Genomic DNA, 57671 nt, shown 5'->3' with positions numbered 1-57671 from the left:
GAATGAAGTGGCGCAATTGCAGCAGTCGCTGCCGGTAAAGAGTGAGACCCAATGACGCAGTTACCTCCCGTATCGCTGAATCCTTTAACGCTGCCGCTCAGAGGCGAGCGGCTGATTGAGGCGTCAGCGGGAACCGGAAAAACCTTTACCATTGGACTGCTCTATCTGCGCCTGCTGCTGGGGCTGGGCGGAGAAAACGCCTACAGCCGCCCGCTTTCGGTAGAAGAAATCTTAGTGGTGACCTTCACCGAAGCCGCCACTGCGGAACTGCGCGGACGCATCCGCGAGAATATTCATCAGTTACGTCTGGCCTGTATCCGCGGCAAAAGCAGCAATCCGATGCACCAGTTACTGCTGGAGCAGATGCCGGATCTCAGTCAGGCCGCCGCGCAGCTGCTGGCTGCTGAGCGGCAGATGGATGAAGCCGCCATCTTCACTATTCACGGTTTCTGTCAGCGGATGCTCAATCTCAACGCGTTTGAATCGGGCATGCTATTTGAGCAGGAACTTATTGAAGATGAGCAGGCGCTGCTGAAGCAGTCGACCGCTGATTTCTGGCGTCGTCAATGCTATCCACTGAGTCTGGATGTGGCGCGAATCATTGCTGCGGAGTGGAGCGGGCCTGACAGCCTGCTGACCACGCTGCGCCCCTGGCTGCAGGGAGAATCACCCAGCCTGAAACGTCCGCCCGCAGCCGATGAGACGCTGGCATCACGCCACGCCCGTAACCTTGCGCGCATTGAGGCTATCAAACAGCAGTGGCAGACGCTTAGCGCCGATGTTGAAGGCATAATCAGTGCTTCTGGCGTGGATAAGCGCAGCTACAGCAGTAAACATCTGCCCAACTGGGTCGCAAAAGTCACGCAGTGGGCCAGCAGTGAGACGCTGGATTATCAACTGCCGAAAGAGCTGGAGCGCTTTGGGCAGCAGGTGCTGGATGAGAAAACCAAAAAAGGTGACGCCCCGCGACATTCGCTGTTTGAGGCGATCGATCAGTTTCTGGCAGAACCCTTGTCGCTGCGCGATGTGATCATCGCGCAGGCGCTGACCGATGTGCGTGCCACGGTGCAGCGTGAAAAGCGGTTACGCGCACTGTTAGGCTTTGATGATCTGCTCAGTAAACTCGATGAGGCGTTGCAGCAGCCCGGCGGCGTGTTGCTGGCAGAAACCATCCGGGCGCGTTTCCCGGTGGCCCTGATTGATGAATTCCAGGATACCGATCCACAGCAGTATCGAATCTTTCGCACGCTCTATATGAATCAGCCGGAGCAGGCGCTATTACTGATCGGCGATCCCAAGCAGGCAATCTATGCGTTTCGCGGTGCGGATATTTTTACTTATCTGCGGGCCAGAAGCGAAGTCAGTGCTCACTATACGCTCGATACCAACTGGCGTTCTTCACCTGAGATGGTCGGGAGTGTCAACCGCCTCTTTTCTCAGCTCGATTCACCTTTCCTCTTCTCGGCGATCCCCTTCCAGCCGGTTAAGCCTGCTGCACCCAACGAGTCACTAAAGCTGATTTTTGACCAGCAGCAGCAACCCGCATTGCGTTTCTGGCTGCAGCCTGGCGAGGGCGTTGGCAACAGCGACTACCAGCAGTTTATGGCGCAGCAGTGTGCCGCCGATATCAGCCGCTGGCTGGTGGCGGGACAGCAGGGACGAGCCTGGCTGGGTAAAGGTGAGGCGCTGCAACCGGTGCGGGCTTCCGATATCACCGTGCTGGTGCGCAGTCGCAATGAGGCCGGTTTAATCCGCGACGCGCTGAATGCATTGTCGATTCCGTCGGTCTATCTCTCCAGTCGGGACAGCGTCTATACCACGCCGGAAGCGCGCGAATTACTCTGGTTGCTGCAGGCGATACAGGCACCGGAACAGGAACGGCTGCTGCGTAGCGCCCTGGCAACGTCGATTTTTGCCATCGATGCGGCGACCCTGGACGCGCTGACACAGAATGAGCGCGAGTGGGATGCGCTGGTGGAGCAGTTTGCCATCTGGCAGCAGTTATGGCATCAGCGTGGCGTGTTACCGATGCTGCGTGATGTGATGATCAAGCGGCAACTGGCGGAGAATATGCTGGCCTCGGAGAACGGTGAACGTCGCCTGACTGACCTGATGCATCTGGGGGAACTATTGCAGGAAGCCTCGGTGCAGCTGGAGAGTCCGCACGCGCTGGTGCGCTTCCTGGCGCAGCAGATTGCCCGGCCAAACAGCCAGGCCTCCAGCCAGCAGCTGCGTCTGGAAAGCGACCGCCATCTGGTGCAGATCATCACCATCCATAAATCGAAAGGGCTGCAGTATCCGCTGGTCTGGCTGCCGTTTGCCGCCGGGTTTCGCGAGGCGGCCAGCGCACTCTATCACGATCGCGATAACTTCACGGCGCTGCTGGATGTGCAGGGTGATGCGCAGAGTCTGGCGCTGGCCGAAGAAGAACGGCTGGCAGAGGATCTGCGTCTGCTCTACGTGGCGCTGACCCGTTCGGTTTATCACTGCAGCGTGGGCATTGCACCGCTGATCAAAGGCACTCGTAAAAAAGAGGGCGAAAGCGATCTGCACAAGAGCGCGCTGGGCTACCTGGTACAGCAGGGTCAGGCGGCCGATGCGCAGCAGCTCAGCCAGCGACTCAATGCATTAACCGGTGAAGGGATTGCCCTGGTTGAAGAAGATCTGCAGCCGGGCGAAATGTGGCAGGATGCACAGCAGGGCGACGAGGCGTTAAGCAGCCGCGACGTAACCCGCGCCCTGGCGGATGTCTGGCGGGTAACCAGTTATTCCGGTCTGCAACAGCATCACAGCTCGCCACTGCTGGATGCGTTACCTAACTTCGATATTGATGCAGCGGGCGAAGAGGAGAGGGATGAAGAGGCGGCATTAACGCCGCATCACTTTCCTCGCGGTGCCTCACCCGGCACCTTCCTGCACGGCCTGTTTGAGTCGATCGACTTTACCGAACCGCCGGATCGCATCTGGCTGGAAGATCAGCTGCAGCACAATGGTTACCCGCTGAGCTGGTTACCGGTCATTGAACAGTGGATTGATAGGGTGTTACATACGCCGCTCAACGCAGAGGGGCTGACGCTGTCGGCAATCAAAGGCAGCGAAAGACTCATTGAGATGGAGTTTTATCTGCCGATCAATAATCTGCTGACGGCGACGGATCTTGACGATCTGCTGCGTCGTCACGATACACTCTCTCAGCAGGCCGCTCCGCTGGATTTTCGCCAGGTGCGCGGCATGCTGAAGGGTTTTATCGATCTGGTCTTCCGCTGGCAGGGAAAATATTATCTGCTGGATTACAAATCGAACTGGCTGGGGGAAAGTCACGCCGCTTACACGCCCGAAGCGATGGCGCAGGCGATGATTGGCCACCGTTACGATCTGCAGTATCAGCTCTATACGCTGGCGCTGCATCGCTATCTGCAGCATCGCCTGCCGGACTACGACTATCAGGACCATTTTGGCGGGGTGTTTTATCTGTTTTTACGTGGGGTGGATGGCAGCTCGCCGGACAACGGCATTTTTGCCACCCGACCTTCCGAAGCTTTTGTGGAAGAGATTGATGCGCTGTTTGGTGAAACCGGGGAGATGTTATGAGTGACATGCTGAGTCTGCTGCTGCAGGCGGTTGAGAAGCGTCTCCTGCGGCCACTGGATATTCAGTTTGCCCGTCTGGTGGCGACAGAATCACAGCCTGCGCTGCTGCTGGCGGCTGCCTGCGTCAGCGCGGAGGCGGGAGAAGGACACGTCTGTTTACCGCTGAGCAACCTCTGTGAAGATAGCCTGTTTGCGGGGCGTCAGCCTGCACTGGCCCAGGCCATCTGGCAGGCGGCTGGCGCACCGGATGACTGGTCATCACGCCTGGCAGACTGGCCGGCCGTCAGTGACGGCAGCCGTGTGACACCGCTGGTGCTGAGTAACCAGCGTTTGTATCTGCATCGGCTGTGGCACAGTGAAGGCCGGGTCGCCGACTTCTTTGCTGTGCAGGAAATCAAAACCGCGTTTGATATGCGTGCCGCAGGTGACGTGCTGAACAGTCTGTTTGGTGACCAGCCGGAGAACTGGCAGAAAATTGCTGCAGCCGTGGCGCTGACCCGCAAGACGGCGGTCATTTCTGGCGGGCCGGGCACCGGTAAAACCACTACCGTGGCGAAACTCCTCGCCGCCCTGATTCGCCTGAATCCCGGCGCGCTTCGGATTCAGTTGGCGGCACCGACCGGTAAAGCTGCTGCACGGCTGACTGAGTCTCTGGGCCGGGCGCTGCAGGATCTGGCGGTCAGCGACGAAGAACGGCGGCGTTTCCCCGCCGAAGCCACCACGCTGCATCGCCTGCTGGGCGCACAGCCTGATACCCAGCGGTTACGTTATCATGCCGGCAATCCGCTGCATCTTGATGTGCTGGTAGTAGATGAAGCGTCGATGGTCGATCTCTCGATGATGGCAAAACTGATTGCCGCGCTGCCTGCCCATGCCCGCGTGGTGTTTCTGGGCGACCGCGATCAGCTCGCCTCGGTTGAAGCGGGTGCGGTGCTGGGCGACATCTGCCGCTGCACGGAAAGTGGCTACAGCCTGGCGCGGGCAGAACAGCTTGCCCTGCTGACCGGCTGTACGCTGCAGGGCAGTGACGACAGGCAGGCACCAGTCGTGCGTGACAGCATCTGCCTGTTGCAGAAAAGTTACCGTTTTGACGCTTCATCCGGTATCGGCCAGCTGGCCAAAGCGATCAACCGCGGTGATGCAGAGCAGGTCAGGGCGGTGTTTGCTGCGGCCCATGACGATGTCAGCTATCAGACGCTGAACAGCGCGGAAGCGTATCAGGTGATGCTCGATGAGGTCGCACAGGGTTATCAGCCCTTCCTGCAGCTTATCCGACAGCAGGCGGAGCCGGCTGAGGTGATTGCCGCCTTTGGCAGCTATCAGCTGCTGTGTGCGTTACGTGACGGGCCTTTTGGCGTGCAGGGCCTGAACCAGCGCATTGAGCAGCGGCTGATGCAGCTGCAGCGCATCCGACGTCCTGGTATCGGCAGCCGCTGGTATGCCGGGCGTCCGGTAATGATCACCCGAAATGACAGCGCACTCGGCCTGTTTAACGGTGATATCGGCATTACGCTGCGGGATGAAGAGGGTAACCTGAAGGTCTTTTTCCCGCTGCCGGATGGGTCAATCAAGGCGATCCAGCCGAGCCGGTTACCTTCGCATGAAACGGCCTGGGTGATGACGGTGCATAAATCGCAGGGATCGGAGTTTGAACACACCGCGCTGGTCATGCCGACGCAGTTTCTGCCGGTGCTGACCCGTGAACTGGTCTATACCGCGATTACCCGTGCCCGCAAACAACTGACCATTTACAGCGAACCGGGCGTATTTCAGCGCGCCGTGCAGTTACAGACGCAGCGACGCAGCGGTCTGGTGGAGCGACTGGGTGAAACCAGCTGAGAAGAAGGGGGGACAGTCCACAATGGAGGCCTGTCCCTTCAGGATTAAATCAGGTCAGGTCGGCCATCAACACCTTGGAACGGCGCTGATAGTTGTACATCTCTTTTTTACTCTCGGGCAGTGACTCAATATCAACCGGCGTAAAGCCGCGCTCCTGAAACCAGTGGATGCTGCGCGTGGTTAACACAAACAGCTTTTGCAGTCCCATCTGCTTCGCCTGCAATGCCACGCGCTGCAGCAGCATCTCACCGCGTGAGGAGCTGCGATAGTCAGGATGAACCGCCACACAGGCCATCTCGCCAATCTTCTCATCCATAAACGGATAGAGGGCGGCACAGGCGATGGTCAGATTGTCGCGCTGAATAATCGTGAACTTATCGATCTCCATTTCCAGTTGCTCGCGTGAGCGACGCACCAGAATGCCCTGCTGCTCCAGCGGACGGATCAGTTCGAGGATACCGCCGATGTCGTTGATATTGGCGCGACGGATCTGCTCAGCCGACTCCATCACGATCTGCGTACCGATACCGTCGCGTGAGAAGAGCTCCTGCAACAGCGCGCCATCTTCCTGATAGCTGATGAGATGGCTGCGGCGGACTCCGCTGCGGCAGGCTTTCACCGCGCCACGCAGGAAGCGGACCGTACCAGAAAGATAATCACCTTCCTTTTCAATCTCGTCGATGCGGGCCTGTGCATCGTTCGGGAACAGCTCGGAGATGATTTCACCGTCGCTGTTCAGCACGCCCTGCTCGGAGCAGAAGCCGATCATTTTTTCCGCTTTGAGCTTAATTGCCAGCTGAGTAGCCACTTCTTCTGAAGTCAGATTAAAGCTCTCGCCGGTCACAGAGACCGCAACCGGACCCATCAGCACGATGGCATCGTTATCCAGCTGGCGATGAATCGCCTCTTCATCAATACGACGGATACGCCCGCTGTGGCAATAATCCACGCCATCATCCACGCCCAGCGGCTGTGAAATAATGAAGTTGCCGCTGACCACATTGATATGCGCGCCCTGCAGCGGGGTATTGTTAAGACTCATTGAAAGGCGGGCAGTGATATCTAACTGCAACCGACCCGCAGCCTGCTTCACTAACTCCAGCGATTGCGCATCAGTCACCCGGGTAAATTTATGATAAACCGGTTCCAGTTGCTGCTGAGCCAGGCTGGCGTCTATCTGTGGCCGTGCGCCATAAACCACCACCAGACGGATTCCCAGGCTGTGCAGCAGGCCGATATCGTTAACGATGCCAGAGAAGTTCTCATGCTCAATCGCCTCGCCACCCAGCATGATGACAAAGGTTTTACCCCGGTGGGCATTGATATAGGGAACGGTATGGCGAAAACCCTGAACCAGTTCGGTACTACGTTCCTTCACGGCCAACCTCAGTGAATGTTTATTCGTATTTTGTGTATTTTTATGCTTTTACGCCCGATTTTGCAAGTCTTAATCCTGACGAAAATTTACGTTTTTATGAGTGTCAAAGCCGCTAACAGCCTGCATTATTTAGGGTTTCCGGGGTGACATCATCCTGCGGATTGGATAAAGTTTTCGCCGCCATTTGATTAACTGGCGCTTTTTTAGACATAACACAGCAGCTGGAGCGGCATGTCAGACGGTAATTCCCATTTTTCACGCAGACGATTTTTACAGGGGACAGGTGCCTTACTGCTGCTGAGCGTCAGCCGCACAGGGCTGGCGGCAAAGAACCACATTGTGGCGGTGCGTATCTGGCCCTCGTCCACCTATTCGCGTATGACGCTGGAGTCCAGTGTCGCGCTGAAATACAAGCAGTTTGCGCTGAGCAATCCCGAACGTCTCGTCATAGATATTCAGGGCCTGCATCTTAATTCGGCCCTGAAAGGGGTAGATAAGCAGGTTCGGGTCGACGATCCCTTTATCAAAAATGCCCGGGTCGGCCAGTTCGACAGCAACACGGTGCGCGTCGTTCTGGAGCTGAAGCGCAACGTCGCACCGAAGATCTTTAATCTGGCTCCGGTCGCCGGTATCAATCACCGGCTGGTGGTCGATCTCTATCCGACCCAGAACCATGTGGAAGACGATCCGCTGCTGGCTCTGCTGAAAGATTATAATCAGGGCGATCTGGACAAGGATGAAGGGGTACAGGCACCGTTACCCGGCAAAGCGGGACGCGATCGTCCGATTATCATCATGATCGATCCCGGTCACGGTGGAGAAGATCCTGGCGCGCACGGCAAATATAAGACCCGCGAGAAAGATATTGTGCTGAAGATCGGACGGCGACTCAAAGCGCTGATCGATAAAGAGTCCCACATGAAAGCCTATATGACGCGCAATGAAGATGTCTTTATTCCGCTGCGCGTCCGGGTTGCCAAAGCCCGTAAACAGCGCGCCGATCTCTTTGTGTCTATTCATGCTGATGCCTTTACCAGTCGGGCAGCACGCGGCTCTTCGGTATTTGCTTTATCCACCAGCGGTGCCACTTCAGCCGCCGCCCGTTTCCTGGCGCAGACCCAGAATGAATCAGACCTGATTGGTGGCGTCAGCAAAAGCGGTGACCGCTATCTTGATCACACCATGTTCGATATGGTGCAGCGTCAGACGATTCATGACAGCCTGAAGTTTGGTAAAGAGGTGCTGCATCGCATGGGGCGCATCAACCATTTGCACAAACGCACCGTGGATCAGGCGGGATTTGCAGTGCTGAAAGCCCCGGATATCCCGTCAATCCTGGTAGAGACCGCGTTCATCAGTAATGTGGAAGAGGAGCGTAAGCTGCGAACCACCCGCTATCAGCATCAGGTGGCAGAGGCGATTCTGAACGGTATCAAAGCGTATGTAGAGAGTGGGGCGGCACTGGCCCATCGGTAAGGGTGTGCGGGTAGTCACGGCTATCCGCGCATTTATCTGCGGGAGAGAGGCTTAAGAGGAATTTACGAACGGCAGAAACAAAAAAACACCCTTTCAGGTGTTTAAATGATTGGTTGCGGGGGCCGGATTTGAACCGACGACCTTCGGGTTATGAGCCCGACGAGCTACCAGGCTGCTCCACCCCGCGTCCGTATCATACTTATTTCACATTGTGACTTCTGTAAAACAACTGCAGAAGTATTGGTTGCGGGGGCCGGATTTGAACCGACGACCTTCGGGTTATGAGCCCGACGAGCTACCAGGCTGCTCCACCCCGCGTCCGTATTGCTTCTATTACTTTTACTTCTCACACTGTGACTTCTGTAAAACTGCTGCAGAAGTATTGGTTGCGGGGGCCGGATTTGAACCGACGACCTTCGGGTTATGAGCCCGACGAGCTACCAGGCTGCTCCACCCCGCGTCCGTGGAAGCGCACTATACTCTCCGCGCTGATTCATGCAACCCCTTTTTAAAGATAAAAGCCAAATTAACAGCCAGTTGCTGAAGGATTCAACCATCTGGCTAATTATTGAACTGATATGCGCCAGGTCAAAGCGGATGCATTTCATTCTGTCGGGGGCTTTGCTATCGTCGCGGGGCGAACAGTTATAAAAAGAGAAGATAATGAAATCACATTGGGTGAAGTATGCACTCACTGGCGCGTTAATCACGCTGCTGGCGGCCTGTAGCTCTAAACCGACCGATCGCGGTCAGCAATATAAAGATGGCAAACTGGAACAGCCGCTGGCGCTGGTGAATCAGCCCAATGCTAAAGGTGCACCGGTTAATGGCAAAGACTTTGGCGATCAGGTGCGCCAGATTCAGTCCGCCTCATCCGCTCTTTATAGTCGTCAGAACGGCACCTACAGCGCAATTGAAAGCTGGCTGATGGCAGGTGCCGATACCCGGCAGCTTCGCCAGTATGGCCTGAACGCCTGGCAGATGGAGGGCACGGACAACTACGGTAACGTGCAGTTCACCGGTTACTACACGCCGGTCGTGGAAGCGCGCTACACCCGTCAGGGCGAATTCCAGTATCCGATCTACCGTATGCCGCCGCGCAAACGTGGAGAGAAGTTACCGAGCCGCGCCTCTATCTATAGTGGCGCACTTGATGATCGTTATGTCATTGCCTACAGCAACTCGCTGATCGATAACTTCATGATGGATGTGCAGGGCAGTGGTTACGTCGACTTTGGCGACGGCCGTCCGATGACCTTCTTCGGTTACGCCGGTAAAAATGGCTGGGGCTATCACAGTATCGGTAAAGAGCTGATCGACCGCGGTGAAGTGAAGCGCGAAGATATGTCGATGCAGGCGATTCGCCAGTGGGCGCAGGAGCACTCACCGCAGGAGGTGCGCGCGCTGCTGGAAACCAACCCGTCATTCGTCTTCTTTAAAGCTGAGCCGTTTACGCCGGTGCGCGGTGCCAGCGCCGTTCCGCTGGTAGCGAAAGCCTCGGTGGCCTCTGACCGCTCAATTATTCCGGCGGGCACCGTACTGCTGGCGGAAGTGCCGCAGTTGAATGAGAAGGGCAAATTCAACGGCAAATATGAGATGCGCCTGATGGTGGCGCTCGACGTGGGGGGCGCGATTAAAGGACAACACTTTGATATCTATCAGGGTATCGGCCCGGACGCCGCGCATCTGGCGGGCTTCTATAATCACTACGGCCGCGTCTGGGTGCTTAAAGCCGCACCGGGTGCCGGACAGCCGCTGTTCTCCAGCCCGCAAAACGGTAATAATGGTTCACTGCTTCTCGGCTCTAACTAATGTCTTCTCTGCGGGCCTCCGGGCCCGCACGACGTAACAGGTTCAACTATGAAAGTGTTAAATGACGCCTGGCATCAGCGCTTTGGCGGCACGGCGCGTCTCTATGGCCAGGATGCGCTGCAACGTTTTGCTGACGCACATTTCTGCGTCATCGGTATTGGCGGCGTCGGATCCTGGGCGGCGGAAGCGCTGGTACGCACCGGCATTGGTAAAATCACTCTGATAGATATGGATGATGTCTGTATTACCAATACTAACAGACAGCTTCATGCGTTGCAGGGCAACGTCGGCAAAGCCAAAACGGAGGTGATGGCGGAACGACTACGGGCGATCAATCCTGACTGCGACGTGATCTGCATTGATGACTTTATTACGCCCGAGAACACCGCCGAACTGATGGCCGCCGGTTTTGACTATGTGATCGATGCTATCGACAGCGTGCGGCCTAAAGCGGCACTGATCGCCTGGTGTCGCCGGAATAAGATCCCGCTGATCACCACCGGTGGCGCGGGTGGGCAGATTGATCCGACCCAGATCCAGGTCGCCGATCTGGCGAAAACCATTCAGGATCCGCTGGCGGCGAAGCTGCGCGAACGACTGAAAAGCCTGGGCGTGGTGAAAAGCAGTAAGGGCAAACTCGGCATCGACTGCGTTTTTTCTACCGAAGCGCTGGTCTATCCGCAGGCGGATGGCAGCGTCTGCGCTTCACGCAGTACGGCAGAGGGTCCGAAAAGAATGGATTGCACATCCGGGTTTGGTGCGGCCACCATGGTGACCGCCACCTTCGGCTTTGTGGCCGTTTCGCATGCGCTGAAGAAATTTCTGGCGCGCGCCGCGCGTCAGGATGCGGTCAGCGCCTGACGCGCGGCATGCTCTACCGCAGCGGCCAGCGCCTGCAGGCCGCTGCTGCGTGAGGCGCTGAGCTGGGCACGCAGCCCCAGCTCATCAAACAGGGTTAAGGGATCGGTGGCCAGTAATTGCTGCGGCGTCTGCCCTTCAACGGCGGTCAGCAGTATGGCAAGCAGGCCGCGCACGATCCGCCCTTCACTGTCACCATAGAAGTGCAGTGAGCCATCCTCACACAGCTGGCTGCCCAGCCAGACCCGGTTTTCACACCCGCTCAGTTCAATTTCCGCTGTTTTCAGTTCCTCCGGTAACGCAGGTAACTGGCGGCTTAGCTGAATCAGCTGACGATAACGATCCTCCCACTGATGAAAGCGGCCAAAGCTCTCTTTCAGACTGGCAACAGTAATCTGTTCGCCAAACGGGTGTGGCGCTAACCGCGATGAACACATAATCAAAACTCCGATAACAGCGCGATGGCGCTCTTCATGGCGCGCACCAGCGCATCAACATCCTGCAGATTATTATAGGGTGCAAAAGAGGCGCGCAGCGTGCCACTGACGCCCAGCGCCGCCAGCAAGGGCTGCGCACAGTGCTGACCAGCGCGCAGGGCGATTCCCTGCTCAGCCAGCAGCGTCACCAGATCGCTGTGATGCAGGTCAGCAAATTCAAAGGCCAGCAGGCTGGCATTGCCACAGCGGAAACTGCGAAAGCCGGGCAGTTCTGCCAGTTGCTCTTCCGCCAGCGAGGCAAGCTGCTGACTCCAGCGCTCGGCTTCGGGCAGATCGTACTGCGTCAGCCAGCTCAGTGCCGCACTCAATCCCACCACGCCAGCCACGTTCGGGGTGCCGGCTTCAAAACGCCACGGTATCGGCTGCGGCGTGAAACCATTGAAGTCGACATCCGTGATCATCTTACCGCCACCCTGCCAGGGCGTCATCGCCTCCAGCAGTTCCGCTTTGCCATATAACGCGCCAATGCCCATCGGGCCGTAAATTTTATGGCCGGAAAAAGCGTAAAAGTCGATATCCAGCGCCTGTACGTCAGGCGGACAGTGCACCACACCCTGCGCGCCATCTACCATTACTTTCGCCCCCACGGCATGTGCCAGCGGGATCGCCTGAGCAAGATCGGGGCATCCACCGGTGACATTCGACATCTGACCCACAGCCAGCAGGCGGGTACGGCTGTTGAGCAGAGCGGGTAACAGGCTGATATCGGGCAGACGATCGGGTCCTAACGGCCATTTTACGACGCGGGCACCACACGCCTGCGCAGCCATCAGCCAGGGGACCAGGTTGGCGTGGTGCTCAGCCTCACTCACCACGATCTCATCACCGGGCTGCAGGCGCGGACGCAGCCAGCTGTTCGCCACCAGGTTTATCGCTTCGGTGGTGCCGCGCGTCCAGACAATCTCACGATCGTCCGCGGCGTTAACCCAGCGGGCAACCTGATTGCGCGCCTGCTCATAGCGCTGGGTTAAGGCCTGGGCGGCGGCAAACTGGCTGCGATGAACCGTACCCGCACTGAGGCTGTAAAACTGCTGGGTGCTGTCAATAACGGCCTGCGGCTTCAGCGTGGTCGCGGCGCTGTCGAGATAGACGCCGGCGTCGGCGAGCGCGGGAAACTGCTGGCGGAATGCGGTGGGATTAAATGCGGTCATGCCGGGTCCATGATAAGAAAAATTAGGACCACACTGAAAGAATGGTCTGCGTCTGGCAAAGCTGGAAAAGCGCGTTATGCTGAATATTGCAAGGTTTGAACCAAACCCGCACAACGATCGGACGTTTAATAGTCGATCTCACTTATCGGCTGCCTCTGGTTAGCGTAACGCGGGTGGTTTGATGCAATCAATCTACAAGGAGATAGCAGATGAAAAAACTTACCGCACTACTGGCCGTGTGTACTCTGGCTTTTACCCTGAGTGCCTGTTCAAGCAATTATGTTATGCATACCAACGATGGTCGCACCATTGTGGCTGCCGGCAAGCCTAAAGTTGATAACGATACCGGCATGATCAGCTATAAAGATGCGAATGGCAACGAGCAGCAGATTAATCGCTCTGATGTCAAAGAAATGGTCGAGTCAAAGTAAGCAGCAAAAAAAAAGCACCGCAATTTGCGGTGCTATTTAAAAATCACTATGGACAGACAGGGTAAATCTACAGGAATTAAGAGTTCGATCCGCAATCGTCGGATCAAAAATTGCAAACACAACATCACGACCACAAGCCAAAAGCTTTCAGAAAATCTGCGAACTCACTCACAAATCTAAAAACTTTTCGTTCCGGCTCAGGAAGTGCGGCAACTATAGGTATTTGCTGGAGGTTCCTCAACGGACAAATTATAATGCCTCGGATTAAAAATTCTAATACGTAAACGCTTTGTATAAGCCTGCGTATTTTTCGCCGATCCGGATACGGAAAACCATGTCGAAACGCCTTCCTCCTCTTAACGCACTGCGGGTTTTTGATGCCGCTGCGCGCCATTTAAGCTTTACTAAAGCCGCTGAAGAGCTGTTTGTCACCCAGGCTGCCGTAAGCCATCAGATTAAATCTCTGGAAGATTTTCTGGGTTTAAAGCTGTTTCGCCGGAGGAATCGTTCGCTGTTACTGACTGAAGAAGGGCAAAGCTACTATCTCGATATCAAAGAGATTTTCTCGGCACTTAACGAAGCGACCCGCAAACTGCAGGCGCGCAGTGCCAAGGGAGCGCTGACCGTCAGTTTACTGCCAAGCTTTGCTATTCAGTGGCTGGTTCCCCGCCTCTCCAGCTTTAATATGGCTTATCCGGGGATCGATGTGCGTATCCAGGCTGTTGACCGCGATGAAGAGAAACTGGCCGACGATGTCGACGTGGCAATTTTCTATGGACGCGGCAACTGGCCCGGCCTGCGGGTTGAGAAACTCTATGCTGAATATCTGCTGCCGGTCTGTTCGCCATCACTGATGACCGGCGATAATCCGCTGAAAACGCCGGTAGATCTCTCGCGCTTTACCCTGCTGCATGACGCCTCCCGCCGTGACTGGCAATCGTATATCCGCCAGCTGGGCCTGCAGCATATAAATGTTCAGCAGGGGCCGATCTTCAGCCACAGCGCCATGGTGTTGCAGGCGGCGATTCATGGTCAGGGCGTGGCGCTGGCCAACAACGTCATGGCGCAGAGCGAAATAGAGGCCGGGCGATTAATCTGTCCGTTTAATGATGTATTAGTCAGTAAAAACGCTTTTTATCTGGTTTGTCATGACAGTCAGGCAGAACTGGGTAAAATAGCCGCCTTCCGACAGTGGATCCTGGAAAAAGCTGCAACCGAACAAGAAAAATTCCGCTTTCGCTATCAACAATAACATATTGATTTATTTGCATTACGATGCAAAAGCACTCTGAGGATCGGTTAATGTCCAGTCGTGCCATGTTTGTTTTTGCGGCTATCAGCGGATTTCTGCTGGTGGCTTTTGGTGCATTTGGTGCCCACGTTTTAAGTCAGTCGCTGGGTGCTGCTGAAATGGCCTGGATTCACACCGGGCTGGAATATCAGGCTTATCACACGTTAGCGGTGATGGGACTGGGTGCCGCGATGTTACGCCGCGCCAATATCTGGTTTTACTGGAGCAGTGCGCTGATGGCGCTCGGCACCGTGTTGTTTAGTGGCAGCCTCTATTGTCTGGCGCTGTCACATCTGAAGTTTTGGGTTTTTATCACACCGGTGGGCGGGGTCTGTTTCCTCGCCGGTTGGTTATTGATGTTGATTGGCGCGCTGCGTCTTAAACGAAAGGCAGAACGCCATGAATAAAGTTTTACTCTATTGTCGTCCCGGTTTTGAAAAAGAGTGTGCGGCGGAAATCAGCGCCAAAGCGGCTGAACGTGAAATCTACGGCTTTCCGCGGGTTAAAGATGACTCCGGCTACGTGCTGTTTGAGTGCTATCAGTTTGAAGATGCTGAGCGTCTGGCGCGTGAGTTACCGTTTGACGAGCTGATCTTTGCCCGTCAGATACTGGTCGTGGGCGAAATGCTGCGTGACCTGCCGCAGGAAGATCGCATCACCCCGATTGTCGGCATGCTGACTGGCGTGGTGGAGAAGGGCGGCGAACTGCGTGTGGAAGTGCCTGACACTAACGAAGCGAAAGAGCTGACCAAATTCTGCCGCAAGTTCACCGTGCCGCTGCGTTCAGCACTGCGTGAAAGCAAGATTCTGCTGAATTATGAAAGTTCGAAACGCCCGGTTGTTCATGTGTTTTTCATCGCGCCAGGCACCTGCTACGTCGGCTACTCCATCCGGGAGAACAGCTCGCCGTTTTACATGGGTATCCCACGCCTTAAATTTCCTTCCGATGCGCCAAGCCGTTCCACACTTAAGCTGGAAGAGGCGTTCCACGTCTTTATTCCTGCGGATGAGTGGGATGAGCGTTTAGCCAGCGGCATGTACGCCGTGGATCTCGGAGCCTGCCCGGGCGGCTGGACCTGGCAGCTGGTCCAGCGCAGCATGATGGTTTATGCAGTGGACAACGGACCGATGGCCCCGAGCCTGATGGATACCGGCCAGGTGATGCACGAGAAAGCTGATGGGTTTAAATTCCGTCCGCCACGCACCAACATCAGCTGGCTGGTATGTGACATGGTGGAGAAGCCGGTGCGCGTGGCTAACCTGATGACCGACTGGCTGGTTAACGGCTGGTGTCGTGAAGCGATCTTCAACCTCAAATTGCCGATGAAAAAGCGTTATGAAGAGGTCACGCAGAATCTGGCCATGATGCAGGAGCGCTTTGATGAGAATGGCATCAATGTGCAGATTCGCGCCCGCCAGCTCTATCATGACCGCGAAGAGGTGACGGTTCATGTGCGCCGTATCTGGGCAGCGACCGGTGGTCGTCGCGACGAACGTTAATCGCCGGGCTGAGTGAAGCTGCACTCAGCCGGTGTAACGCAGCGTATTCAGATTGCCCTGCAATTCCAGATCCCGCTTCAGCGTAGCCACCTGACGGCTGATCTCAGCCATCTGCTGGCCTTCAGCAAGCTTTTCCTGCCATCTGGCGGGTACCTTATCCAGTTGCTGATAGATCCCTTCAAGCGTATGAAACTCTGCCAGCAGCTGTTTCGCGCTTTTGGGGCCGATGCCGGTAATGCCTGGAATTTTACTGCTGCTGATGCCGCACAACCCCCAGTAGTCGGGGAGTAACCGGGGGGCCACACCAAATTCAACTTCGATAAAAGGCAGATCGAGCCAGCGTTTCTGAAAGTAGTCGCGGATGCGGATTTCGGGGGCCAGCAGCTGACAGTAGCCTTTGTCGGTGGACACGATGGTGGCCTGATGTCCGGCCTGAGCCATTTTCACCGCCAGCGTCGCCGCCAGATCATCTGCCTCATCCTCGCCCGCTATCCAGCAGCTTACGCCTGCCGAACGAAAAGCCTCCTGCAATGCCGGCATCTCTGCCTGTAAATCGTCTGGCATCGGCGGGCGACCGCTTTTGTAATCGGGCAGCAGCTGATGTCGCCAGCCCTGATGACGTGCTTCGCCATCAAAAACCGCCACAGCATGAGTCGGACGGGCGTGGCCCAGAATCTGGCGCAGCGCAGCTACGCAGCCGTCGACACAGGGGGAGCCTTGTACCGCATGCAGACGGCGAATCAGATTCAGCGCGTCAACAATAACAAGATGAAGAGCCATGAGCGTATGGGCAGCCCGGGGGCTGCCTCCTGGTTTATTTGATAATTTCGTAGCAGGGGATGTAGGCAGTGCCAGGCAGTTTCATGCGTTGCTGGGCAACGAATCCCTGTAGCAGCTCATCCATGCGGTGCATGATGTCGGGATCGCCATGCAGTTTGTAGCGTCCCTTCTCGCGGATTTCGCGGATGCCCATCTCTTTGACATTACCGGCGACGATACCTGAGAAGGCACGGCGCAGGTCGGCAGCCAGCTTCTCGGGAGGCTGATTGGTATAAAGATTGAGGTTGGCCATATTTTCATGCGTTGGCATGAACGGCACCTGCAGATCGGGCTCAATGCGAATCGACCAGTTAAAGCTGTACGCATCGCCGGTTTCACGACGGTTCTCTTTCACCTGCGGCATCGCTTTCTTCATCAGACGTGCCACTTCTGCTGCATCGTTAATGATGATCTGATAATGCTTACGCGCCTGCTCACCCAGGGTGTTCACGATGAAATCATCCAGAACGCGGAAGTAATCGGCACTCTCTTCCGGGCCGGTCAGAATCAGCGGCAATACCTGGTCGTTGTTCTGCGGATTCATCAGGATGCCCAGCAGATAGAGTAGCTCTTCAGCCGTACCAACGCCGCCCGGGAAAATGATGATGCCATGAGCGATACGCACAAACGCTTCCAGACGTTTTTCAATGTCCGGCATGATGATCAGCTCATTCACCAGTGGATTCGGCGGTTCAGCTGCAATAATTGAGGGTTCGGTGAGGCCGATAAAGCGGCTGTCGCGATAGCGCTGCTGAGCATGGCCAACTGCTGCGCCTTTCATCGGCGCTTCCATCACGCCTGGCCCGCAGCCGGTACAGATATTCAGTTCACGCAGTCCAAGCTGCGTACCGACATTGCGGCAATACTGATACTCAACGGCGTTGATTGAGTGACCACCCCAGCAGACTACGGTGTTGGGATACTCGCCGATGTGCAGAGCCCGCGCATTACGCAGAATGGAAAATACCGTGTTGGTGATGGTGGCAGAATCATTCTCTTCGGCTGCGCTTAACCGGCCCGGTATGTTGAGCTGGCCGCTGACAAACAGGATGTCACGCAATACCGCAAACAGGTTAGCCTGTAGTGAGCGAATAATGCGGCCATCCACGAACGCCTCTTCCGGCGGATTGATCAGTTCCAGTTTGACGCCGCGCTCCTGGCGCAGCACGTTGATGTCGAAGTTCTCAAAGCGGGAGAGCAATTCGTGGCTGCTGTCAGTCTGGCTGCCGGAGTTAAGCACGGCCAGAGAGCAATTGCGAAACAGCTGATAAAGGTCGCTGCTGGCTGTGCGCTTGAGCATGTCGACTTCCAGCTGCGAGAGCAGATCCATTGAGCCAAGTGGGCTGATATGGGTAATCAAATGAACTCCTTTACACCCGCCTGGGTGCGTGTTGGCACTGCAACGGCAGTGACGAAAATCCCTGGTCGGCAACCCGCAGGTTGCCGCCTTCACCAGAGTAGCCTTGTCGGCCCGCACAGCTCAAGCGGAACTGCGCTTATGCCACCCAGCCTGAGAGAAGCCTCGCAAACTACTGACGGACCAGCCGCGAAAAACCGGGCGAGAAGGGCACATTGGTGCGCCACGGGTTAATATCCAGCCCACCACGTCGGGTGTAGCGCGCATAGACCGTCAGCGCTTCCGGCTGGCAGAATCGCATCACATCATTAAAGATGCGCTCAACACACTGCTCATGAAATTCGTTGTGCTGGCGGAATGAGACCAGATAGCGCAGCAGTGCTTCACGTGCGATGCGCGGGCCTTTATAGCGGATCATGACCGATCCCCAGTCGGGCTGGTTGGTAATCAGGCAGTTCGACTTGAGCAGATGGCTGACCAGCGTCTCTTCAACGATTTCGCTGCCTGCGGCATCAGCCAGATAGTCAGCATTGAAGCGATAATCCTCGATGGCGATATCCTGCTCATCAATACAGCAACCCTCAAAATGACCAATCGGCTGGCCTTCTATTTCATTGAGTCGGAACAGCGCGACCCGCGCTTCCCCTTCAGCACAGGCACTCAGATCCCGCTCCAGCGTCTGGCGAACCTCACCCCAGTCGGCAAAGCGGGTCTGATTGAAACTGTTCAGGTAGAGCTTGAAGCTTTTCGACTCAATAAGATTGCGGCTCTGCGCATCCAGCACCACTTCGCCAACGGCAACCTGTGGCAGACCTTTGCTGTTTAGCCACGAGAGTTCATACAGGGTCCAGATATCGCTGCCGGTAAAGGGCAGACTGTCGGGAAACAGGCCAAGCGGTTCCCGGTTCAGGCTGCGCGGCACCGCCTGTAGTAAGCTGTTGTCATACCGATCGTGATAGGCTGTGGGTTTGCCCAGCGTCAGGTTACTGAGCGCCTGATCCTGTTCATGCGTAGTCATTGCGGTTACCACCAAAATTAATCAAAGTGGCTAAGTGTAACCTATCAGAAGTGAGAATATGAATGATGCAGCAAACTGCCGCCGCGTTGCGCGATTTTACCACCCGATACTGTCAGCACTGGCTTCAGCAGGCCGGGCATGCGCCGGCCAGCGGCGATCTCTATGGCGTCCCCTCGCCCTGTGCACTGGAAGAACGCGAGCAGCAGGTCGTCTGGCAGCCGCAGCCGTTTAGTCTGCCACCGACCCTAGATGCGGTTGAGCGGGCGGTCGACATCCAGCTTCAGCCGCCGATCACGGAATTTTATACCACGCAGTTTGCCGGCGATATGCAGGCCCGTTTTGGTGAGAATCAGCTGACTCTTTTACAGGTGTGGAGCGAGGAGGATTTCCTGCGGTTACAGGAGAATCTGATTGGGCATCTGGTGATGCAGCGCCGCCTCCGACAGTCGCCTACGCTGTTTATTGCCACCACCGATTCAGAGGAAGAGATCATCTCTCTGTCTAATCTCAGCGGTGAAGTGATCCTGGAGCAGCCTGGTCGTAAACAGCGTGTGGTCCTGGCAGATAGTCTTGAGATATTTCTTAAGTCATTACAACCGGTTATCATCTGAATTGCAGTTATTTGCCGCCTGGCTTGTGAGATATCTCTTACAACTACTGTGAGAGATCGCCATATAAAAATTAAGACATCCGGAAGGCCCAGATGTAAAAATATTGTGAATCATCAACTTAATGGCGTTAATCTGAATTTGTGCAGCACATTTCGTAAAGTTTCGCTGTAAGTACCTTGTGCGCGTAACGAGTTCTGTCAAAATGTTTCGCACTGCAGGATGCTCAGGAAACAGATATCGTCAGGATGATGATAAGCCATGAGGCAGGAACGTAACGGAGCTTACGGCACACGGAAGGTTTCAGGATGAAACAGGATCGCTCAGGCGTGAGCAAGGGACACCTCCAGGATGGAGAATGAGAACCCCTCAGAAGAGGTGGTGGGCCAGGATGCTAAGGATACATCAGGACGATGCGCGACAGGAGTTCGCACTGGACAAGTTGTCATGGAAGAGCAGGGAGCACAAACGTAGCAGGATGGCTGCAAACGAACCGGGAGCACTGTTTATACAGTGCTCCTTTTTTTGTGCCTGTGCCAACAAGTGATATGCTTGCCGCCCATTTTTGACTGCTTGCAGGAGGTGGCGCATGACGCCTGAACAATTGATTACGCAACGGCTGGAGCAACTGGAAGCGGTGATGCGTGAGCACCATCTCTGGCAGAGTACCCCTCCGTCCGGAGACGCGCTCGAGAGCCGTGAACCCTTTTGCCTGGATACGCTGGAGCCGCTGCAGTGGCTCCAGTGGGTGCTGCTTCCGCGGATGCATGCCCTGATTGCGGCTCAGCATCCGTTACCGCAAAACTTTGCCGTTGCTCCCTACTACGAGGTGGCGCTGGTGCCTGACCAGCCCGGCATTGCGCCGCTACTACTGACCCTGCGTCAGCTTGATGCGTTGATGAAGGATGCAGCCCACTGATGCTGGAGATACTCTATCAGGATGAGTGGCTGGTTGCCGTCAACAAGCCCAGCGGCTGGCTGGTTCATCGCAGCTGGCTGGATCGCCATGAAACGGTGTTTGTGATGCAGACCGTTCGCGATCAGATTGGACAGCATGTGTTTACCGCGCATCGGCTGGACAAACCCACCTCAGGCGTACTGCTGATGGGGCTTTCAAGCGAAGTCGGCCGTCTGCTTTCCCTGCAGTTCGAACAGCACCAGATGCAGAAAACCTATCACGCTGTCGTACGCGGCTGGCTGGAGAGCAGCGGAACGCTCGACTATCCGCTGGTGGAAGAGCTGGATAAAATTGCTGACAGGCACGCCACTGAAGCGCGTACCGCACAGCCCGCCGTCACCGATTATCAGTCACTGGCGACGGTCGAGATGCCGGTCGGCATTGGCCGCTATCCCACATCGCGTTACAGCCTGGTTGAAATGGCCCCTAAAACCGGTCGTAAGCATCAGCTGCGTCGTCATATGTCGCACCTGCGTCATCCGATTATTGGCGATTCGGCGCACGGTGATTTGCGCCAGAACCGGGGTGCTGCCGAACATTTTGGCGCTAACCGGCTGATGCTGCACGCCAGCAGCCTGGCACTCACCCATCCGGTGACCGGCGAACCTTTACTGATCCGCGCCGGACTGGATGGCGTCTGGCAAAACCTGATGAACCAGTTTGGCTGGCAGGATCGCATTCCTGAGGTGCCGCGGGTTGAGTTTAACGCCGCGCCAGGACAGGATAACGTTTCAGAATAAGGGAGAAAGCAGATGGCAAAGATTGGCATTTTTGTGGGGACGGTATACGGCAATGCGCTGCTGGTGGCGGAAGAAGCGGAGCCCGTTCTGCAGCAGCAGGGTCACAGCGTCACCGTGTTTGACGATCCGACGCTGGCAGACTGGCAGAACTATGCCAGCGACGTGGCGTTAATTGTCACCTCAACCACCGGACAAGGCGATTTTCCCGACACGATTTCAGGCCTGTTCCATGCCGTTAAAGATAAGCTGGGTCATCAGCCTGCGTTGCGCTATGGCGTGATTGCGCTGGGTGACAGCAGTTACGACCATTTTTGTGGCGCGGGTAAAACTTTCGATGCGCTGCTGCGGGAGCAGGGCGCACAGCGGGTCGGTGAGGTGTTACTGGTTGATGCCACCGAAAATCCTGAGCCGGAAGCGGTGACCTCTCCGTGGGTTGAAGCCTGGGGCGCGCAGCTCTGATGGCGACGCCAGGCTTATTGCTGCCTTAATAGTGATAATCGGCATGCCGCTGGACCGGCTGTCCGGTTTCGATGCATCGGCAAAAATCATTGGCTATCAACGCCTCGGGGATACGTCCTTTTCAGCCCTGATAAGATTTTGCCATGTATGACGAGATGATCGCCGGTTCATCCTGTTCGGAAGTGTGACTTAATACTATGGCTGGCGTGCTGTGCCCCCGGTTTTTCGTCGGCACCGCCTTTACTGGCATCCAGCGCAAATTCAGAATAGATCAGGCTAAATAGATGACAGAAAAGGGCGCTATCCGTCATCTTTAGTCTTTGCCGAACGGGATGAAAAGCACTTACAGCCTCATTCCCGGTAAGACAAGCCTGAGCATATTATGTGTACAACAGACCCTTTTGAGCTTTCGTTTCGCGTCTAATGAGCGCGCAAATCACTCAAAAAACGTTTTGCACGCTCATGCTGTGGCCTGCTAAAAAAATTCTCCGGTGACGCTTTCTCCAGAATCTGCCCATGGTCCATAAACCAGATGGTATCCGCCACTTCGCGAGCAAAATTCATCTCGTGCGTCACGCACATCATCGTCATCCCCTCCTGCGCAAGCCCCCGCATAACATTCAATACTTCACCGACCATTTCCGGGTCAAGCGCCGAGGTAGGTTCATCAAACAACATGACCGGCGGTTTCATCGCCAGCGCACGCGCTATCGCCACCCGCTGCTGCTGACCGCCAGAGAGCTGTGCCGGATAAGCTCTCGCTTTATGGGATAAGCCCACGCGTTCCAGTAATTCCTCTGCATGCTGACGTGCCTGCGACCGCTTTACGCCCAGTACCTTCATGGGAGAGAGCATAATATTGTCAAGCACTGAGATATGCGGGAACAGGTTGAAATTCTGAAACACAAAACCGATGCGTGTGCGCAGCTGATTGAGGCGTGTACTGCTGCCATGAATATCCATGCCATCAAACAAAATTTGCCCCTGCTCAATCGGCTCCAGGCGGTTTACCGTACGGATTAACGTCGACTTTCCCGATCCGGAAGGGCCACACACCACTACCACTTCACCGGGTTTAATTTCAGCGCTCAGACTGGTCAGCGCCTGATATTCGCCATACCACTTGTTAACCTGATTAAAAAGAATCATGGGCCTCATGGCAGTTCCTTATTGAGATTGCGTTTTTGTCAGCACCAGCGGCGCAGCAACGGTTTCGTTATCAGTCATTGCACTACGCCGTTTACTCGCAATGCGCTGCTCCAGTTTCTCCGCCAGCCAGGTAAGACTGAAGCAGATGATGTAGTAGCTCATCGCAACAATCGCAAACACCTGGAATGGCTTGGTCAGCAGTTGGTTACTCACCTGGTTAGCGGCATACGTTAGCTCTGGCACGTTGATGACATAACCCAGCGTACTGTCCTTAATAATGGATACCAGCTGGCTGACCAGACTCGGCAGGGAGTTATAGAGCGCCTGCGGCAGTATCACTAAACGCAACGCTCTGATATGGCTCATGCCCAGCGCACGCGACGCCTCATATTGCCCCTGTGGCAGCGCCTGAATCCCTCCGCGAACAATCTCGGCGATATAGGCGCTTTCATAAATTATCAGCGTACACAGCATGGTAGAGAAGCCGCTGATATTATGGCCAATGAGCAGCGGTACACAGAAGTAGGTCCAGAACACCACCATCATCAGCGGGATGCCGCGCAGCAAATAGACCCAGCATGCCGCAGGCCAGCTGAGCCAGCGCCAGGATGCCAGGCGTGCCAGCCCCAGCAGAATCCCTACCGGAAAAGCAAACACCACGGCCAGTACAGAGATGAGTAAGGTACAGAGCACACCACCCAGCGGGCCACTCGGGTATTGTCCCATCAGTAACAGCATGCCGTTGTCGTGCAATATAGTGAAAAGGTCGAACATCGGGATTACCTCGCGTACGCGCGCTGGAAGTGTCGCGCCAGCAATGCGCCTGCGCCCATCAATAACAGGGAGACGGCAAGATAGCCCAGCGTTCCCACCAGATAAGCCTCGAAGGTGCGGAAGGTCTGGTTTTCAATATCACGCTTAACGTAGGTCAGTTCCATCACGCCGATGACCATTGCCAGACTGGTGTTTTTGAATAACAGGACGGTGTGGTTTACCACTGCTGGCAGGGCGTTACGGATGCCCTGCGGTAGTATTACCGATCTCATCGTGCGTACATATCCCATGCCCAGCGCGCGTGCCGCTTCGCTTTGTCCCTCCGGAATGGCGCGCAGGCCACTACGAATATCTTCAGAGAAGTAAGCCGCCTGACACAGGCCGAGAGCAAACAGGGCAAACAGGAACTCGGCATTAAAATCGTTAATCCACATCTGAAGCGATTCGGGCAGCAGCGACGGAATGGCGAAGTACCACATCATTAACTGAATCAGCGTCGGTACATTGCGGTGATAGGAGACATAGATCCTCACCAGCCATACGCCTGGGCGGTAAGCCGTCAGGCGGATGACGACCAGCAATAGCGCGATAAACATGGCGAGCAGCCAGGCACCCAATGCCAGTTGCAGGGTGATCGCAGCACCATCGACAATCATCTGGCCGAAGTGGCCGGTTACCACGCTGCTAAAATCGAGTGCCATAGTGTTTCCTTCTGACAGATGGATCAGGCCACACTCTCGCCCGGACGCATGGTAGAAAGTCCGCCAGGCACCTGCAGAGTCGGGGTGATTTCAATATTGCCGATATTGACGGCAATGGGGGCCGAAACCGCAAAGGCGACGCAGTCAGCGATATCGTTCGCCTCAGGCAGTTCAAAGCCATCAATGAACTGGCGGCGCGCCGCTTCGTGGTCACCGGAAACGTTGCCAAAAATATCGGTTGCTACACGGCCTGGACAGATTTCGGTAATCCGTACCCGCTTGCCGTAGCAATCGACACGCAGCTGACGTGATAACGCATGCACAGCGGCTTTCGTCGCGTGATAAACCGAGTTACCGCCAAAGTTATAGATTGCTGCAATGGAGGTGATGTTAATAACGTGACCGCAGTCGCGAGCCACCATGCCCGGAACCAGCATTCGGCAGAGATGCAGCACGGCACGCAGGTTGACATCCACCTGTGTTTCCACCACATGTTCGTCGGCATGTAAAATCGAACCGGGGTGGGATATGCCCGCATTGTTCACCAGAATATCCACCTGCAAATCACGGCACAGTTCAGTCAATGCCGTAAGGTCAGACACGTCAACGGCGTGCGGAATACAACCAGTACGTTCCGCCAGTGCCGCCAACTGCTCTTCCCGTCGTGCCACTGCGTGGACGGTAATCCCTTCCCGACACAAACGTTCAACAATCGCTGCACCCATGCCGGCAGAGGCACCGGTCACCAGCGCGACGTTATAATCTGAAAATGGCATTGTGCCTCTCCTGTTAGCGCCGTGGTGTCCATCACCGCGGTCTGAATCGCTCTGTTTTGACTCTATGCAGTAATGCCTTACGGGTATAAGACATAAAAGATGTGAGGCGATAAGGGGGGCTTATAACCGGCTTTACACGTTCACCATGATGTTGAGCTGAGCAACTTCACTGCCATACTCCACTGGCTGATCCTGCGTAACGGCGATCGACGTCAGCGTGCCGTCTGCCGGGCTGGTGACCGGTAAATAGAGATAGCCGACCTGTACCAGCGCCAGAACCTCATCCTGCTTTACCTGCTGTCCCGCCCTGGCGAAAGCCACACCATTGAGCGGATGTTGCAGCAGGATTTTGCCAGGTATCGGCGCAACGACGGCGGTCGACGCTGGCGCGTCAGGAAGTGAGACCGTGGCTGGCAGGGCAGGGGGCTTTGCATTGAGCTGCGGCGGACCCGGGTTATAATGCAGGCGTACCTTCCAGTCTTTACCGCTTAATTCAATACTGCCCAAACCGGCAGCGCGCATCTTGTGCGCGACCTGGCGTAATTCAGGGAGAGCTAATGAGTGTTTTTCCATAGTGGTTCCGTCGCAAATAAATATTGCGAACAGGTAACAGTACCTGTTACACATCTGCTGCACTCTAGCGCATTATCCTTAGCCCTGAGTAAGAGGGTTTCGCTTTGCGGTGATAAGCGCCACTTATTCATCCCACCAGCGTTAACGGACGATTATCAACGGTACGCCGCGCCATCAGTGACAGCAGAATAGCCTTTACTGCTTCCGCTGGTTCTGACAGAGGCAGGTGATCAGACATACAGAACGACAGCGAAGCCTGAACGTCCGGTTCGACAACTTTGGCCATCCAGGCATCAGAGGCTTTCAACATTGCCCGCGCGGCGGACTCCGGCATTATGGTGCAGCCCATGCCCGCAGCCAGCGCAGCATTGAGTGTGGTTTGCGATTCAATCTCGCACATCACCCTGTAACTAAGCCCGCCATGTATAAAGGCATCATCCACCACCTTACGCATAATGTTATAGATACGCGGCAGAAACAGGTCATAGCGCGCCACTTCGGCCAGCGCAATCTGTTTAACCGGCTGAGCAATGCTGTGTGGACAAACAAAGAAAAGATCTTCTTTCATCAATGGAATAAAACGCAGACCATGAATATTTCGGTTGTCGTAAATTACCGCCATATCCATGCGTCCGTTCATGATGAGTTCGCTGAGCGTGGTGCCGAAGTTTTCATTGAAGTAGAGCACGATGTCCGGATGCTGGCGCTGTACTTCTGCCAGTAGCGGTAGCGCCAGCTGCTGGGCGGCGGTGCCGGGTGCCAGTCCGATGGATACATGACCTGAGAGCGCCGCGTCAGCGCGATCAATCGCGCTCTGCGCCTGATCACACTGGCGCATGATCGCCTGCGCATGGGTATAAAGAATCTTCCCTGCTTCGGTTGGCGTCACGCCGCGCTTGGTTCGGATTAGCAGCTGCTGATTAACTTCGCCCTCCAGAGTTGCCAGTTGCTGGCTGAGCGCGGGCTGCGCGATATGCAAAATGTCTGCAGCTTGCGTCAGGCTGCCGACATCAACGATTTTGATAAAGTACTTCAGGCGGCGCAGATTCATGGGCAAGACCTCATAATATGGCGGACATGAGAGAATAAGCAAAGTTGATGCCAGAACTGTCATACCGCCTGCAGCGGCTATTCAGCTGTACCGGGCCCTGGGTTCTTCTCACGCAGGTTGCAACCTGCACTAATGCAGTGCGCTAGCCGCATCCGTCATCGTTTTGTGTTATAGCACCAAAACAAACCTCTATTAACCGCTGCCCGCGGCCAAACCCTATTCTCTCCGGGCACCCACCTGATTTATCAATGCTACCGGAAAACCTGCTTATGCCTGATATAGCCAATCGCTTAAAAAATGTTGCCGTTTCTGCCTCTGTTGCCATGACGCAAAAAGCGCGCGATCTTGCCGCGCAGGGAATTGATGTTGTAGGCCTGTCGACCGGCGAGCCTGACTTTCCAACCCCGGAACATGCCACGGAAGCGGCTTACGTGGCGGCGCGCGCAGGGGACACACGTTACCCGCCGACCGATGGCACACCCGCATTACGCGCGGCTATTCAGCGTAAGTTTAAGCGCGATAACGGGCTGGATTACGATATCAGTCAGATTCTGAGCGCTGGCGGCGCGAAACAGATTATTTTCAATGCCATGCTGGCCACCATCAACCCGGGTGATGAAGTGGTGATCCCGACCCCGTCATGGATTAGCTATGCCGATATCGTAAAATTTGCCGGCGGCACGCCTGTGCCGGTGTTGTGTCATGAAGAAAACGGCTTTAAACCTCTGCCCGCCGACCTGCAGGCGGCTATTACCGACAATACCAAATGGCTGCTGCTCAACTACCCGAGCAACCCGACCGGTTCTGTTGCCAGCCGCAGTGAATTGCAGGCAATTGCCGATGTGATGCTGGATCATCCTCACATCTGGATCCTGACCGACGATATTTATGAACACCTGATTTATGATGGCGTCTCCTTCGTGACCATCGCCCAGGTAGAACCCCGCCTGTACGATCGCGTTCTGACGGTGAATGGGGTATCAAAAGCGTACTCAATGACCGGCTGGCGTCTTGGTTTCTGTGGTGGCCCGCTGAAACTCATCAGGGCAATGAGTAATGTAAATACCCAGAACAGTGGCGGCGTGACGACCCTGACACAGGCGGCGGCTGTCGCCGTGCTTGACGGCCCGCAGACGCTGTTAAAGGAGCGGGCGACAATCTATCGCCAGCGTCGCGACTACGTGCTGGAGCGGCTGAACGCGGTGGACGGATTGAGCTGTCATCGCCCGCAGGGGGCTTTTTACCTTTTCGTGAATATTGCCGCGTTTATTGGCAAGACCAGCGCTGGTGGACGTCTCATCAGTCATGATGCCGACTTTGTTATGGCACTGATTGAAGAGCAGCATGTGGTGACGGTACAGGGCGCAGCGTATGGTATGAGTCCTTATTTCCGCCTCTCGTATGCCACCAGTATGGAACGTCTACAGACGGGTTGCGATCGTATCGCGGCATTTTGCGCCGGTTGCCACTGAATGGCAGCCAGTCTGACATAAAAAAAGCGGTGCTTACGCCGCTTTTTTTTACGCCAATGACCCGTCCTGAATAGCGTTGCCACATTTTCCCGGTGTTCTCAGGAGAATGTGATGAAACAGTATGTTAAACGTACACAACGCAATACTCTCTGTCCTTTAAACTGGCTGTCGTTGAGCAGGCTGAAAAAGGCGAAATGACAGATGGCTATGACTGTTACCAGAACGCGCTGGCGGAGAGGGTTAATGGGATCCTGAAAAACGAGCTGCTGATAACTCACCCGGAAGGTGTTATTCAGGCAGGGAGGATGGTGGCAGAGTCACTTGAAATCCATAATAGTCAGCGACCACATCTGTTGCTGAAATACAAAACGCCTGATGCAGTGCATCAGGCGTTTTGACGGCATAACGTGTCAACCTATGCGGGTCTAGTCACAACGCTTAGTCGTTATCCCAACAGCACCTCCGAGGCCGGACACACGCTGCCGCCATTGGCTTCGATCTCGTTACGCACTATCGCTGCCAGTTCCACCGAACCCGGCGTATCACTGTGGATCAGAATCGAGCGTGCCCGAATAGGCAGCAGGTCACCTTCAATCGTGGTAACCGTCCCTTCCAGCAGAAACTGTCGCACGCGTGAGCGAACGGCACTTTCCGTGGTAATGACCGCTCCCGGCTTGCCGCGCGGCACCAGCTGACCTTTAGCATCATAGGCACGATCGGCGAGAAATAGCGTCAGGGTCGGCAGACCAATGCTTTGCGCCGCCCGCTCAATGATCGTGTCCGGCTGGGCAAAGATAATCAGATCAGGATCGATGCGCGCAATCGCCTGCATCACCTGCAATGCCACCGTTGCATCGCGATTAATAATATTGCCCATCGCAGCATGGAAGCTGAGGTGCGTCACGCGTGTGCTTTCAGCGCAGGCGATGGCGCGGAGGGCACCGAGTTGGTAAATCACCTGCTGGCACAATTCATCTGCGCTGAATGGTAATTCACGGCGGCCAAAGCCCTGGCGATCCGGCAGCCCAGGATGTGCGCCAATGCCGACGCCGTGCGCCTTCGCCAGGCGCACCATTCGCGTCATAATAGACGGATCACCGGCATGGAAACCACAGGCCACATTTGCGGATGAGACCACCTGCATCAGCGCCGCGTCATCACATACCTGCCAGACGCCAAAGCCTTCGCCCATATCAGAATTCACATCGATTTTCATGATCTTGTCCTGCTCAGAGATTCAGAGATTCAGAGATTCAGAGATTCAGAGATTCAGAGATTCAGAGATTCGCCACGTTCTTCATTGGCGGCACATCGCGGCGCAGACGATTCAGCCACTCATCCACCGCCTGCTTAATCGCCAGCGCCTCGCGCGCGTCACTGCGCACCAGCTGTAATGACTGTCCAGGCTGCAGCTGGCCGAGCTGCCATAAATCCTCTTCAATCACGCAGGCGATTTTTGGGTAGCCGCCTGCTGTATTGGCATCGCTCAGTTGAATTATGGGTTCTCCGGCGGGCGGCACCTGCACGATGCCCGGGATCAGACCATAGGAACGCATCTCCACACTCTGCGAAGGCTGGATAGGTTCACCAGAAAGGCGATAGCCCGTGCGGTTGCTTTGCCGTGACACCTGCCAGCTTTGCTGCCAGAAGCGTTCATGGTCAGCGGCGAATAACGCATATTCACCGGCAGGAATAGCACGCAGCTGAATATGGCCGTTGCGGTTACGTGGAAAAACCGACCCCAGCGCGACGAATGGCGGTACGATACCGATCCCCGTTGTCGGTAATGGCCGGACGCTGGTCACACCTATCGGCAACCGATCGCCACGTTGTAACTGACGGCCTGCGAAACCGCCGAAGCTACCGCGCAGCGCGGTGCTGCGCGAACCCATCACTTCTGGCACATCAATACCGCCCGCTACGCACAGATAACCGCGTGCGCCGCAGCGCGGATAGCGCAACTCCAGAAGCTGCCCGCTGCGCACCCGGCAACCCCACCACGGCGGTAACGCCACGCCATCCAGCTGTCCACGGCAGTCTGCGCCAGTGAGCGCAATGCAGGCATCGCGCAGGAAACGCACGCGAAACGGAAACATCTGGACTTCAATAGCCGCGGCGTTTTCATCATTGCCTAACAGCAGGTTGCCGGCGCGAAGTGCCAGCGCATCCATCGCCCCGCTTACCGATACCCCCAGTTGTCGCCAGGCAGTACGGCCCAAATCCTGCACCGTATTGAGCGCGCCACTCTGTTCAATCTCAATCACAGCTCAACCCTCTCCGGCAGGAAGCGAATAGTGTCACCGGGTGCCATCAGCGCCGGGCTTTCCGCATAGGGATCAAACACCTCGATTTCGGCATAACCAATGGCATTCCAGCCGTTCGGACCGGTGAGTACCGAGACACCTGCCTGTGCGCCGCCAATGGTGACGGTACCTTTCAGCATATTGAGCGACGGGACTTTCTTGCGCGGCGTCGCCAGTGCCGGATCGAGGCCATGTAAATAGCCAAATCCCGGTGCGCTACCGAGCGCAAACACGGTGTATTTACCCTGATGGTGACGTCGAATCACCTCACGGGCGGAAAATCCGCTGTGTTGACACACTGCCGCCAGGTCTGTGGCGTGTTCGCCTCCGTAACAGACCGGAATTTCAATCAACTGACCCTGCGGATGAACCTCCCTGGCCTGACTCCAGTAATCGCGTAGCTGCGTTTCCACCGCCTCGCTGTCCGTCTGAATTGTGCGGAACAGCACCAGCAGGTTGGTCACCCCCGGGATCAGTGACTCGACGTCATCTCGCTGCGCCAGCAGCTGTGCCAGTGACCAGATACGACGCTGGGCTGGCAGATCGAATGCCCCTGGCGCCTCCACCAGCCACGCACGACCACCCATGGTCGAGAGTGTTACGTTCTCTCCGTCGTTTGCCGTGATGACAGGGTGAGCACGACTTATCAGTTCACTCGCCAAAACACCCATCCGTTATTCCAGTGGTTCGAATTTCAGACTGGAGAGCGGCTGAACGCGCTCTTCGCGTACCATTTTGTATTCGGTTTTTGGCCCAATCCAGGTGTCCCAGATCCTGTCGATGGTGCCATCATTATCCATTGCTTTCAGACTGGTGTTGACGCTGGCCAGCAATGACGGTTCGTCACGTTTCATGCCGACACCAATGGGTTCCAGCGCCATTGGCTCTTTGATCATCGCCAACTCAACGCCATCTTTCTTCGCCTGCGAAATCATTTTGATACCGGTCATGGTGTTGGTGACAAACCCCACCGCCTTGTTTTGTTGCAGGGCAAGGAATGCTGACGCCGCATCCTGGAATGTCACAGCTTTACCGCCTTTGAGATGAATCGACTGCTCGGACGTGGTGCCCTTGGTAGCACTGATGCGTTTGCCTTTGAAATCGTCCAGCGACTTGCCTGCATTGGCCTTTTTCACCAGCAGCATCTCTTTTGCCACGTAGTAGGGGTCACTGAACTGAATCTGTTTACCGCGTGTTTTGGTGTACGCCAGGTTGGCGATGAGCACATCGGCACGGCCCGTGGCGATCACAGCGATACGCGCTTCCACCGAGGTCGGCATCAGGATCGCTTTCACCCCCATCTGTTTCGCCAGAGCATGGCACAGGTCCACATCCATCCCCACCAGTTGACGTGTTTTTGCGTCCGGCGAAGAGAAGGGTGGAACATCGGAATAGACCGCGCATTTCAGCTCATTGCGCGCTTTAATATCGGAAAGCAGATCCGCTTTTGCGGATGAAAAGGTTAGTAACAGTGGCAGGGCCAGTGCAACGTAAGCGCATTTTTTTAATGTCATTATCATGTTCCCCGAAAGTGTTAATTCACCTGTGACAATCGTTCTGGACTATATCGGCTTTGCAAAAAAGCCAGTAAGAGGGAAACCCTGTCGGGCGATACACAATTTATATGACGTCCTGCACGGCGGATTGAGAAAGACTAAGAGCAGCTAACCGACTCGCGTGTAAAGGCATAACGATGAATGGCAAAATTGGCGTATTGCTGAAAATCCTGTCGGCACTCTGCGCGACACTGATGCTGGCTTGTGTGAAAGGGTTGGGCGGCGCGATCCCCACCGGGGAGGTCATTTTCTTTCGCTCATTTGTCGCCTTAATTCCACTGCTCATCTGGCTAAAACTACAAGGGAACATCCTTAGTAGTCTGAGAACCAGGAATATTTTCGGCCACCTGATTCGCGGCTTTTCCGGCACAGGCGGGATGTATTTCAATTATCTGGCGCTGGTCTATATCACGCTGGCTGACGCCACGGCAATCAGTTACGCTGCGCCGCTGTTTACAGTGATCATGGCGGCACTGTTATTAAAAGAACAGGTGCGCTTAACGCGCTGGATCGCGGTGGTGATAGGTTTTTTCGGCATTATACTCATGCTTTCAGCGAACCTTGCTGCCAGCGGCTCCATCTTTTCAACCGCGAATGTCGTGGCGGGCACGGGGCTGGGCGCGATATTTGCACTGATTGCTGCGGTATGCACTGCAACCTCAATGGTCCAAATCCGGTTTCTGAATGGTATTGAACAACCGGGTGCCATCGTGTTCTACTTTTCGCTGATGACCATGCTGATTGGCCTGGGAACACTGGCATTTGGCTGGACGGTACCCACGTCACAGCAGCTATTGCTACTTATCGGCTGCGGTTTCTTTGGTGGGATGGCGCAAATCCTGGTGACGCTGAGTCTGCGCTATGCTGATGCGTCGTTATTAGCGCCTTTTGATTACACCACGCTGGTATGGTCAATGGTTATTGGCTGGTTGTTCCTCAACAGCTTCCCAGGACCGTCGACCATTATGGGCGCGGCAATTGTCGCATTGGCAGGGATATTTACCGTCTGGAGCGATCGCCGCCAGCGTAAAGCGCAGATCATTCGTTCGTCCGGTTAAGCTGGCCAGTCCAGGAAAACGCACCCAATTGAATACACGCATTTTCATCAAGGACCTGGCGGACCCCGGTGATAGGAATAAGCCGTCATTTCTCCTAAGGTCAGGACTGGCCTGCATGTGCATTTTAGTATGCTGCTTAACACAGTCCTCTTTTCACACATTAACGTCACCCTGCACGAGCGCGTACCGGACCCGCATGTAAGTCTCTGCTTTATCTGATTTGAAAATAAAAGCGTAAAAGATAAGCCTAACCTGCGCGCCCCTCATCGTCAGGTCACCGGTGCCGGGTTAAACACCGCCAGCTGATTACGGATGCCCCAGCGATCGGACCAGGTCTGCTTCCTGCCACTGGCAATGTCCAGAATCAACTCAAATAACCGCCAGCCCACCTGTTCAATACTCTCTTCACCAGTCGCAATCGTCCCGGCATTGATGTCCATCAGATCGTGCCAGCGCTCTGCCAGCGCATTACGCGTCGCCATCTTGATGACCGGAATCGCAGCCAGACCGTAGGGCGTTCCGCGACCGGTAGTGAAAACCTGTAGCGTGATACCGGACGCCAGCTGCTGCGTACCGCAGACAAAATCGCTGGCGGGCGTCGCCGCGTAGATCAGGCCACGTCGCGTAGGTCGCTGACCGGGCGAGAGCACTTCGACAATGGCGCTGCGCCCCGATTTGGCGATTGACCCCAGCGCTTTTTCCACCACGTTTGCCAGTCCGCCTTTTTTATTGCCCGGCGACGGATTCGCGCTGCGATCGGTCTGGCCCTGGTCGAGGTAGTTGTCATACCAGGCCATCTCCTCCAGTAAGCGCTTACCGACTTCCTGATTAATCACCCGCGGCGTCAGCAGGTGAATCGCATCACGCACTTCAGTGACTTCCGAAAACATCACCGTCGCACCGCAGCGCACCAGCAAGTCGGACGCGTAGCCCACTGCCGGATTCGCCGTCACGCCCGAGAATGCATCGCTGCCACCGCACTGCATGCCGACAATCAGTTCTGCAGCAGAACAGGTTTCACGCTGGCGCTGATTCAGCCGCTGGAGATGACGCTCCGCCACCTGCAGAATCTCATTCACCATCGCACCAAAGCCCACCAGCTTTTCATCCTGCAGGCGCACAATGTCATGATCGTCCAGCGAAATCGCCTGCACATCGGGCGTGCCGGTCAGCAGACGCTCCGGCTGTAACTTCTCACAGCCAAGGCTGACGATCATGACTTCGCCACCGAAATTGGCATTCAGCGCCAGGTTATGAATGGTGCGAATCGGCACGACCGCCGCGGGTGCATTAATCGCCACGCCGCAGCCATAAAGGTGGTTGAGCGCGACCACGCCATCCACATTCGGATAGCGCGGCAGTAAATCCCGTTCAATGATCTGTACGACATGATCCACCACACCGGCCACACAGTGGACGCTGGTGGTGATGCCGAGCAGGTTACGCGTGCCGACGCTGCCATCCGCATTGCGATAACCTTCAAAGGTATAGCCTTCCAGCGGCGGTAATTCAGGCGGAACCTGCGTGGCTAACGGCAGACTCGCCAGCGGAGGCGCTTCCGGCAGCGCGACCAGCGACTCATCAATCCAGCTGCCCTGGGCAATATCCCGTAGTGCATAGCCGATGACTTCACCATAACGCACGATCTCCGCACCCTGGTTAATGGCGTGCAGCGCCACTTTGTGACCCTGTGGCACATGCTCCGTGAGTGTCAGGCCATCCGCAAACTGCGTGCCGGCTGGCAGACCCAGGCTGTTGACCACAATCGCCACATTGTCGTGCTCATGAACTTTGATATAGAGCGGTTGTTCATCTGATTTGGGGTACATCGCTCACCTTCCCGTCTGTCGTGCCGTACTTGTGCGGCACGCTGTAATGTTCTGACCTGTCACACGTTTGTTTGCCATCTCCAGTATAAGGAGGCGGAGCAGGGTGCGCATTGTGCAAATGACCACCATTGAGACAATTCGCCTTATTGATTTGGGGCGATTATCCAGAAGCAAGTGAAGAGCCTCACAAACAGCGGGGGAAAGCGTTACCTGAGGCGGTTTTCGCCCGGTTATTTGCCGCTTTCGTGAGCCATCCCGCAGCGTTTTGTGCATCCGCCACACAATCAATTCACCGCAGGCGTTATTCCAGGGCGATGTGCCAATGTGCTCGCTTCAGGCTGTTCTTATACTGGGCTCCGTTAGCCAAAGTCAGGTTATCTGTCACGACGTATTACTCATCCGCAGAGGTTGCAGAAGCGCATTGGCTGCCCCTTCGCAGATGGATAAATAAAGGTTTGCCAGAACAAAAAAGATCGCCGTGTTTAACCCAACTTCTCTCTGATACCCAACGCGATGTGTATGCAGTCAGAGCGAATGTAGCTCACGCTATATTTCAGGAGTGCATCATGAATAGTTTCAGCCAGACCGCGGAAACGGTGCAGAAGCGCACCAATGCCCGCTACTGGATTGTGGTGATGTTATTTATCGTCACCTCATTCAACTACGGTGACCGCGCAACCATCTCGATTGCCGGTTCCGCGATGTCCAAAGATATCGGTCTCGATTCGGTCGGACTTGGCTATATCTTCTCTGCCTTCTCATGGGCGTATGTTATCGGGCAGATTCCGGGCGGCTGGCTGCTCGACCGCTTCGGCTCTAAACGCGTCTATTTCTGGAGCATCTTTACCTGGTCGCTGTTTACGCTGCTGCAGGGTTTCGTGGATATCTTCAGCGGCTTCGGCATCATCATGTCGCTGTTTATCCTGCGTTTCATGGTCGGTCTGGCTGAAGCGCCCTCCTTCCCCGGCAATAGCCGGATTGTAGCTGCCTGGTTCCCGGCGCAGGAGCGCGGCACGGCGGTAGCGATCTTCAACTCCGCGCAATACTTCGCCACCGTGATCTTTGCACCTATCATGGGCTGGCTGGTCTCTGAAGTGGGCTGGGCGCACGTATTCTGGTTCATGGGCGGCCTGGGCATCATCCTCAGTTTTATCTGGCTGAAAGTGATCCACGATCCTACCGATCATCCCGGCGTGAACAAAGCGGAACTGGCGTATATGGAGCAGGGCGGCGCACTGATTAACATGGATGTTAAAAAGGATACCCGCAAGGTGGGCTGGAGCGAGAAGTGGTTCCAGATCAAGCAGCTGCTGACGTCACGCATGATGCTGGGTATCTACCTTGGTCAGTACTGTGTCAACGCCCTGACTTACTTTTTCATCACCTGGTTCCCGGTCTATCTGGTGCAGGCGCGCGGCATGTCGATTCTCAAAGCGGGCTTTATCGCCTCGGTTCCGGCGGTGTGCGGCTTCCTCGGCGGCGTTCTGGGCGGAGTCATCTCTGACTGGCTGATGCGGAAAACCGGATCGCTGAATATCGCGCGTAAAACGCCAATCGTGCTCGGCATGCTGCTCTCCATTTCGATGGTGATGTGCAACTACACCGAAACCGAATGGATGGTGGTGTTCTTTATGGCACTGGCGTTCTTTGGTAAAGGCATTGGCGCGCTGGGCTGGGCGGTGATGGCCGATACCGCACCGAAAGAGATCAGCGGTCTCAGCGGCGGCCTGTTCAATATGTTCGGTAACTTCTCCGGCATCGTGACCCCTATCGCTATCGGTTACATCATCGCCACCAGTGGTTCCTTTGAAGGTGCGCTGGTCTATGTCGGCATTCATGCTTTTGTCGCAGCCTTCAGCTTCCTGGTCATTGCTGGCGATATTAAACGTGTCGAACTGAAATCCTGGCCCGGTAAGGATGCATCATGAATACGCAACGTTCCCCGGTGATTACTGAGATGCAGGTTATCCCGGTCGCCGGTTACGACAGCATGCTGCTTAATATTGGCGGTGCGCACAACGCCTGTTTTACCCGCAACATTGTGGTGCTAACCGACAGCGCCGGTCACACCGGCGTCGGTGAAGCGCCAGGCGGCGACACCATCTATCAGACGCTGGTGGAGGCAATTCCGCAGGTGAAAGGTCAGCAGATTGCCCGCATGAACCGCCTGGTGCAGCAGGTGCACAAAGGGAATCAGTCGGCTGACTTCACTACCTTTGGCAACGGTGCCTGGACCTTTGAACTGCGCGTCAATGCGGTGGCTGCGCTGGAAGCGGCGCTGCTCGATTTACTGGGGCAGTGTCTGGGCGTCCCTGTGGCTGAACTGCTGGGGCCGGGCAAGCAGCGTGATGAAGTCACGGTGCTGGGCTATCTGTTCTATCTCGGCGACCGTCGCAAAACCGATCTCCCTTATCTCAGTGGCGATCAGGCCAGCCACGACTGGTATCACCTGCGTCATCAGGAAGCGCTGACCAGCGATGCCGTGGTGCGTCTGGCTGAGGCGGCACAGGATAAGTACGGCTTTAAAGATTTCAAGCTCAAAGGTGGCGTGCTCCCCGGCGAGCAGGAGATCGCTACGGCGGCAGCGCTTAAGCAGCGCTTTCCCGGCGCGCGCATCACGGTCGACCCCAACGGTGCCTGGCTGCTGGACGAGGCGATAGCGCTGTGTAAAGGGATGCAGGATGTGCTGAGCTACGCCGAAGATCCCTGTGGAGCAGAGCAGGGCTATTCGGGGCGTGAAGTGATGGCCGAGTTCCGGCGCGCCACCGGCCTGCCGGTCGCGACCAATATGATTGCCACTAACTGGCGCGAGATGAACCACGCGGTGATGCTGAATGCGGTCGATATTCCGCTGGCGGATCCGCACTTCTGGACACTGAGCGGTGCCGTGCGTGTCGCGCAGCTATGCGATGAGTGGGGCCTTACCTGGGGTTGCCACTCCAATAACCACTTCGATATTTCTCTGGCAATGTTCACCCATGTGGGTGCGGCGGCACCGGGCAATCCCACCGCGATTGATACCCACTGGATCTGGCAGGAGGGCGATCAGCGCCTGACCAAAAATCCGCTGCAAATCCGCAACGGAAAAATTGCCGTACCGGATGCACCGGGTCTGGGCATTGAGCTCGACTGGGAGCAGGTAAACAAAGCCCATCAGCTTTATCAGTCACTGCCCGCCGGTGCGCGTAACGACGCGACGGCGATGCAGTATCTGATCCCCGGCTGGACATTTGACCGCAAGCGCCCGGCATTTGGCCGGACAACAGCATAAGGAGCAGGAGATGAGTTCAACACCGAAAGTGACCGCCATGCAGGTTATTCCGGTCGCAGGCTACGACAGCATGCTGCTGAACCTCAGCGGCGCTCACTCGCCATTCTTTACCCGCAACATTGTGATTATCAAAGATAATGCCGGACACACCGGCGTCGGCGAAATTCCAGGCGGCGAGAAAATCCGCCAGACGCTGGAAGATGCCGCCTCGCTGGTGGTCGGCAAAACGCTGGGTGAGTACAAAAATACCCTCAGCCTGGTGCGAAGCACTTTTGCTGACCGTGATGCGAACGGGCGCGGTAACCAGACGTTTGATCTGCGCACCACAATCCATGTGGTGACCGGCATTGAAGCCGCGCTGCTTGATCTGCTGGGCCAGCACCTGGGCGTCAACGTCGCCTCGCTGCTGGGCGACGGGCAGCAGCGCGACAGCGTTGAGATGCTCGGCTACCTGTTCTACATCGGCGACCGCAATAAAACCTCGCTCTCTTATCAGAATCAGCAAGACGATCCGTGCGACTGGTATCGCCTGCGCCACGAAGAGGCATTAACGCCGGATGCGGTAGTGCGCCTGGCAGAAGCGGCTTATGAGAAATATGGCTTTAACGACTTCAAGCTCAAAGGTGGCGTGCTACGCGGCGGTGAAGAGGCCGAAGCGGTCACGGCGCTGGCAAAACGTTTTCCTGAAGCCCGTATTACCCTCGATCCCAACGGGGCCTGGTCGCTCAATGAGGCAATCATGCTCGGCAAACAGCTCAAAGATGTGCTGGCCTACGCAGAAGATCCCTGTGGCGCAGAGCAGGGCTATTCAGGTCGTGAAGTGATGGCGGAGTTCCGTCGTGCGACCGGCATGCCCACCGCCACCAATATGATCGCCACCGACTGGCGGCAGATGGGGCATACCCTGTCGCTGCAGTCGGTGGACATTCCCCTGGCCGATCCGCACTTCTGGACCATGCAGGGCTCCGTGCGGGTGGCGCAGATGTGTCACGACTTCGGCCTGACCTGGGGCTCGCACTCTAACAACCACTTTGATATTTCGCTGGCGATGTTTACCCATGTTGCTGCCGCCGCGCCGGGTGCCATCACCGCTATTGATACCCACTGGATCTGGCAGGAGGGCAATCAGCGCCTGACCAAAGAGCCGCTCCGGATTAAAGGCGGCATGGTGCAGGTGCCGCAGAAGCCGGGTCTTGGCGTAGAGCTGGATATGGATCAGGTGATGCAGGCTAATGCGCTCTATCAGAAGCAGGGGCTGGGCGCGCGTGACGATGCTGAAGCGATGCAATTTTTAGTACCGGGATGGACGTTCGACAATAAGCGTCCGTGCCTGGTACGTTAACCTTTCTGGCTCCCGCCGCGGAGCCACCGTCACAGGAGTTCAACCATGAGTAATGCAGCCTGGCCCAATGGATTTCGTCGTCGCCTGTTAGCGGGCGACACCCTGATTGGCAGCTGGTGTGCGCTGGCCAGTCCGATCTCAACTGAAATCCTGGGGCTGGCCGGTTTCGACTGGCTGGTACTGGATGGCGAACACGCACCCAACGACATCACGACCTTCGTGCCGCAGCTGATGGCACTGAAAGGCAGCCACAGCGCCCCCGTGGTGCGTCCGCCCTGCAACGAGCCGGTGATCATTAAGCGACTGCTGGATATCGGGTTTAATAACTTTCTGGTGCCGTTTGTCGAGACCGAAGAGGAAGCACTGCGTGCGGTCGCCTCAACCCGCTATCCGCCCGCCGGGATTCGCGGTGTCTCGGTATCGCACCGCAGCAACATGTACGGCACGTTGCCGGATTACAACAGCACCATCAATGACAACATCACGGTGCTGGTGCAGATCGAAACCCAGCAGGCAGTCGACAACATTGATGCCATTGCAGCCGTTGACGGCGTCGACGGTATTTTTGTCGGGCCGGGCGATCTTTCCGCTGCACTGGGCTATCTCGGCCAGCCTGCGCATCCTGAAGTGCTGAAAGTGATTAAACACATTTTTGAACGTGCCAGAGCCGCCGGTAAGCCGAGCGGCATTCTGGCACCGGTGGAAGCGGACGCGCGTCGCTATCTGGAGTGGGGTGCCACCTTTGTGGCCGTCGGCAGCGATGTCGGGATGTTCCGCAACGCCTCGCAGGCGTTATGCGACAAATTTAAGCGTTAATCAATCAAGGGGAAACGCAATGAAAATTGGATTCATCGGCCTGGGCATTATGGGCAAACCCATGAGTAAGAATCTGGTAAAAGCCGGTTATTCGCTGGTGGTACGCGATCACAACGCCGAAAACGAAGCAGAGCTGACGGAACTGGGCGCGACCGTGGCGAAAACGCCAAAAGAGGTGGCTGAGCAGTGTGATGTGGTGATTACCATGGTGCCGAACTCGCCGCAGGTGATCGAGGTCTGCCTGGGGAAAAACGGTATCATTGAAGGGGCGAAGCCGGGCCTGGTGGTGATAGACATGAGTTCCATTGCGCCGCTGGCGAGCCGGGAAGTGCATGATGCGCTGGCAGAAAAGCAGATAAAAATGCTGGATGCGCCGGTCAGCGGCGGCGAACCAAAAGCGATTGAAGGCACGCTCTCTGTGATGGTCGGCGGTGATAAAGCCGTGTTCGATTCCTGCTATGACATCATGAAATCCATGGCCGGATCGGTCGTCCATACCGGCGACATCGGTGCAGGTAACGTCACCAAGCTGGCAAACCAGGTGATTGTGGCGCTGAACATTGCGGCAATGTCCGAGGCGCTGTCGCTGGCGACTAAAGCGGGGGTAAATCCGGATCTGGTTTATCAGGCGATTCGCGGTGGGCTGGCGGGCAGCACAGTACTGGATGCCAAAGCGCCGATGGTGATGGATCGCAACTTCAGGCCAGGCTTTCGTATCGACCTGCATATCAAAGATCTGGCGAACGCGCTGGACACGTCGCACAGCATCGGCGCGCATCTGCCGCTGACGGCGGCGGTGATGGAGATGATGCAGGCGCTGCGCAACGATGGACAGGGTAACGCCGACCACAGCGCGCTGGCCTGCTATTATGAGAAGTTAGCGAAGGTTGAAATCGTCCGCTAAAACCCGGTGCCGGTCTCTCCAAACCGGACTGGTCAGGAGCCGTTTTAATTACTCAACTGCGCTCGGATTGCCTATGAAAATCGTAATCGCACCGGATTCATATAAAGAGAGTTTATCCGCCCTGGATGTGGCATCGGCGATTGAAGCGGGTTTCCGTGATATTTTTCCCGATGCGCATTACGTGAAAATACCGGTTGCCGACGGTGGCGAAGGCACGGTAGAAGCGATGGTGGCGGCGACGAAGGGAAAAATCGTCAGGCTGAAGGTGACCGGGCCGCTGGGCACGCAGGTCGACGCCTTTTATGGCTTGTCCGGCGATGAGTCCACTGCTTATATCGAAATGGCAGCGGCTAGCGGACTGGAGCGGGTGCCCGCTTCACAGCGTGACCCGTTGATCACGACCTCATTCGGCACCGGCGAGTTGATCAGACATGCGCTGGATAAGGGCGTCGGTCACATCATCATTGGTATTGGCGGTAGCGCCACCAACGACGGCGGTGCCGGGATGATGCAGGCGCTCGGTGCCCGATTGCTCGACACCCAGGGCAACGAGATTGGTCACGGTGGTGGCGCGCTCTCTCAGCTCGCCAGCATTGATATTGACGCCCTGGATGCCCGCATCCATCAGTGCCGCATTGAAGTGGCCTGTGACGTCACTAATCCGCTGACCGGCAAAGAGGGCGCATCGGCCATTTTCGGTCCGCAGAAAGGGGCGACCCCGGCGCTGGTGCAGCAGCTCGATCAGGCGCTGGCCCATTACGCCGCGATTATCCACCGCGATCTCGACATCGATGTGCTGCATATTCCCGGCGGCGGTGCAGCGGGCGGCATGGGCGCGGCGCTGCACGCCTTCTGTCAGGCGGAGCTGCGGCGCGGCATTGAGATTGTTACTGAGGCGCTGGGGCTGGCTGAAGAAGTCAAAGATGCGGACCTGGTGATTACCGGTGAAGGGCGTATCGACAGCCAGAGTATTAATGGCAAGGTGCCGATTGGGGTCGCCAGCGTGGCAAAGCGTTTTAACAAGCCGGTGATTGGCATCGCCGGAAGCCTGACGGCAGATGTCGGCGTGGTGCATCAGCATGGGATTGATGCGGTATTCAGCGTGCTTTACAGCGTCTGTACGCTGGATGAGGCACTCGCGAATGCCGGAAAGAATGTTGAGATGACGGCGCGTAATGTGGCCGCGACGCTAAAACTGGCCGGATTTCACTGACTGTTATGATATCCGGCCAGGCAATGCGAGCCTGATAGTCCTGACGGTGATGCTGGCGGTAAACATAGTTTTACGGCATCAGCCCTTTACCCTGGGGACAGGTGCGTCAGCGGAAGCTAAAGCTCCTGCCGGTTAGGGTTTGCGCGTATAGCTGGCGTGGCAACAGGCCGGTCAGACCTCCCCGAACCCCAACAGTCGCCGGGCTTCTCTGGCAACGTTCTCCATCTCATCCTGCAGCTCCAGTAGTTCCGGCTCCAGCGCGGCGATATCGCTGGCCTCCAGCAATCCTCGTTCCAGCTGATGACAAAGTTGCTTCATGCGCGGCACGCCGCTGTAGCTGGCACTGCCGTGCAGCTTGTGAATAATTTCACGCAGGGCGTTGACCTCATTGGTCGTCATAAACTGCGCCATCTTCGCATGCACTTCCGGTAAAAACTCCAGCAGCATTCGCAGCAGATCGCGCGCCAGCTCGGGTTTGTTTGCCGCCTGTCGCAGCGCCAGCTGCCAGTCCAGCGTCGGTAATATTGGCTGCAGTTCAGGCAGGGAGACCACCGGCGGCGGCGTATAGCGCGCCAGCAGCTGTCTCAGCTTGCTCTCATCAATCGGCTTGGCAAGATAGTCATTCATACCCGCCTTGATCAGCTGTTCACGCTCGCCATCAATGGCATGTGCGGTCACCGCCACAATCGGTGTATTTGCGTGATGCGGCAGCCCCCGGATAATTTCACTGGCGCGAATGCCATCAATCTCAGGCATCTGAATATCCATCAGAATCACATCCAGCGACTGCTGACGCGCTTCACGGATGGCGTGTTCTGCGCTGCTGCATAGCAGGATGTTCTGCACCTGCTCCTCCAGCAGCGCGCCAATCAGCTTGAGGTTGGCCGGGTTATCATCCACTGCCATCACCGTCAGCGGCAGTCGCGGTGACAGCGGCAGTTCGCTGACCTGGCGGGTATGGAGATCCAGTAACATCGGCAGAAGCCGCGTCAGAGAGATCGGCTTAGCGATGCAGCCGTCAATGCCGCGTACCTTTAGTTCATCAGCCAGCAACATCATCGGGCTGGGAAGGGCCATCAGCACGTTGTCTGCCCGATCAAGCAGCCCATTGATCAGGCGCTCATTAAGCAGTTCAGGCTGGCTGAAACCGACCGGCATCGCCATCAGCAGCAGCGGATAGTGAGACGCTTTTAGTCCCTCCAGCGTTTCGCTGTAGTCGATCTGCAATGGGGTAGCGCTCAGCATCTCCAGCGCGGCGCTGGCAACGTTAGCATCCGCTTCCACATAGGCAATGCGCGCATGGGACAGCGCATCCAGCACGCGAGGCATACCGGGCGCATTAGGATTGAGATCCAGCTGTACGCGAATCACAAAGGTCGACCCCTGATCCGGCTGGCTGCTGAAGGTGATTTCACCTCCCATCTCTCGCACCAGCTTCTGAGTGATGACCAGACCCAGCCCGGTGCCGCCATGGCGGCGCGTAATGCTGGCGTCAGCCTGACGAAACGCCTGGAACAGCTGTGTCTGCTGCTGCTCAGAGATGCCGATGCCGGTGTCCTCAACCTGAATCTCCAGCTCGACGCGTGACTGGGTAATCACCCGCTGTCCGACGCGCAGGCCGATGTAACCCTGCTCGGTAAACTTAATGGCGTTACCAATCAGGTTGATCAGAATCTGTTGCAGGCGCAGCGCATCGCCAATCACGTTATCCGGCACGCTGCTGTCACACACCACCGTCAGCTCCAGCCCCTTTTCATGTGCCGACGGTGCCAGCAGCACCAGGGTCTCATCCAGCGTGGCGCGCAGCGGGAAGGGGATCGCCTCCAGCATCAGCTTGCCCGCTTCCAGCTTCGAAAAATCGAGCACGTCGTTGATAATACTAAGCAGGTTATTGGCTGAGCGTTCAATGGTTTGCATATAGTCGCGTTGGGTGGTGCGCAGCTGGGTTTTCAGCATCTGTCGGGTAAAGCCCAGTACGCCATTGAGCGGCGTTCGCAGCTCATGCGACATATTGGCCAGAAACTCAGATTTAATACGCGCCGCCTCCTGCGCGCGTTTCTTCGCCAGATCCAGTTCAACATTCTGAATTTCCAGCTGCTCCAGCGTCTCTCTTAAATCCCAGGTTGCCTGGTCGATATTGTGCTGCATCTCTTCGTGATAGGCGGTCAGCGACATCGCCATCGCGTTAATGCCGTTTTTCAGAATGTTGAGTTCACCCAGCATGTAGCCCTCAACGCGGCTGTCGAGCTGGCCGCGACGGATACGGTCAACGGTGGTAACCATATTGCGGATCGGGCCGGTGACATCGCGCATCAGACGATAAGCAAACAGCATGGCAAGACAAAGGCAGAAGAGCAGCATCAGCGTGGCAACAAACACCTCTTTGTACTGCTGCAGGCGCACCGACTGCATATCAAGTTCAATCGCAACATAGCCCAGCGGATTGCCCGCTGGCTTGGCATCTTCATCCGGTAATTCATCCACATCGTAACGCTCGGAGGTAATCGGCGTACGCAGAATTAATAGGCTGCCGTGGCGCTCCATTGAGACATCGTCAGGCAGGGCGCGGATATCATCCTGTTGCAGCAGGCTGAGATTTTGCTTGTGGTTAGAGGTGACATAGAGCTGATTGTGATTGTCAAACACCGAGATGGCCCGGACGATGCTGGAATGGCGGCGATGCAGCAGGCTGACCAGTTCACGCATGGCATCCCGGTTGTGCCACGTCATGCTGTATTCGCTGGAGATCGCCAGGGGTTCGATGATGTTAGCCCCGGCATCGATCACCTGGCGCTGTAGCTCATTGTAGCGATGCACCACAAAAAATGAGCTGAGCAGCAGGCCAACCATCAGCGTGGGTGCCAGAATTAAAATCATCATTCGCGCCCGCAGGCTGTATTTGGTCATAATAGTCGCCTGGCTACTCCGGCATTAACGTCCCTGTGCATGCTGTCGACAAAACGATGCAGGCCGTTTTCGATAAAGAGAATGAATAACACTATGGCGCAATTTTACGTTGCAAAACAGCGCGTGACGACGCAACAACGGATCACGGTCACCATTGATGAGCTCGATCCGTTCGGTCAGGGGGTGGCGCGCCACAAGGGCAAAACCCTTTTTGTCACGGGTGCTCTGCCGGGTGAACAGGCGGAGGTCGTGCTGACAGAGGATAAACGTCAATTTGCCCGTGCGAAAGTGACACGACTGATTAGCCGCAGCCCGGAGCGCGTCACGCCGCGCTGTCCGCATTACGATCGCTGCGGCGGCTGCCAGCAGCAGCATGCCGATGTGGCGCTGCAACAGCAGAGCAAATCCCAGGCGCTGAGCCGGATGCTGAGCCAGGCCGCAGCACAGGACGTGGCCGTAGATGAGGTGATCGCCGGTCAGCCCTGGGGCTACCGTCGTCGTGCCCGTCTGGGTCTGCAATGGCAAAATAAAGCGCAACGCTTACAGATGGGTTTCCGCCAGGAAGCCAGCAACGATCTGGTCGATATTCAGCACTGCCCCGTTTTAGTGCCCGAACTTGAAGCGTTACTGGTTCCGCTGCACCAATGCCTCAATGCGTTGCGCGCCGTCAGGCGTCTCGGACATGTGGAACTGGTGCTGGCGGATAACGGCCCGCTGATGATCCTGCGCCATCTTGATGCGCTGCATCCGGACGATCGTGAAAAACTGGAACAGTTTTCGCATAAGCATCAGCTGATGCTGTTCCTGGATGCGGGTGAAGAAGCATTGACCGCGTTAAGCGAGTGGATGCCGTTTTATCAATCTCACCAGCTTAAGCTAACCTTCAGTCCACAGGATTTTATTCAGGTTAACGATGGTGTTAATCAGCAGATGGTTGCGAAGGCGATCGCCTGGCTCGATCTGCAACCGGAAGACCGGGTTCTGGATCTGTTTTGCGGCATGGGAAACTTCACACTTCCTATAGGAATCTTCGTACAAAATGTGGTTGGTGTGGAGGGGATTGCAGCATTAGTGCGGCAGGCAGCGTATAATGCTGATTTGAATAATCTTAAAAATGTCAGTTTCTTTCAGCATAATCTGGAAGAAGAGGTGTCGCGCCAGCCGTGGGCGGCACAGGGATTTAACAAGGTATTACTCGATCCGGCACGCGCCGGGGCTGCGGGCGTCATGGCGCATGTGGTTAAACTTGCACCAGAACGCGTGGTCTATGTTTCGTGTAATCCCACAACACTCGCCCGCGACAGCCAGACATTGCTGTCGGCAGGCTACCAATTGGAAAGGGTCGCGATGCTGGATATGTTCCCACATACCCGTCATCTCGAATCCATGGTGCTGTTCAGAAAAACATAAGCGATGAATGTCGTTGTGCAGGAGAGGTTATGGTTGCGGTCAGAAGTGCGCATTTAAATACTGAGGGGGATTTCGCCCTCGACCAGTGGATCGCCAGTCTCGGTATTGCCAACCCGCAATCCTGTCAACGCGTTGCTGAGACCTGGCGCTACTGCGAAGCGCAGACGCAGGGCCATCCCGATCAGTCGCTGCTGCTGTGGCGCGGTATCGAGATGGTGGAAATCCTCTCGATGCTCAGCATGGATATTGAAAGCCTCTGTGCGGCGCTGATTTTCCCGCTGGCTAACGATGAAGTGGTGAGTGAAGAGGAACTGGAAACCGCCGTCGGTAAAGGCATCGTCTCGCTGGTACACGGCGTGCGCGATATGGACGCCATCCGACAGCTGAAAGCGATCCACAACGACTCTATGGCCTCTGAACAGGTCGATAACGTCCGCCGCATGCTGCTGGCGATGGTGGAAGATTTCCGCTGCGTGGTGCTCAAGCTGGCCGAACGCATCATGAACCTGCGCGAAATGAAAGATGCGCCGGAAGATTTGCGGGTGCTGGCCGCCAAAGAGAGCACCAACATCTATGCGCCCCTGGCCAACCGTCTCGGTATCGGTCAGCTCAAATGGGAGCTGGAAGATTACTGCTTCCGCTATCTGCATCCCGACGAATACAAGCATATCGCCCGGTTACTGCATGAGCGGCGTATCGACCGCGAGCAGTATATCGACAACTTCGTCAGCAACCTGCGTAAAGAGATGGCTAAAGAGGGCGTGCGCGCCGAGGTCTACGGTCGTCCGAAACATATCTACAGCATCTGGCGTAAGATGCAGAAAAAGTCGCTGGCCTTTGATGAGCTGTTTGACGTGCGGGCGGTGCGCATCGTGGCCGATCGCCTGCAGGATTGCTACGGCGCGCTGGGCACGGTGCATACACTCTATCGCCATCTGCCCAGCGAGTTTGATGACTACGTCGCTAACCCGAAACCCAACGGCTATCAGTCGATTCATACCGTGGTGTTAGGCCCGCAGGGCAAAACGGTGGAAATCCAGATCCGTACCCGCCAGATGCATGAAGATGCCGAGCTGGGCGTGGCGGCGCACTGGAAATATAAAGAGGGACCAACCTCCAGCAGCGCGCGCGGCGCTGCGGGTCATGAAGAGCGTATCGCCTGGCTGCGTAAGCTGATTAGCTGGCAGGAAGAGATGGCCGACTCCGGCGAGCTGCTGGAGGAGGTCCGCAGTCAGGTGTTCGATGACCGGGTCTACGTCTTTACGCCGAAAGGTGACGTGGTGGATCTGCCGGCCGGTTCGACGCCGCTCGACTTCGCCTACCATATCCACAGTGATATCGGTCACCGCTGCATCGGTGCAAAAATCGGTGGCCGCATCGTGCCGTTCACCTATCAGCTGCAGATGGGCGATCAGGTTGAAGTGATCACCCAGAAACAGCCGAACCCGAGCCGCGACTGGCTCAACCCGAATCTGGGCTATATCACCACCAGCCGTGGACGCTCGAAGATCCACAACTGGTTCCGCAAGCAGGATCGCGACAAGAACATTATCGCCGGACGGCAGATTCTGGATAACGAACTGAATCAGCTCGATATCAGCCTGCGCGAAGCGGAAAAACTGCTGCTGCCGCGCTACAACGTGACCTCACTGGAAGAGCTGCTGGCGGCGATTGGCGGCGGTGATATTCGTCTTAACCAGATGGTGAACTTCCTGCAGGCGAAGCTCAACAAGCCGAGTGCGGAAGAGGAAGATCGCGAAGCGCTGCGCCAGCTGACCCAGAAATCCTACTCGCAGCCCGCGCGCAAAGAGAGTGGACGCGTGGTCGTCGAGGGCGTGGGCAATCTGATGCACCACATTGCCCGCTGCTGTCAGCCGATTCCGGGCGATGACATTGTGGGCTTCATTACCCAGGGGCGCGGCATCTCAATTCACCGCGCCGACTGCGACCAGCTCTCTGAACTGATTTCACATGCGCCGGAACGTATCGTCGATGCCGTGTGGGGCGAGAGCTACTCCAGTGGATACTCACTGGTGGTGCGCGTCACCGCCAACGATCGCAGCGGTTTGCTGCGTGACATCACCACCATTCTCGCCAACGAAAAAGTGAATGTACTGGGTGTCTCAAGCCGCAGCGACACGAAAAAGCAGCTGGCGACCATCGACATGGATATTGAGATCTACAACCATCAGGTACTGGGACGTGTTCTGGCGCGCCTGAACCAGGTCTCTGATATCATTGACGCCCGCCGCCTGCACTGATTGTCAGTCAGGCCCAGCGGCAACCGGCAGCGTGCGGTTGCGCGGGCGCAATCTGCACCCCAGGGCGCTGACGGACGTGCGTTACTGCATCCGTCAGCGCCTGCCATGCGCCTCTCTGTTCCCTGTCATCTGACCATCAATCAAGGATCCACCCGAATGAACGCTATTGAGCGCCTGCTTGGCATCATGAAAACCCTGCGCGATCCCCAGCATGGCTGCCCGTGGGATCGTGAACAGACCTTCACCTCTATCGCCCCCTATACGCTGGAAGAGACCTACGAAGTGCTGGACGCCATCCAGCGCGAAGATTTTGACGATCTGCGCGGCGAACTGGGCGATCTGCTGTTTCAGGTGGTGTTTTATGCGCAGATGGCCAGCGAACAGGAGCGCTTTAATTTTGAGGATATCTGTCACGCCATCAGTGACAAGCTGGAGCGCCGTCATCCGCACATTTTTGGCGATGCCAGGGCAGAAACCAGCAGCGACGTGCTGAAAAACTGGGAAGCGATTAAAACCGCCGAGCGGGCTGATAAAGCGCAGCATTCGGCGCTGGACGATATCCCTAAAGCATTGCCCGCACTGATGCGCGCCCATAAGATTCAGAAACGCTGTCACAATGTGGGATTTGACTGGACCACGCTGGGGCCGGTAGTGGCAAAAGTGCATGAAGAGATTGATGAAGTGATGCACGAAGCGCAGCAAAGCGTGGTGGACAGCGAAAAGCTGGAAGAGGAAATTGGTGACCTGCTGTTCGCCACCGTTAACCTGTCGCGTCATCTTGGCAGCAAAGCGGAAACGGCGCTGCAAAAGGCGAATGATAAGTTCGAGCGCCGGTTTCGCGAAGTCGAAGCGATCATCGCAGCACAGGGATTAAGCATGCCGGGTGCCACGCTGGAGCAGATGGAAGCGGCCTGGCAGCAGGTAAAACAGGGCGAAAAAAGCTGATTATTCCAGCGCTGTGCATAAAATCGCCACTTGTGCTTACTCGTTTCAGCGCGGCAATAACTTTGTGACGCACATCAACATTTCATGGGCAGCTATCGGCTATGTTATGACGCAGCAATGCGTTGGAGGATGGCTGTGATTCATCAATTGTGGCTGATAGCGGTTTCCAGTATACTGTTTTCCCGTCCTGGTTATTCCACCGTCTTTAAACCTAAACTCTCAGGTTCAGCATGACAACGAATTATATTTTTGTGACCGGCGGGGTCGTTTCCTCTCTGGGTAAAGGCATTGCCGCCGCCTCCCTCGCAGCCATTCTCGAAGCTCGTGGTCTGAACGTGACCATCATGAAGCTGGACCCGTATATCAACGTAGATCCAGGCACCATGAGCCCGACCCAGCACGGCGAAGTTTTCGTCACTGATGACGGCGCTGAAACCGATCTGGATCTGGGTCACTACGAGCGTTTCATCCGCACCAAAATGTCGCGTCGTAACAACTTCACCACAGGCCGTATCTACTCAGAAGTCCTGCGCAAAGAGCGCCGTGGCGACTATCTGGGCGCAACCATTCAGGTTATCCCGCACATCACCAACGCCATCAAAGAGCGCATTATTGAAGGCGGTGAAGGTCATGATGTGGTGCTGGTCGAAATCGGCGGCACGGTAGGGGATATCGAATCGCTGCCGTTCCTGGAAGCGATTCGCCAGATGGCCGTGGATGTGGGTCGCGAACACACCATGTATATGCACCTGACGCTGGTCCCGTACATGGCGGCGGCGGGTGAAGTGAAAACCAAGCCGACTCAGCACTCCGTAAAAGAGCTGCTGTCGATTGGTATCCAGCCAGATGTGCTGATTTGCCGTTCTGACCGTGCCGTACCGGCCAACGAACGTGCCAAAATCGCCCTGTTCTGTAACGTCCCTGAAAAAGCGGTTATCTCGCTGAAAGACGTTGACTCCATCTATAAGATTCCTGGCATGCTCAAGTCGCAGGGCCTGGATGACTATATCTGCAAGCGCTTCAACCTGAATGCACCGGAAGCCAACCTGGCCGAGTGGGAGCAGGTAATCTACGAAGAAGCCAATCCGGGTGGTGAAGTCACCATCGGTATGGTGGGCAAGTATGTTGAGCTGCCGGATGCCTACAAGTCCGTCATCGAAGCGCTGAAACATGGCGGCCTGAAAAATCGCGTCACCGTGAACATCAAACTGATCGATTCGCAGGATGTAGAATCCCGCGGAGTCGAATTACTGAAAGATCTGGATGCGATTCTGATCCCGGGCGGCTTCGGCTACCGTGGTGTGGAAGGCAAGCTGATGACCGCGCAGTACGCACGTGAAAACAACGTGCCGTACCTCGGCATCTGCCTGGGCATGCAGGTTGCGCTGATGGAGTTTGCGCGCAATGTCGCCGGGATGCCGGGCGCCAACTCCACCGAATTTGTGCCAGACTGTAAATACCCGGTGGTGGCGTTAATCACCGAATGGCGCGACGAAGAAGGCAACGTCGAAGTCCGCAGCGAGCAGAGCGATCTGGGCGGCACCATGCGTCTGGGCAGCCAGCAGTGTCAGTTAACGCCGGGCAGCCAGGTTCGCCAGCTCTACGGCTCTGACACCATCGTTGAGCGCCATCGCCACCGCTATGAAGTGAACAATATGCTGTTAAAGCAGATTGAAGCAGCCGGTCTGCGCGTAGCAGGTCGCTCTGGTGATGATCAACTGGTTGAGATTATCGAGATCCCGAACCATCCGTGGTTTGTGGCCTGCCAGTTCCACCCTGAGTTTACCTCGACCCCACGCGACGGCCATCCGTTGTTTGCCGGCTTTGTTAAAGCCGCGCATGAGCATCAGAAGCGTTTAGCGAAGTAAGTTTCACAGACAACGCGCGAACTTTTCGCGCGTTGTCTGTCTTAGGATTGACTAACTTGTACTGAGGAAAATCGTAATGTCCAAAATCGTAAAAGTCATCGGTCGCGAAATTATCGACTCACGTGGTAACCCGACTGTTGAAGCTGAAGTGCATCTGGAAGGCGGTTTTGTAGGCCTGGCCGCTGCGCCATCAGGTGCCTCTACCGGTTCACGCGAAGCGCTGGAACTGCGTGACGGTGACAAATCACGTTTCCTGGGCAAAGGCGTAACCAAAGCCGTTGCTGCAGTAAATGGTCCGATTGCTGAAGCGGTAAAAGGCAAAGACGCGAAAGATCAGGCGAACATCGATAAGATCATGATCGACCTGGACGGTACTGAGAACAAATCTAACTTCGGTGCTAACGCCATTCTGGCTGTGTCACTGGCAGCAGCTAAAGCAGCTGCAGCTTCTAAAGGTCAGGCGCTGTATGAGCACATCGCTGAGCTGAACGGCACCCCAGGCAAATACTCTATGCCACTGCCTATGATGAACATCATCAACGGTGGCGAACATGCCGACAATAACGTCGACATCCAGGAATTCATGATCCAGCCGGTTGGCGCTTCTAACGTTAAAGAAGCTATCCGTATGGGTTCTGAAGTATTCCACAACCTGGCAAAAGTGCTGAAAAGCAAAGGCATGAGCACGGCAGTCGGTGACGAAGGCGGCTACGCGCCTAACCTGGGTTCCAACGCCGAAGCGCTGGCGGTTATCGCTGAAGCGGTAAAAGCAGCAGGCTACGAGCTGGGCAAAGACATCACCCTGGCGATGGACTGTGCGGCATCTGAGTTCTACAAAGATGGCAAATATGTTCTGGCCGGTGAAGGCGGTAAAGCGTTCACTTCTGAAGAGTTCACCCACTTCCTGGAAGATCTGACTAAACAGTATCCGATCGTCTCTATCGAAGATGGCCTGGACGAATCTGACTGGGACGGCTTTGCTTACCAGACCAAAGTGCTGGGCGATAAAATCCAGCTGGTGGGCGACGACCTGTTCGTAACCAACACCAAAATCCTGAAAGAAGGTATCGATAAAGGTATCGCTAACTCCATTCTGATCAAATTCAACCAGATCGGTTCTCTGACCGAAACCCTGGCTGCGATCAAAATGGCGAAAGATGCGGGCTACACTGCCGTGATCTCTCACCGTTCAGGCGAAACTGAAGATGCCACCATCGCTGACCTGGCGGTAGGTACTGCAGCGGGCCAGATCAAAACGGGTTCAATGAGCCGTTCTGACCGTGTTGCTAAGTACAACCAGCTGATCCGTATCGAAGAAGCGCTGGGTTCTAAAGCGCCATTCAACGGTCTGAAAGAAGTTAAAGGTCAGTAATGACCCTGTGCTGATGGCGCGTTAAGCGGCATCGCATACGCTGAAAGCCCCGCCTTGTGCGGGGCTTTTGCTTTTTCGTGTCGCGCAGCTGTTGTTGTGCGGTACACGCTGGCATAATCAGCGCCCCGATTTATCCAGGCGAGTAAAAAATGTTCTACCCGATTAACGAAATGTTCCAGACGCTGCAGGGCGAAGGTTATTACACCGGCGTGCCTGCCATTTTCATCCGCCTGCAGGGCTGCCCGGTGGGCTGTAGCTGGTGCGATACCAAACACACCTGGGAAAAGCGGGCAGATCGCGAAACGTCGCTGGGCGATATTTTGATCAAAACGGTGGAGAGCGACGCCTGGGGCGATGCCGATGCAGCGACCCTGCTTCGTACCATCGAACAGCAGGGCTGGACGGCGCGTCATGTGGTGATCACCGGTGGCGAACCGGCGATTTACGACCTGCGTCCGTTAACCACGATTCTGGAACAGCACGGTTTCCAGTGTCAGATTGAGACCAGCGGCACTCACGAGATCCACTGCTCCGAACAGACCTGGGTCACTGTTTCGCCGAAGGTCAACATGCGCGGCGGCTACGATGTGCTGCCCCAGGCGCTGAGCCGGGCCGATGAAATTAAACATCCGGTGGCGCGTCAGCGTGATGTGGACGCACTGGATGGGCTGCTGGCGGGGATTAATGACACCAAAAGCCGAATCATCGCTCTGCAGCCTATCAGCCGCAAAGACGATGCTACCCGACTCTGCATTGAGACCTGCATTGCCCGCAACTGGCGTCTGTCGATGCAGACCCATAAATATCTCAATATCGCCTGATAAAAAGTGTGCTGAGCGGTTAACCACAGGGAAGGGGCTTGATGCGGGATGGAAGCGAAACAGCGTCGGATCGAAAGGCTCGATCCGACAGGCTTAGCCGCGGTAAACGCAGCCTGCGGTGCAGGTTTCTTTGATCATGACCGCGCTTAACAGCGGCAGTTGCGGCTTCATCTGATCCCAGATCCATTTTGCCAGCACTTCGCTGGTGGGATTTTCCAGGCCAGGAATATCATTCAGATAGTAGTGGTCCAGCCGATTGTACAGAGGCTTAAACGCCGCTTTCAGTTCAGCAAAATCCATAACCCAGCCGGTATGCGCATCCACTTCGCCGGTAATCTCCAGACGAACCAGGAACGAATGACCGTGCAGACGGCCACATTTGTGTCCGGCCGGCACATTCGGAAGATGGTGCGCGGCTTCGAACTGGAACTCTTTAAACAAGGTGGTAGACATAGTGGTTCTCAGACATTAAAAAACCGCTGAATTCTACCTGATTACCGCTTTTTTCGCACCCGCGCCGCACAAAGCGATACTTTCACATCCGATTGCCGGATCGTGTCCAGCTAATTAACTGATAAATCACCCGTTTACTTACCAGTTTTAACGATTACCTCTACCAGAAAAACCACTTAGTCATTTTGGTTATTTGATATGTCGAAGGCGTATTTAATCGTTAATATACAGCCCGGTAACCTACGCACTCTTCCGCCACTTTACGGTCCGGACTTCTGATACTGGAATTTTTAACGCGATGACGACTCAGGCACCTGGTTCACTGCTTCCGCTCTCCCCGGAACAACTCGCCCGCTTACAGGCGGCGACGACAGATTATTCCCCGACTCAACTGGCGTGGCTGTCAGGCTATTTCTGGGGCCGGGTAGAGCAGACGCCGGGTAGCGCCGTCGCCAGCAGCGCACCGTCCGCGCCCGCCGCTGAAACGCCGGTTATTACCTTGCTTTCCGCTTCCCAGACCGGCAACGCCCGTCGTCTGGCTGAGCAGCTGCGGGATGACCTGCTGGCTGCGAAGCTGAACGTAAACCTGGTGAATGCTGGTGATTACAAGTTTAAGCAGATTGGCCAGGAAAAAATGCTGGTGGTCGTCACCTCTACTCAGGGCGAAGGTGAGCCGCCGGAAGAGGCGGTTGCGCTGCATAAATTCCTGATGTCGAAGAAGGCACCGAAAATGGAGGGTGCGGCCTTTGCGGTGTTTGGCCTGGGCGACACCTCTTATGAATTCTTCAGTCAGGCAGGCAAAGATTTTGACAGCCGTCTGGCAGAGCTGGGTGGCGAGCGTCTGCTGGATCGCGTTGATGCGGATGTCGAGTATGCAGAGCAGGCCTCCGCCTGGCGTACCGCGCTGACCGACATTCTGAAACAGCGCGTGCCGACCGAATCCCCGGCGCAGGCTGCGGCGACAGCGGCAGGCAGCGTTAATGAAGTGACCACCAGTCCCTACAGCAAAGAGTCTCCACTCAGCGCCAGTCTGGCGGTGAATCAGAAAATTACCGGACGTGACTCAGATAAAGATGTGCGCCATATCGAAATTGATCTGGGCGACTCCGGTCTGCGCTACCAGCCTGGCGATGCGCTGGGCGTCTGGTATGAAAATGACGCGGCGCTGGTCAGTGAACTGCTGGAGCTGGTCTGGCTGAAAGGCGATGAGCCGGTAGAGATTCAGGGCAAAACCCTGCCGCTGGCGGAGGCGCTGCAAAAGCATTTCGAGCTGACGGTGAATACCGCGCAGATCGTCGCGCAGTATGCCCAGCTGTCACGTAATGCGGAGCTGCTGGCGCTGGTGGATGATAAAGCCCGGCTGCAGCACTATGCGCAGCACTATCCGATTGTGGATATGGTGCGTCTGGCTCCGGCTGAACTCACGGCAGAACAGCTGACCGGCCTGCTGCGACCGCTGACGCCGCGACTCTACTCTATCGCCTCTTCGCAGGCCGAAACCGACACCGAAGTGCACATCACTGTGGGTGCAGTGCGCTTCGATATTGAAGGTCGCCAGCGCGGCGGCGGTGCATCGACCTGGCTGGCCGATCGCCTCGAAGAAGAGGGCGAAGTCCGCGTCTTCATCGAGCACAACGATAATTTCCGCCTGCCGACTAATCCGGATGCGCCGGTGATCATGATTGGCCCGGGCACCGGCATCGCGCCGTTCCGCGCCTTTATGCAGCAGCGCGACAACGACGGTGCCAGCGGCAAAAACTGGCTATTCTTTGGTAATCCGCACTTCACCGACGATTTCCTCTATCAGGTGGAGTGGCAGAAATATGTGAAGGATGGCCTGCTGACGAATATCGACCTTGCCTGGTCACGCGATCAGGCAGAGAAGATTTACGTACAGGATAAGATCCGCGCGAAAGGGGCCGAAGTCTGGCGCTGGATTGAAGAGGGCGCGCATCTTTATGTCTGTGGCGACGCAAATCGTATGGCAAAAGACGTCGAGCAGGCATTGCTGGATGTGGTGGTCGAACACGGCGGAATGGATCGTGAAACGGCCGACGAATTTTTAAGTGAGCTGCGCATTGAGCGCCGTTATCAGCGAGACGTTTACTAATGAGCGATAAACACCCTGGACCGCTGGTTGTAGAAGGCAAATTAACCGACGCTGAGCGCCTGAAGAAGCAGAGTAACTATCTGCGCGGCACTATCAAAGAAGATCTGGAAGAGGGTCTGACTGGCGGCTTTACTGGCGACAACTTCCTGCTGATCCGTTTTCACGGCATGTACCAGCAGGACGATCGCGACATTCGTGCCGAACGTGCGGAGCAGAAGCTGGAACCGCGGCACGCCATGATGCTGCGCTGCCGACTGCCGGGCGGCATCATTACGCCGACGCAGTGGCTGGCCATCGACAAATTTGCTACCGATAAAACCCTTTATGGCAGCATCCGTCTGACCAACCGTCAGACCTTCCAGTTTCACGGCATTCTGAAGAAGAACGTCAAGCCGACGCATCAGATGCTGCATGAAGTGGGACTGGATGCGCTGGCGACCGCCAACGACGTCAACCGTAACGTGCTCTGTACGTCGAACCCGGTTGAGTCGGAACTGCATCAGGAAGCGTATGAGTGGGCGAAGAAGCTCTCCGAGCATCTGTTGCCGCGCACCCGTGCCTATGCAGAAATCTGGTGGGATAAAGAAAAAGTCGCGACAACAGATGAAGAGCCGATCCTCGGTGAAACCTATCTGCCGCGTAAATTCAAAACTACCGTGGTGATCCCGCCGCATAACGATGTGGATCTGCACGCCAACGATCTGAACTTTGTCGCCGTCGCCGAGAACGGCAAGCTGGTGGGCTTCAACCTGCTGGTGGGTGGTGGCCTGTCGATCGAGCACGGCAACAAAGCGACTTACGCACGCACCGCCAGCGAGTTTGGCTACTTCCCGGTAGATAAGATCCTCGACGTGGCTGAAGCGGTCGTCACCACCCAGCGTGACTGGGGTAACCGAACCGACCGTAAAAATGCCAAAACCAAGTACACCCTGGAACGCGTTGGCGTCGAAACCT

Annotated in this window: 49 protein-coding genes, 3 tRNA genes and 1 pseudogene (2 of these 53 cut by a window edge); 31 read left to right on the top strand and 22 right to left on the bottom strand. The window is 56.0% G+C overall.

All coding sequences use genetic code 11. The features are described from left to right. The 3 genes in view from ptrA to recD are tightly spaced (each overlapping or abutting the next) and all read left to right on the top strand, a layout consistent with a single transcriptional unit that may run on beyond the window. A protein-coding gene (gene ptrA, locus F3I20_RS13565; protein ID WP_150037788.1) for a pitrilysin crosses the window boundary here: on the top strand, positions 1-55 show its 3' portion. 2837 nt of this gene lie to the left of the window's left edge; only the last 55 of its 2892 coding nucleotides appear in the window; its start codon lies beyond the left edge, outside the window; it ends in the stop codon at positions 53-55. Next, positions 52-3591, top strand: coding sequence for an exodeoxyribonuclease V subunit beta (gene recB / locus F3I20_RS13560; protein WP_150037787.1), 3540 nt, complete (start codon positions 52-54; stop codon positions 3589-3591). Before ptrA ends, recB begins: the two co-directional genes overlap by 4 nt. Continuing rightward, a complete protein-coding gene (recD, locus tag F3I20_RS13555; RefSeq protein ID WP_150037786.1) occupies positions 3588-5429 on the top strand; it encodes an exodeoxyribonuclease V subunit alpha in 1842 nt (613 codons plus the stop codon). Before recB ends, recD begins: the two co-directional genes overlap by 4 nt. A 49-nt stretch (positions 5430-5478) precedes the next feature. On the opposite strand, the gene argA is transcribed toward recD, so the two are convergent. Further along, positions 5479-6807, bottom strand: coding sequence for an amino-acid N-acetyltransferase (gene argA, locus F3I20_RS13550; protein ID WP_013358908.1), 1329 nt, complete (start codon positions 6805-6807; stop codon positions 5479-5481). A 231-nt stretch (positions 6808-7038) separates the two neighbouring features. Between argA and amiC the strand changes: the two genes are divergently transcribed. Continuing rightward, on the top strand, positions 7039-8283 hold the full coding sequence (amiC, locus tag F3I20_RS13545) for an N-acetylmuramoyl-L-alanine amidase AmiC (protein ID WP_150014088.1): 1245 nt from the start codon (positions 7039-7041) through the stop codon (positions 8281-8283). Between the two features lie 110 nt (positions 8284-8393). Here the strand turns inward: amiC and F3I20_RS13540 are convergent. From F3I20_RS13540 to F3I20_RS13530, 3 genes are all read right to left on the bottom strand, one after another. After that, positions 8394-8470, bottom strand: a tRNA-Met gene (locus F3I20_RS13540). A gap of 54 nt (positions 8471-8524) precedes the next feature. Continuing rightward, positions 8525-8601, bottom strand: a tRNA-Met gene (locus F3I20_RS13535). 65 nt (positions 8602-8666) lie between these two features. Continuing rightward, positions 8667-8743: transfer RNA gene (locus F3I20_RS13530), tRNA-Met, on the bottom strand. Positions 8744-8946: 203 nt separating this feature from the next. On the opposite strand from F3I20_RS13530, the gene mltA reads away from it, so the two are divergent. Both mltA and tcdA read left to right on the top strand, forming a co-directional pair. Next, a complete protein-coding gene (gene mltA / locus F3I20_RS13525; RefSeq protein ID WP_150037785.1) occupies positions 8947-10095 on the top strand; it encodes a murein transglycosylase A in 1149 nt (382 codons plus the stop codon). 48 nt (positions 10096-10143) lie between these two features. Then, positions 10144-10956, top strand: a complete 813-nt coding sequence (gene tcdA, locus F3I20_RS13520) for a tRNA cyclic N6-threonylcarbamoyladenosine(37) synthase TcdA (RefSeq protein ID WP_013358904.1) — start codon at positions 10144-10146, stop codon at positions 10954-10956. On the opposite strand, the gene csdE is transcribed toward tcdA, so the two are convergent. Together csdE and csdA are read right to left on the bottom strand one after the other, a co-directional pair. Continuing rightward, entirely contained in the window at positions 10935-11390 is a 456-nt protein-coding gene (gene csdE / locus F3I20_RS13515) for a cysteine desulfurase sulfur acceptor subunit CsdE (protein WP_150014082.1), read from the bottom strand. The genes tcdA and csdE overlap by 22 nt on opposite strands. 2 nt (positions 11391-11392) lie before the next feature. After that, on the bottom strand, positions 11393-12601 hold the full coding sequence (gene csdA, locus F3I20_RS13510; protein WP_150014080.1) for a cysteine desulfurase CsdA: 1209 nt from the start codon (positions 12599-12601) through the stop codon (positions 11393-11395). A gap of 209 nt (positions 12602-12810) precedes the next feature. Between csdA and F3I20_RS13505 the strand changes: the two genes are divergently transcribed. The 4 genes from F3I20_RS13505 to rlmM all read left to right on the top strand — a co-directional run bounded on the left by F3I20_RS13505 (position 12811) and on the right by rlmM (position 15823). After that, on the top strand, positions 12811-13032 hold the full coding sequence (locus F3I20_RS13505) for a YgdI/YgdR family lipoprotein (protein WP_150014078.1): 222 nt from the start codon (positions 12811-12813) through the stop codon (positions 13030-13032). A 334-nt stretch (positions 13033-13366) separates the two neighbouring features. Beyond that, positions 13367-14284, top strand: coding sequence for a transcriptional regulator GcvA (locus tag F3I20_RS13500; protein ID WP_150014076.1), 918 nt, complete (start codon positions 13367-13369; stop codon positions 14282-14284). Between the two features lie 50 nt (positions 14285-14334). Further along, on the top strand, positions 14335-14730 hold the full coding sequence (locus F3I20_RS13495) for a DUF423 domain-containing protein (RefSeq protein WP_150014074.1): 396 nt from the start codon (positions 14335-14337) through the stop codon (positions 14728-14730). Further along, positions 14723-15823 (top strand): 23S rRNA (cytidine(2498)-2'-O)-methyltransferase RlmM, encoded by a 1101-nt coding sequence (rlmM, locus tag F3I20_RS13490; RefSeq protein WP_150014072.1) that lies wholly within the window; start codon positions 14723-14725, stop codon positions 15821-15823. Before F3I20_RS13495 ends, rlmM begins: the two co-directional genes overlap by 8 nt. 24 nt (positions 15824-15847) lie before the next feature. Here rlmM and xni read toward each other — a convergent pair whose 3' ends face one another. From xni to queF, 3 genes are all read right to left on the bottom strand, one after another. Next, positions 15848-16603: a flap endonuclease Xni gene (gene xni / locus F3I20_RS13485; protein WP_150037784.1), complete on the bottom strand. Its 756-nt coding sequence runs from the start codon at positions 16601-16603 to the stop codon at positions 15848-15850. A 34-nt stretch (positions 16604-16637) separates the two neighbouring features. Beyond that, positions 16638-18002 carry a nucleotide 5'-monophosphate nucleosidase PpnN gene (ppnN, locus tag F3I20_RS13480; protein ID WP_150014068.1) on the bottom strand — a complete coding sequence of 455 codons (1365 nt, stop codon included), beginning with the start codon at positions 18000-18002 and terminating at the stop codon, positions 16638-16640. Positions 18003-18171: 169 nt separating this feature from the next. Then, positions 18172-19017, bottom strand: a complete 846-nt coding sequence (gene queF / locus F3I20_RS13475) for an NADPH-dependent 7-cyano-7-deazaguanine reductase QueF (protein ID WP_150014066.1) — start codon at positions 19015-19017, stop codon at positions 18172-18174. Between the two features lie 62 nt (positions 19018-19079). Between queF and syd the strand changes: the two genes are divergently transcribed. From syd to F3I20_RS13455, 4 genes are all read left to right on the top strand, one after another. Then, positions 19080-19628 carry a SecY-interacting protein gene (gene syd / locus F3I20_RS13470; protein WP_150037783.1) on the top strand — a complete coding sequence of 183 codons (549 nt, stop codon included), beginning with the start codon at positions 19080-19082 and terminating at the stop codon, positions 19626-19628. 586 nt (positions 19629-20214) lie between these two features. Further along, entirely contained in the window at positions 20215-20544 is a 330-nt protein-coding gene (locus tag F3I20_RS13465; protein ID WP_150014062.1) for a YqcC family protein, read from the top strand. Next, the gene (gene truC, locus F3I20_RS13460) at positions 20544-21323 is read left to right on the top strand and encodes a tRNA pseudouridine(65) synthase TruC (protein WP_013358894.1); all 780 of its coding nucleotides are present in this window, start codon (positions 20544-20546) and stop codon (positions 21321-21323) included. The genes F3I20_RS13465 and truC overlap by 1 nt, the downstream gene beginning before the upstream one ends. A 12-nt stretch (positions 21324-21335) precedes the next feature. Continuing rightward, complete coding sequence (locus F3I20_RS13455) at positions 21336-21782, top strand: flavodoxin (protein WP_150037782.1); 447 nt, start codon at positions 21336-21338, stop codon at positions 21780-21782. A gap of 420 nt (positions 21783-22202) precedes the next feature. Here F3I20_RS13455 and F3I20_RS13450 read toward each other — a convergent pair whose 3' ends face one another. The 6 genes from F3I20_RS13450 to nac form a co-directional block, all read right to left on the bottom strand. Next, entirely contained in the window at positions 22203-22940 is a 738-nt protein-coding gene (locus F3I20_RS13450) for an amino acid ABC transporter ATP-binding protein (RefSeq protein WP_150014058.1), read from the bottom strand. A 9-nt stretch (positions 22941-22949) separates the two neighbouring features. Continuing rightward, positions 22950-23705 carry an amino acid ABC transporter permease gene (locus F3I20_RS13445; protein ID WP_150019347.1) on the bottom strand — a complete coding sequence of 252 codons (756 nt, stop codon included), beginning with the start codon at positions 23703-23705 and terminating at the stop codon, positions 22950-22952. 5 nt (positions 23706-23710) lie between these two features. Beyond that, a complete protein-coding gene (locus tag F3I20_RS13440; protein WP_150037781.1) occupies positions 23711-24406 on the bottom strand; it encodes an amino acid ABC transporter permease in 696 nt (231 codons plus the stop codon). Between the two features lie 23 nt (positions 24407-24429). Beyond that, a complete protein-coding gene (locus F3I20_RS13435) occupies positions 24430-25182 on the bottom strand; it encodes an SDR family oxidoreductase (RefSeq protein ID WP_150014684.1) in 753 nt (250 codons plus the stop codon). Positions 25183-25314: 132 nt separating this feature from the next. Next, a complete protein-coding gene (locus F3I20_RS13430) occupies positions 25315-25755 on the bottom strand; it encodes an acetyl-CoA carboxylase biotin carboxyl carrier protein (protein ID WP_150014682.1) in 441 nt (146 codons plus the stop codon). 127 nt (positions 25756-25882) lie between these two features. Then, positions 25883-26806 (bottom strand): nitrogen assimilation transcriptional regulator NAC, encoded by a 924-nt coding sequence (gene nac / locus F3I20_RS13425; protein ID WP_150014680.1) that lies wholly within the window; start codon positions 26804-26806, stop codon positions 25883-25885. A gap of 269 nt (positions 26807-27075) precedes the next feature. On the opposite strand from nac, the gene F3I20_RS13420 reads away from it, so the two are divergent. Both F3I20_RS13420 and F3I20_RS13415 read left to right on the top strand, forming a co-directional pair. Further along, positions 27076-28278 (top strand): pyridoxal phosphate-dependent aminotransferase, encoded by a 1203-nt coding sequence (locus F3I20_RS13420; RefSeq protein WP_150014678.1) that lies wholly within the window; start codon positions 27076-27078, stop codon positions 28276-28278. Between the two features lie 194 nt (positions 28279-28472). Then, positions 28473-28676: pseudogene (locus F3I20_RS13415) on the top strand (integrase core domain-containing protein); the annotation flags it as partial. Between the two features lie 47 nt (positions 28677-28723). Here F3I20_RS13415 and F3I20_RS13410 read toward each other — a convergent pair. The 4 genes from F3I20_RS13410 to F3I20_RS13395 all read right to left on the bottom strand — a co-directional run bounded on the left by F3I20_RS13410 (position 28724) and on the right by F3I20_RS13395 (position 32095). Continuing rightward, the gene (locus tag F3I20_RS13410; RefSeq protein WP_150014676.1) at positions 28724-29494 is read right to left on the bottom strand and encodes a LamB/YcsF family protein; all 771 of its coding nucleotides are present in this window, start codon (positions 29492-29494) and stop codon (positions 28724-28726) included. A 61-nt stretch (positions 29495-29555) separates the two neighbouring features. Beyond that, complete coding sequence (locus F3I20_RS13405) at positions 29556-30542, bottom strand: 5-oxoprolinase subunit C family protein (protein ID WP_150014674.1); 987 nt, start codon at positions 30540-30542, stop codon at positions 29556-29558. After that, entirely contained in the window at positions 30539-31168 is a 630-nt protein-coding gene (gene pxpB, locus F3I20_RS13400; protein ID WP_223811656.1) for a 5-oxoprolinase subunit PxpB, read from the bottom strand. The genes F3I20_RS13405 and pxpB overlap by 4 nt, the downstream gene beginning before the upstream one ends. 87 nt (positions 31169-31255) lie before the next feature. Then, a complete protein-coding gene (locus F3I20_RS13395; protein WP_150014670.1) occupies positions 31256-32095 on the bottom strand; it encodes an ABC transporter substrate-binding protein in 840 nt (279 codons plus the stop codon). A 179-nt stretch (positions 32096-32274) separates the two neighbouring features. Between F3I20_RS13395 and F3I20_RS13390 the strand changes: the two genes are divergently transcribed. Further along, entirely contained in the window at positions 32275-33195 is a 921-nt protein-coding gene (locus F3I20_RS13390) for a DMT family transporter (protein ID WP_150014668.1), read from the top strand. 269 nt (positions 33196-33464) lie between these two features. Here F3I20_RS13390 and garD read toward each other — a convergent pair whose 3' ends face one another. Next, positions 33465-35024 (bottom strand): galactarate dehydratase, encoded by a 1560-nt coding sequence (garD, locus tag F3I20_RS13385; RefSeq protein ID WP_150037780.1) that lies wholly within the window; start codon positions 35022-35024, stop codon positions 33465-33467. A gap of 566 nt (positions 35025-35590) precedes the next feature. Here garD and F3I20_RS13380 point away from each other — a divergent pair. From F3I20_RS13380 to F3I20_RS13355, 6 genes are all read left to right on the top strand, one after another. Then, on the top strand, positions 35591-36952 hold the full coding sequence (locus F3I20_RS13380; protein WP_150037779.1) for an MFS transporter: 1362 nt from the start codon (positions 35591-35593) through the stop codon (positions 36950-36952). After that, positions 36949-38295: an enolase C-terminal domain-like protein gene (locus F3I20_RS13375; RefSeq protein ID WP_150014662.1), complete on the top strand. Its 1347-nt coding sequence runs from the start codon at positions 36949-36951 to the stop codon at positions 38293-38295. Before F3I20_RS13380 ends, F3I20_RS13375 begins: the two co-directional genes overlap by 4 nt. A 10-nt stretch (positions 38296-38305) precedes the next feature. Beyond that, complete coding sequence (gene gudD, locus F3I20_RS13370) at positions 38306-39637, top strand: glucarate dehydratase (protein ID WP_150037778.1); 1332 nt, start codon at positions 38306-38308, stop codon at positions 39635-39637. A 45-nt stretch (positions 39638-39682) separates the two neighbouring features. After that, positions 39683-40453, top strand: a complete 771-nt coding sequence (gene garL / locus F3I20_RS13365; RefSeq protein WP_150014658.1) for a 2-dehydro-3-deoxyglucarate aldolase — start codon at positions 39683-39685, stop codon at positions 40451-40453. Between the two features lie 19 nt (positions 40454-40472). Next, on the top strand, positions 40473-41357 hold the full coding sequence (gene garR / locus F3I20_RS13360) for a 2-hydroxy-3-oxopropionate reductase (protein WP_150014656.1): 885 nt from the start codon (positions 40473-40475) through the stop codon (positions 41355-41357). Positions 41358-41430: 73 nt separating this feature from the next. Continuing rightward, entirely contained in the window at positions 41431-42570 is a 1140-nt protein-coding gene (locus F3I20_RS13355) for a glycerate kinase (protein ID WP_150014654.1), read from the top strand. 171 nt (positions 42571-42741) lie between these two features. Here F3I20_RS13355 and barA read toward each other — a convergent pair whose 3' ends face one another. Next, positions 42742-45477 carry a two-component sensor histidine kinase BarA gene (gene barA, locus F3I20_RS13350; RefSeq protein WP_150014652.1) on the bottom strand — a complete coding sequence of 912 codons (2736 nt, stop codon included), beginning with the start codon at positions 45475-45477 and terminating at the stop codon, positions 42742-42744. Positions 45478-45570: 93 nt separating this feature from the next. On the opposite strand from barA, the gene rlmD reads away from it, so the two are divergent. The 6 genes from rlmD to queE all read left to right on the top strand — a co-directional run bounded on the left by rlmD (position 45571) and on the right by queE (position 54154). After that, complete coding sequence (gene rlmD / locus F3I20_RS13345; RefSeq protein WP_150037777.1) at positions 45571-46887, top strand: 23S rRNA (uracil(1939)-C(5))-methyltransferase RlmD; 1317 nt, start codon at positions 45571-45573, stop codon at positions 46885-46887. A gap of 29 nt (positions 46888-46916) precedes the next feature. Further along, positions 46917-49148: a GTP diphosphokinase gene (relA, locus tag F3I20_RS13340; RefSeq protein ID WP_150037776.1), complete on the top strand. Its 2232-nt coding sequence runs from the start codon at positions 46917-46919 to the stop codon at positions 49146-49148. A 156-nt stretch (positions 49149-49304) separates the two neighbouring features. Beyond that, complete coding sequence (gene mazG, locus F3I20_RS13335; protein ID WP_150014646.1) at positions 49305-50093, top strand: nucleoside triphosphate pyrophosphohydrolase; 789 nt, start codon at positions 49305-49307, stop codon at positions 50091-50093. Between the two features lie 230 nt (positions 50094-50323). Then, the gene (gene pyrG / locus F3I20_RS13330; protein WP_013358881.1) at positions 50324-51961 is read left to right on the top strand and encodes a glutamine hydrolyzing CTP synthase; all 1638 of its coding nucleotides are present in this window, start codon (positions 50324-50326) and stop codon (positions 51959-51961) included. 76 nt (positions 51962-52037) lie between these two features. Next, on the top strand, positions 52038-53333 hold the full coding sequence (gene eno / locus F3I20_RS13325; protein ID WP_013358880.1) for a phosphopyruvate hydratase: 1296 nt from the start codon (positions 52038-52040) through the stop codon (positions 53331-53333). 149 nt (positions 53334-53482) lie between these two features. Then, positions 53483-54154 (top strand): 7-carboxy-7-deazaguanine synthase QueE, encoded by a 672-nt coding sequence (gene queE, locus F3I20_RS13320; RefSeq protein WP_150037775.1) that lies wholly within the window; start codon positions 53483-53485, stop codon positions 54152-54154. Between the two features lie 93 nt (positions 54155-54247). On the opposite strand, the gene queD is transcribed toward queE, so the two are convergent. Further along, complete coding sequence (queD, locus tag F3I20_RS13315) at positions 54248-54607, bottom strand: 6-carboxytetrahydropterin synthase QueD (RefSeq protein ID WP_013358878.1); 360 nt, start codon at positions 54605-54607, stop codon at positions 54248-54250. Between the two features lie 298 nt (positions 54608-54905). Between queD and cysJ the strand changes: the two genes are divergently transcribed. Together cysJ and cysI are read left to right on the top strand one after the other, a co-directional pair. After that, positions 54906-56717, top strand: a complete 1812-nt coding sequence (gene cysJ / locus F3I20_RS13310; protein WP_150037774.1) for an NADPH-dependent assimilatory sulfite reductase flavoprotein subunit — start codon at positions 54906-54908, stop codon at positions 56715-56717. After that, positions 56717-57671: the 5' portion of an assimilatory sulfite reductase (NADPH) hemoprotein subunit gene (gene cysI / locus F3I20_RS13305; RefSeq protein WP_150014640.1), read on the top strand. 767 nt of this gene lie beyond the right edge of the window; only the first 955 of its 1722 coding nucleotides appear in the window; the start codon lies at positions 56717-56719; its stop codon lies off the right edge, out of view. The genes cysJ and cysI overlap by 1 nt, the downstream gene beginning before the upstream one ends.

It is taken from the genome of Candidatus Pantoea gossypiicola, assembly GCF_008632075.1.
GTDB classification, from domain to species: Bacteria; Pseudomonadota; Gammaproteobacteria; order Enterobacterales; family Enterobacteriaceae; genus Pantoea; species Pantoea gossypiicola.
The sequence above is the reverse complement of the archived record's forward strand: the minus strand, read 5'-3'. Positions and strand labels throughout refer to the sequence as shown.

Bases quoted from the DNA above. Each gene is read 5' to 3' on its own strand.
- csdE (WP_150014082.1), bottom strand. From the start codon at position 11,390: ATGTGTTCATCGCGGTTAGCGCCACACCCGTTTGGCGAACAGATTACT.
- rlmD (WP_150037777.1), top strand. From the start codon at position 45,571: ATGGCGCAATTTTACGTTGCAAAACAGCGCGTGACGACGCAACAACGG.
- queD (WP_013358878.1), bottom strand. From the start codon at position 54,607: ATGTCTACCACCTTGTTTAAAGAGTTCCAGTTCGAAGCCGCGCACCAT.
- rlmM (WP_150014072.1), top strand. From the start codon at position 14,723: ATGAATAAAGTTTTACTCTATTGTCGTCCCGGTTTTGAAAAAGAGTGT.
- F3I20_RS13380 (WP_150037779.1), top strand. From the start codon at position 35,591: ATGAATAGTTTCAGCCAGACCGCGGAAACGGTGCAGAAGCGCACCAAT.
- F3I20_RS13450 (WP_150014058.1), bottom strand. From the start codon at position 22,940: ATGAGGCCCATGATTCTTTTTAATCAGGTTAACAAGTGGTATGGCGAA.
- F3I20_RS13465 (WP_150014062.1), top strand. From the start codon at position 20,215: ATGACGCCTGAACAATTGATTACGCAACGGCTGGAGCAACTGGAAGCG.
- F3I20_RS13410 (WP_150014676.1), bottom strand. From the start codon at position 29,494: ATGAAAATCGATGTGAATTCTGATATGGGCGAAGGCTTTGGCGTCTGG.
- F3I20_RS13390 (WP_150014668.1), top strand. From the start codon at position 32,275: ATGAATGGCAAAATTGGCGTATTGCTGAAAATCCTGTCGGCACTCTGC.
- xni (WP_150037784.1), bottom strand. From the start codon at position 16,603: ATGGCTCTTCATCTTGTTATTGTTGACGCGCTGAATCTGATTCGCCGT.
- F3I20_RS13445 (WP_150019347.1), bottom strand. From the start codon at position 23,705: ATGTTCGACCTTTTCACTATATTGCACGACAACGGCATGCTGTTACTG.
- barA (WP_150014652.1), bottom strand. From the start codon at position 45,477: ATGACCAAATACAGCCTGCGGGCGCGAATGATGATTTTAATTCTGGCA.
- csdA (WP_150014080.1), bottom strand. From the start codon at position 12,601: ATGACCGCATTTAATCCCACCGCATTCCGCCAGCAGTTTCCCGCGCTC.
- truC (WP_013358894.1), top strand. From the start codon at position 20,544: ATGCTGGAGATACTCTATCAGGATGAGTGGCTGGTTGCCGTCAACAAG.
- queE (WP_150037775.1), top strand. From the start codon at position 53,483: ATGTTCTACCCGATTAACGAAATGTTCCAGACGCTGCAGGGCGAAGGT.
- F3I20_RS13375 (WP_150014662.1), top strand. From the start codon at position 36,949: ATGAATACGCAACGTTCCCCGGTGATTACTGAGATGCAGGTTATCCCG.
- pyrG (WP_013358881.1), top strand. From the start codon at position 50,324: ATGACAACGAATTATATTTTTGTGACCGGCGGGGTCGTTTCCTCTCTG.
- garR (WP_150014656.1), top strand. From the start codon at position 40,473: ATGAAAATTGGATTCATCGGCCTGGGCATTATGGGCAAACCCATGAGT.
- amiC (WP_150014088.1), top strand. From the start codon at position 7,039: ATGTCAGACGGTAATTCCCATTTTTCACGCAGACGATTTTTACAGGGG.
- pxpB (WP_223811656.1), bottom strand. From the start codon at position 31,168: ATGGGTGGTCGTGCGTGGCTGGTGGAGGCGCCAGGGGCATTCGATCTG.
- F3I20_RS13440 (WP_150037781.1), bottom strand. From the start codon at position 24,406: ATGGCACTCGATTTTAGCAGCGTGGTAACCGGCCACTTCGGCCAGATG.
- relA (WP_150037776.1), top strand. From the start codon at position 46,917: ATGGTTGCGGTCAGAAGTGCGCATTTAAATACTGAGGGGGATTTCGCC.
- gudD (WP_150037778.1), top strand. From the start codon at position 38,306: ATGAGTTCAACACCGAAAGTGACCGCCATGCAGGTTATTCCGGTCGCA.
- F3I20_RS13395 (WP_150014670.1), bottom strand. From the start codon at position 32,095: ATGACATTAAAAAAATGCGCTTACGTTGCACTGGCCCTGCCACTGTTA.
- garD (WP_150037780.1), bottom strand. From the start codon at position 35,024: ATGTACCCCAAATCAGATGAACAACCGCTCTATATCAAAGTTCATGAG.
- queF (WP_150014066.1), bottom strand. From the start codon at position 19,017: ATGACTACGCATGAACAGGATCAGGCGCTCAGTAACCTGACGCTGGGC.
- mazG (WP_150014646.1), top strand. From the start codon at position 49,305: ATGAACGCTATTGAGCGCCTGCTTGGCATCATGAAAACCCTGCGCGAT.
- mltA (WP_150037785.1), top strand. From the start codon at position 8,947: ATGAAATCACATTGGGTGAAGTATGCACTCACTGGCGCGTTAATCACG.
- F3I20_RS13495 (WP_150014074.1), top strand. From the start codon at position 14,335: ATGTCCAGTCGTGCCATGTTTGTTTTTGCGGCTATCAGCGGATTTCTG.
- garL (WP_150014658.1), top strand. From the start codon at position 39,683: ATGAGTAATGCAGCCTGGCCCAATGGATTTCGTCGTCGCCTGTTAGCG.
- eno (WP_013358880.1), top strand. From the start codon at position 52,038: ATGTCCAAAATCGTAAAAGTCATCGGTCGCGAAATTATCGACTCACGT.
- recD (WP_150037786.1), top strand. From the start codon at position 3,588: ATGAGTGACATGCTGAGTCTGCTGCTGCAGGCGGTTGAGAAGCGTCTC.
- cysJ (WP_150037774.1), top strand. From the start codon at position 54,906: ATGACGACTCAGGCACCTGGTTCACTGCTTCCGCTCTCCCCGGAACAA.
- F3I20_RS13435 (WP_150014684.1), bottom strand. From the start codon at position 25,182: ATGCCATTTTCAGATTATAACGTCGCGCTGGTGACCGGTGCCTCTGCC.
- tcdA (WP_013358904.1), top strand. From the start codon at position 10,144: ATGAAAGTGTTAAATGACGCCTGGCATCAGCGCTTTGGCGGCACGGCG.
- syd (WP_150037783.1), top strand. From the start codon at position 19,080: ATGATGCAGCAAACTGCCGCCGCGTTGCGCGATTTTACCACCCGATAC.
- F3I20_RS13455 (WP_150037782.1), top strand. From the start codon at position 21,336: ATGGCAAAGATTGGCATTTTTGTGGGGACGGTATACGGCAATGCGCTG.
- F3I20_RS13430 (WP_150014682.1), bottom strand. From the start codon at position 25,755: ATGGAAAAACACTCATTAGCTCTCCCTGAATTACGCCAGGTCGCGCAC.
- F3I20_RS13505 (WP_150014078.1), top strand. From the start codon at position 12,811: ATGAAAAAACTTACCGCACTACTGGCCGTGTGTACTCTGGCTTTTACC.
- F3I20_RS13420 (WP_150014678.1), top strand. From the start codon at position 27,076: ATGCCTGATATAGCCAATCGCTTAAAAAATGTTGCCGTTTCTGCCTCT.
- F3I20_RS13500 (WP_150014076.1), top strand. From the start codon at position 13,367: ATGTCGAAACGCCTTCCTCCTCTTAACGCACTGCGGGTTTTTGATGCC.
- recB (WP_150037787.1), top strand. From the start codon at position 52: ATGACGCAGTTACCTCCCGTATCGCTGAATCCTTTAACGCTGCCGCTC.
- F3I20_RS13355 (WP_150014654.1), top strand. From the start codon at position 41,431: ATGAAAATCGTAATCGCACCGGATTCATATAAAGAGAGTTTATCCGCC.
- nac (WP_150014680.1), bottom strand. From the start codon at position 26,806: ATGAATCTGCGCCGCCTGAAGTACTTTATCAAAATCGTTGATGTCGGC.